Origin of the sequence: Phaeodactylibacter sp., from assembly GCF_022763345.1 — a bacterium.
Lineage (GTDB): Bacteria > Bacteroidota > Bacteroidia > Chitinophagales > Saprospiraceae > Phaeodactylibacter.
Genome location: NZ_JALEGS010000003.1, coordinates 1 through 47,771, shown reverse-complemented (window position 1 = coordinate 47,771; position 47,771 = coordinate 1). Strand labels below are relative to the sequence as shown.

44 protein-coding genes are annotated in these 47,771 nt (G+C 50.2%); 5 read left to right on the top strand and 39 right to left on the bottom strand.

Annotated elements, in window-relative coordinates:
* Window positions 1–10,384, bottom strand: a 10,384-nt coding sequence (locus tag MRY86_RS00305; protein WP_293568418.1) for an SdrD B-like domain-containing protein, incomplete at its 3' end; no start/stop codon positions are given.
* A gap of 701 nt (window positions 10,385–11,085) precedes the next feature.
* Here MRY86_RS00305 and MRY86_RS00300 point away from each other — a divergent pair.
* Complete coding sequence (locus MRY86_RS00300) at window positions 11,086–15,051, top strand: ATP-binding protein (protein WP_293568420.1); 3,966 nt, start codon at window positions 11,086–11,088, stop codon at window positions 15,049–15,051.
* A gap of 127 nt (window positions 15,052–15,178) precedes the next feature.
* Window positions 15,179–16,129, top strand: a complete 951-nt coding sequence (locus tag MRY86_RS00295) for a DUF3078 domain-containing protein (RefSeq protein ID WP_293568422.1) — start codon at window positions 15,179–15,181, stop codon at window positions 16,127–16,129.
* Window positions 16,130–16,313: 184 nt separating this feature from the next.
* Here MRY86_RS00295 and rplQ read toward each other — a convergent pair whose 3' ends face one another.
* The 33 genes from rplQ to rpsL form a co-directional block, all read right to left on the bottom strand.
* Window positions 16,314–16,820: a 50S ribosomal protein L17 gene (rplQ, locus tag MRY86_RS00290; protein ID WP_363325445.1), complete on the bottom strand. Its 507-nt coding sequence runs from the start codon at window positions 16,818–16,820 to the stop codon at window positions 16,314–16,316.
* A gap of 157 nt (window positions 16,821–16,977) precedes the next feature.
* Entirely contained in the window at window positions 16,978–17,976 is a 999-nt protein-coding gene (locus MRY86_RS00285) for a DNA-directed RNA polymerase subunit alpha (RefSeq protein ID WP_044146988.1), read from the bottom strand.
* A gap of 161 nt (window positions 17,977–18,137) precedes the next feature.
* Window positions 18,138–18,749 carry a 30S ribosomal protein S4 gene (gene rpsD, locus MRY86_RS00280; RefSeq protein WP_293568426.1) on the bottom strand — a complete coding sequence of 204 codons (612 nt, stop codon included), beginning with the start codon at window positions 18,747–18,749 and terminating at the stop codon, window positions 18,138–18,140.
* Between the two features lie 23 nt (window positions 18,750–18,772).
* Window positions 18,773–19,177 (bottom strand): 30S ribosomal protein S11, encoded by a 405-nt coding sequence (gene rpsK / locus MRY86_RS00275; protein WP_293568429.1) that lies wholly within the window; start codon window positions 19,175–19,177, stop codon window positions 18,773–18,775.
* Between the two features lie 83 nt (window positions 19,178–19,260).
* A complete protein-coding gene (gene rpsM / locus MRY86_RS00270; RefSeq protein WP_293568431.1) occupies window positions 19,261–19,638 on the bottom strand; it encodes a 30S ribosomal protein S13 in 378 nt (125 codons plus the stop codon).
* Window positions 19,639–19,685: 47 nt separating this feature from the next.
* Window positions 19,686–19,802 carry a type B 50S ribosomal protein L36 gene (gene ykgO / locus MRY86_RS00265; RefSeq protein ID WP_044221860.1) on the bottom strand — a complete coding sequence of 39 codons (117 nt, stop codon included), beginning with the start codon at window positions 19,800–19,802 and terminating at the stop codon, window positions 19,686–19,688.
* A gap of 42 nt (window positions 19,803–19,844) precedes the next feature.
* Window positions 19,845–20,063 carry a translation initiation factor IF-1 gene (gene infA / locus MRY86_RS00260; protein ID WP_044221858.1) on the bottom strand — a complete coding sequence of 73 codons (219 nt, stop codon included), beginning with the start codon at window positions 20,061–20,063 and terminating at the stop codon, window positions 19,845–19,847.
* A gap of 112 nt (window positions 20,064–20,175) precedes the next feature.
* A complete protein-coding gene (gene map, locus MRY86_RS00255; protein ID WP_293568445.1) occupies window positions 20,176–20,997 on the bottom strand; it encodes a type I methionyl aminopeptidase in 822 nt (273 codons plus the stop codon).
* 187 nt (window positions 20,998–21,184) lie between these two features.
* Window positions 21,185–22,558 carry a preprotein translocase subunit SecY gene (gene secY, locus MRY86_RS00250; protein ID WP_293568448.1) on the bottom strand — a complete coding sequence of 458 codons (1,374 nt, stop codon included), beginning with the start codon at window positions 22,556–22,558 and terminating at the stop codon, window positions 21,185–21,187.
* Between the two features lie 115 nt (window positions 22,559–22,673).
* Entirely contained in the window at window positions 22,674–23,123 is a 450-nt protein-coding gene (rplO, locus tag MRY86_RS00245; RefSeq protein ID WP_293568451.1) for a 50S ribosomal protein L15, read from the bottom strand.
* A gap of 91 nt (window positions 23,124–23,214) precedes the next feature.
* Window positions 23,215–23,397 (bottom strand): 50S ribosomal protein L30, encoded by a 183-nt coding sequence (gene rpmD / locus MRY86_RS00240; protein ID WP_293568454.1) that lies wholly within the window; start codon window positions 23,395–23,397, stop codon window positions 23,215–23,217.
* A 70-nt stretch (window positions 23,398–23,467) separates the two neighbouring features.
* On the bottom strand, window positions 23,468–23,986 hold the full coding sequence (gene rpsE / locus MRY86_RS00235; RefSeq protein ID WP_293568457.1) for a 30S ribosomal protein S5: 519 nt from the start codon (window positions 23,984–23,986) through the stop codon (window positions 23,468–23,470).
* Between the two features lie 21 nt (window positions 23,987–24,007).
* Window positions 24,008–24,361: a 50S ribosomal protein L18 gene (rplR, locus tag MRY86_RS00230; protein WP_293568460.1), complete on the bottom strand. Its 354-nt coding sequence runs from the start codon at window positions 24,359–24,361 to the stop codon at window positions 24,008–24,010.
* An 84-nt stretch (window positions 24,362–24,445) separates the two neighbouring features.
* Entirely contained in the window at window positions 24,446–25,000 is a 555-nt protein-coding gene (rplF, locus tag MRY86_RS00225) for a 50S ribosomal protein L6 (protein WP_293568463.1), read from the bottom strand.
* A gap of 42 nt (window positions 25,001–25,042) precedes the next feature.
* Entirely contained in the window at window positions 25,043–25,450 is a 408-nt protein-coding gene (gene rpsH, locus MRY86_RS00220) for a 30S ribosomal protein S8 (RefSeq protein WP_044221839.1), read from the bottom strand.
* Between the two features lie 78 nt (window positions 25,451–25,528).
* The gene (gene rpsN, locus MRY86_RS00215) at window positions 25,529–25,798 is read right to left on the bottom strand and encodes a 30S ribosomal protein S14 (protein WP_282784277.1); all 270 of its coding nucleotides are present in this window, start codon (window positions 25,796–25,798) and stop codon (window positions 25,529–25,531) included.
* A gap of 28 nt (window positions 25,799–25,826) precedes the next feature.
* The gene (rplE, locus tag MRY86_RS00210) at window positions 25,827–26,384 is read right to left on the bottom strand and encodes a 50S ribosomal protein L5 (protein ID WP_293568468.1); all 558 of its coding nucleotides are present in this window, start codon (window positions 26,382–26,384) and stop codon (window positions 25,827–25,829) included.
* The gene (rplX, locus tag MRY86_RS00205) at window positions 26,384–26,737 is read right to left on the bottom strand and encodes a 50S ribosomal protein L24 (RefSeq protein WP_044221830.1); all 354 of its coding nucleotides are present in this window, start codon (window positions 26,735–26,737) and stop codon (window positions 26,384–26,386) included. Before rplX ends, rplE begins: the two co-directional genes overlap by 1 nt.
* Before the next feature lie 35 nt (window positions 26,738–26,772).
* Window positions 26,773–27,141, bottom strand: a complete 369-nt coding sequence (gene rplN, locus MRY86_RS00200; RefSeq protein ID WP_044146974.1) for a 50S ribosomal protein L14 — start codon at window positions 27,139–27,141, stop codon at window positions 26,773–26,775.
* 75 nt (window positions 27,142–27,216) lie between these two features.
* Complete coding sequence (gene rpsQ / locus MRY86_RS00195; RefSeq protein WP_044146973.1) at window positions 27,217–27,474, bottom strand: 30S ribosomal protein S17; 258 nt, start codon at window positions 27,472–27,474, stop codon at window positions 27,217–27,219.
* Window positions 27,475–27,508: 34 nt separating this feature from the next.
* On the bottom strand, window positions 27,509–27,772 hold the full coding sequence (rpmC, locus tag MRY86_RS00190) for a 50S ribosomal protein L29 (protein WP_293568476.1): 264 nt from the start codon (window positions 27,770–27,772) through the stop codon (window positions 27,509–27,511).
* A gap of 35 nt (window positions 27,773–27,807) precedes the next feature.
* The gene (rplP, locus tag MRY86_RS00185) at window positions 27,808–28,227 is read right to left on the bottom strand and encodes a 50S ribosomal protein L16 (protein WP_293568479.1); all 420 of its coding nucleotides are present in this window, start codon (window positions 28,225–28,227) and stop codon (window positions 27,808–27,810) included.
* A gap of 98 nt (window positions 28,228–28,325) precedes the next feature.
* Window positions 28,326–29,066: a 30S ribosomal protein S3 gene (gene rpsC / locus MRY86_RS00180; protein WP_293568482.1), complete on the bottom strand. Its 741-nt coding sequence runs from the start codon at window positions 29,064–29,066 to the stop codon at window positions 28,326–28,328.
* A 28-nt stretch (window positions 29,067–29,094) separates the two neighbouring features.
* Window positions 29,095–29,505, bottom strand: a complete 411-nt coding sequence (rplV, locus tag MRY86_RS00175) for a 50S ribosomal protein L22 (protein ID WP_293568485.1) — start codon at window positions 29,503–29,505, stop codon at window positions 29,095–29,097.
* Window positions 29,506–29,548: 43 nt separating this feature from the next.
* Complete coding sequence (gene rpsS, locus MRY86_RS00170; RefSeq protein WP_044146971.1) at window positions 29,549–29,818, bottom strand: 30S ribosomal protein S19; 270 nt, start codon at window positions 29,816–29,818, stop codon at window positions 29,549–29,551.
* 78 nt (window positions 29,819–29,896) lie between these two features.
* Window positions 29,897–30,733, bottom strand: a complete 837-nt coding sequence (rplB, locus tag MRY86_RS00165) for a 50S ribosomal protein L2 (protein ID WP_044146970.1) — start codon at window positions 30,731–30,733, stop codon at window positions 29,897–29,899.
* 147 nt (window positions 30,734–30,880) lie between these two features.
* The gene (gene rplW / locus MRY86_RS00160; RefSeq protein WP_044146969.1) at window positions 30,881–31,177 is read right to left on the bottom strand and encodes a 50S ribosomal protein L23; all 297 of its coding nucleotides are present in this window, start codon (window positions 31,175–31,177) and stop codon (window positions 30,881–30,883) included.
* A 48-nt stretch (window positions 31,178–31,225) separates the two neighbouring features.
* Window positions 31,226–31,855: a 50S ribosomal protein L4 gene (rplD, locus tag MRY86_RS00155; RefSeq protein ID WP_293568494.1), complete on the bottom strand. Its 630-nt coding sequence runs from the start codon at window positions 31,853–31,855 to the stop codon at window positions 31,226–31,228.
* Between the two features lie 73 nt (window positions 31,856–31,928).
* Window positions 31,929–32,552, bottom strand: coding sequence for a 50S ribosomal protein L3 (gene rplC / locus MRY86_RS00150; protein ID WP_293568496.1), 624 nt, complete (start codon window positions 32,550–32,552; stop codon window positions 31,929–31,931).
* Between the two features lie 188 nt (window positions 32,553–32,740).
* Entirely contained in the window at window positions 32,741–33,049 is a 309-nt protein-coding gene (rpsJ, locus tag MRY86_RS00145) for a 30S ribosomal protein S10 (protein WP_293568498.1), read from the bottom strand.
* Window positions 33,050–33,128: 79 nt separating this feature from the next.
* Complete coding sequence (fusA, locus tag MRY86_RS00140) at window positions 33,129–35,267, bottom strand: elongation factor G (RefSeq protein ID WP_293568500.1); 2,139 nt, start codon at window positions 35,265–35,267, stop codon at window positions 33,129–33,131.
* Between the two features lie 51 nt (window positions 35,268–35,318).
* Window positions 35,319–35,786, bottom strand: a complete 468-nt coding sequence (gene rpsG, locus MRY86_RS00135) for a 30S ribosomal protein S7 (RefSeq protein ID WP_293568502.1) — start codon at window positions 35,784–35,786, stop codon at window positions 35,319–35,321.
* A 40-nt stretch (window positions 35,787–35,826) separates the two neighbouring features.
* Entirely contained in the window at window positions 35,827–36,201 is a 375-nt protein-coding gene (gene rpsL, locus MRY86_RS00130) for a 30S ribosomal protein S12 (protein WP_044146964.1), read from the bottom strand.
* Window positions 36,202–36,595: 394 nt separating this feature from the next.
* Between rpsL and MRY86_RS00125 the strand changes: the two genes are divergently transcribed.
* The gene (locus MRY86_RS00125) at window positions 36,596–37,345 is read left to right on the top strand and encodes an acyl-ACP thioesterase domain-containing protein (RefSeq protein ID WP_293568504.1); all 750 of its coding nucleotides are present in this window, start codon (window positions 36,596–36,598) and stop codon (window positions 37,343–37,345) included.
* 6 nt (window positions 37,346–37,351) lie between these two features.
* Here MRY86_RS00125 and MRY86_RS00120 read toward each other — a convergent pair whose 3' ends face one another.
* The 5 genes from MRY86_RS00120 to treS form a co-directional block, all read right to left on the bottom strand.
* Window positions 37,352–38,245, bottom strand: coding sequence for an energy transducer TonB (locus tag MRY86_RS00120; RefSeq protein ID WP_293568506.1), 894 nt, complete (start codon window positions 38,243–38,245; stop codon window positions 37,352–37,354).
* A gap of 36 nt (window positions 38,246–38,281) precedes the next feature.
* Complete coding sequence (locus tag MRY86_RS00115) at window positions 38,282–38,725, bottom strand: energy transducer TonB (RefSeq protein ID WP_293568509.1); 444 nt, start codon at window positions 38,723–38,725, stop codon at window positions 38,282–38,284.
* Between the two features lie 36 nt (window positions 38,726–38,761).
* Window positions 38,762–39,214: an energy transducer TonB gene (locus MRY86_RS00110; protein WP_293568511.1), complete on the bottom strand. Its 453-nt coding sequence runs from the start codon at window positions 39,212–39,214 to the stop codon at window positions 38,762–38,764.
* Window positions 39,215–39,285: 71 nt separating this feature from the next.
* Window positions 39,286–39,666: a DUF1801 domain-containing protein gene (locus MRY86_RS00105; RefSeq protein ID WP_293568513.1), complete on the bottom strand. Its 381-nt coding sequence runs from the start codon at window positions 39,664–39,666 to the stop codon at window positions 39,286–39,288.
* A 2-nt stretch (window positions 39,667–39,668) separates the two neighbouring features.
* Entirely contained in the window at window positions 39,669–43,025 is a 3,357-nt protein-coding gene (treS, locus tag MRY86_RS00100) for a maltose alpha-D-glucosyltransferase (protein WP_293568516.1), read from the bottom strand.
* A gap of 225 nt (window positions 43,026–43,250) precedes the next feature.
* On the opposite strand from treS, the gene MRY86_RS00095 reads away from it, so the two are divergent.
* Together MRY86_RS00095 and MRY86_RS00090 are read left to right on the top strand one after the other, a co-directional pair.
* The gene (locus tag MRY86_RS00095) at window positions 43,251–43,529 is read left to right on the top strand and encodes a hypothetical protein (protein WP_293568518.1); all 279 of its coding nucleotides are present in this window, start codon (window positions 43,251–43,253) and stop codon (window positions 43,527–43,529) included.
* Window positions 43,530–43,565: 36 nt separating this feature from the next.
* On the top strand, window positions 43,566–47,771 hold a 4,206-nt coding region (locus MRY86_RS00090; protein ID WP_293570933.1), incomplete at its 3' end, for a hypothetical protein.

Genomic DNA, 47,771 nt, shown 5'->3' with positions numbered 1-47,771 from the left:
CCAGCACATCGCCCGGCTGCGGGCCGCTGATCTGCTCCAGCATTGCATCCAGGTCGCAGTCATCTATTGCTGACACTTGCCAGTTCACAGGCATGCCGTCTTCGCAGGCCGGGATCTGCACCTGCATGTCGCCGGGGCCGTAGATTTCAGGGGCACGGTTGTCCATTACCGTGATTTCGTAGGACATCGTATCTCTGTTGCCCGCCTCATCTGAGGTGATCAAGAGCAGGGTATTCGAACCAATGCCTGCATGGACAGCCACTACGTAGAGGGGCTCCTCATCGGATACTGTCACGCTGGCACTTGGGGATACGGAAGGGTTGTCCGTTTGTGTAGTAATCTGCGCTTCCAGGCTCACGCCATCGCTCAGGCAGTCGTCGTCTAGTTCTACAAACCAGTTGAATTGCACCCCACACTCCCCTTCCGGGATGCTTTCGTGAAGAATCGTCATCGGGGGCTCCAGGCCGGTCTGATCCGTAACCGTTTTGGATGGTGGGGTGGAATCTGTAGTTTCTAAAGTAACTTCTTCCTGATACAGCTCAGGCAGGCAGCCTGCGCCATAAGCACAATTGCCCCGGTCCACAAGCTCAAGGCGGACACGGTAAGTACCCTCGCCAAGATTCTCAACAATTATCGGCTGGGCCAGAGCAACTGCTGAGCCAACCAAGGTTTCTCCAACGCCCGCTTCAATCAGGTATACATCGTAAGTGGCATTGCAGCCCTGCTCATCCAAATCTATGGTCAGCGTGCCATCCGTTGCTGTCGGGCAGCTTGGGCCTTCGCCGTTCAGGGTGAGTACCGGCACGGGGTAGCAATTGGCATGCAGCAAGCCGGAGATGGCTTCCACCTCAGCATTGCCCAGATTTTCGGTGATCGCAAAGTTATAGCATTCCCCATTTGTCAGGGTGCCTGGTACAAACGTCACCTGAGTAGAAGACATATTCACAAAGTCGACCACAGGATTGCCGTTCTCATCCTCTACATCTACCGTCCAGTTGTTACCGGTAGAGAAAGGCTCCCAGTCGAGCGTTATGGAGCCGTCGCAGTTGCAGATGACTTCGTAGCCCTCTGTGCGGAAGCCGAAGTCAAAAGACAAATTGTCCTGATCGTCCGGGTAGCCGTTGATATTGCCAGGGGCATCGCCCGTGCCGTCTTCGCCGGTGCGCAGGCTGCCATCATCAAGGATCGTGAAGGTGGTATTCTCCGGGTCGTTGCTGTCCAGGTCTTCATCGCTGCCCGCTCCAATGACCGTTGGGGCATAACCCGTTGGCAGGTCCGGGATGCGAAGCGTGTAGGTGCCAGGGATGAGCCCTTCGAAAACGTACTTCCCATTGACGTTATTAAAGATGCCGGTACCGATAGTGTAAATACGGTTGTCGCCATCCGTAGCAAGGTTATCGTCCGGGCCTGCCCATTCCAGCTCCATAGGCAAGTCATTAAAGCAGGGGTTAGAGAAATCGCCCTGTAGGCCATCGCCGTCCAGGTCTTCCCAGACGTAGCTGCCCACCAGGTAGAGGGTTTCCTCGTAGTCTTCGATCTCGCCGAATGGTATCTCGCCCGTCTGGCTGTCCGGCTCGAGGCCGCCTTCCGGGCTCAGGCGGGCGCGGGAGTAAGCGCTGCCGCCTTCGAAAGTAGCACCTTCAGGCACTTCGAAGCACAGTATTTCATCGGATAGACCGCCGTTTGGTATGGTGTTGCCGGTTGTGAAGGACACCTCTTCTCCTGCACCAAAGGAGCCATCACCGTCCCAGTCTATCCAGAACTGCAGCACGGCAGCTTCGCCAGTATTGTTTACCGCCGTAACGGAAACACAGGCTTCGGTGCCTGGCAACAAGGGTGTGATGAAATCAATGCCGTTCTCGTCGTCATCGGCCTCATTGCAGGTACCGAAAGTAACCAGCCCGGAGCCGTTATCGTCCCCTTCTGCCAGGTTATCCGGCTGGCCGTCCAGCTCTACGTCCACGCACTGCCCAAGGAGCAAGTCTTCACTGACGATGTGCTTTGGCGCATCAGGCTCTTGTGTGCCGTAGGAAACCGGCAGGTCGCCATAGTCAAAGCCAATGATCTGTACCATGTAGTCTTCCACTTCGCCGCTTTGAGCCTGACCAAGGGCGTTAGCCACTTCGCCCGGGTTATTCGCCAAACGAAGGCGAAGGCCTACATCTTGCCCGACTACACTCGTTGCCGGTACCGGTACATCTATGCTCACTGTCGTGGCATTATTTGGGACCAGCACGCTAAAGCGCTCGGTAGACGGGTCAAAAGCACCGTCCTTGTTGAAGTCCAGGAACAGCGCCAATGTCGCCTCCTCTCCCGTCATATTCATCACTGGTATTTCCAGCGTGGTTGTCTGGGTTAAGATGAACAGCGGTAGGTTGTCCAGGTCGAGCCCGTCCTCGTCGTCCGGGTCTGTGTCCGGAGTAGCGGTATTGTCATCGCCCCCCACAGTAGCCCCCGCATCAGCGCTGGGCTGACCGTTGGCTTCGTCGTCTACTGCGGCGCCTATTTTTAGCAGCGTGATATTATTTAAATCAACCAATATACGGTGGCGTGGTCCATTACCTTCCCGCAAAGTTGCATAATTGGCTGGAGTAAGCGGATCGTTAGGGTCGCCACCTGTGCCAAGGGCTATATCATTCAGGTCGCCGAAGTCTAATCCAAGAATAGGGGTTAGGTAATCCTCCACTTCACCATCCGGCGCTATGCCTGTTGGACTCATCACAGCGTCTATATCGGTACTGATCCGGAAGCGTACGCCTACCTGCTGCTCTCCTATGACAGAGGTCAGTGGTGGCGTAACATCTTCAAAAGTAGCCTCCGTAGCGCCATCGGGTACCATGAGATCATACATTTCGTCAGGGTCCCCAAAATCTCCGTCCCCATTCCAGTCGATAAAGAGTACCAGCTTTGCATCCGCCCCTGTCATGTTCATGAGCGTCACCGGCACATCTGTCGGGTTGCCCGTGTTGAATAAAGGTAGGATTACGCCATCTTCGTCCTCACCATCACCAAGAGCGTCGACACTGGGCTGCCCATCCGGCTCCGCATCCAGCATACTACCCAGCTTGAGCACCACGTCTGTAGGCACAGAGTGGGCAGGGCCATCGTTGGCATCAGCGGTCGCATAGCCTGGATCCTCTGGGAGGTCGCCGTAGTCCAGGCGGAAAAGACCGGCATCAAAGTCTTCATATTCTTCACCCTCTGAAAGGGTAATACCAGGGGTACAGCCGTCAGCGGGATTAGCGTCGCTGTCATTGGTATCGTTGCCGCCATTATCCGTCTGGTTCTGATCCGTAAACTGATAGCTTTCCGCGTCAGTATTGGGGGAGTTTTCAAGATCAAACAGCACGCAGTATTCCACACCGGCGGGCAGGCCGGTGAAAATGTAATTGCCATTATTATCTGTCTGGGTGACATCTACCTGATCTCCCTTTACGCCATTGTTGCATTCAAACAGGGCTACCTCGATATCCGGCACACCGGCCTCATCATTATCCTGCACCCCGTCCAGGTTGTCGTCTTCCCATACCAAATCGCCAATGCTCGCGCAGGACAGCGGGATGTTGTTGTTGAAGACAAATACGCCCGGTTCCAGGTCAATGGAATAGTAGAACGGGTTGCTCCCGCAGGCTGCATCTTCCATAAAGCCCGGATTGCCGGCATCTTCGCCGCTGCCCAGCGTGGTTACGCCAACTGGCGCGTCAAATACGCCGCCCTCTTCCATACAGTCCGGAGAAACGGCGTAGCCTGCCGGGGGCGTAAACTGAATGGTGTAAGTACCGCTCACAGACACGGCAAAGAAACCATAGAAACCGCTGGAGCCGTCCTGTACAATATCTACCGGGCCGGGACCGTCTACGCTGATGCTGCCGCCGGGGATAATTTCGCCCGTGGACTCGCAGTAGATGTATCCCGTAGGGTCTGCTTCTTCCGGTGACGGATCAATATCGTCGGGTACAAGATCGCCATCTTCGTCCGGGTAGATACCGGCATCGATCGTTGGGTCATCCTCACCTGAAGCCAGGGTGACACAATTTACGTTCCCGTTTTCGTCAATAACGTCTGAGTCCAGGGCATCAACCGTATTGCCTTCAATATTCGCAAGGGTGTAGATGTAATCCTGTGCGGCAAATATGCCGCTGTAGTCAAAGACAACGGTGTAGCTGCCCGGTACCAGACCGGTAAATTCATAATCGCCATTGGCATCAGTCATCACCTCCGCGCCGGGCACAGGGGCGTCTTGCACCCCATTCACACACGTGAAGAGCGTAACCGTAACGCCCGGTACGCCGCCCTCACCGTTATCTTGCTGCCCATTGCCATTCGAGTCCTCCCAGACTGTGCTACCCAGGCTGGCGGGCTGGTAGATGCCCGCATCAATGGTATAATTGGTTTCTCCGCTGCCCAGGGTAATGACCTCAGTCTGCCCGTCATCGCCAGCATCGCTGTCTACTGTATCGTCCATACCGGCATTATCGGCAGGGGTGATCTCGTAGCCATTGGGCGTGACGAACTCCACGATAAAGCTGGCAGGGCCCAGGCTGTCGAAGAGGTATAAACCATTCTCATCCGTCATAGTGGACTCAATGAAGTCGCCATTTTCCGTCAACAGGTTTACGGTCACATTCTCCACAGGTGGCTCACCGGGATCCTGAACACCATTGGCATTGAGGTCTTCCCAAACGAAGTCGCCCAGCTCACCAAATGTTGGATTGCTGCTACACTGTGGAGTGGCTGGAGGATACAGCACAACCGTAGAGTCCGAGGGGTTTACGTCAAACCGCAGGCGCAGCTCGGGGCGCAGTCCATCCTCTACTCTTTCCCAGACGCCATCGACCAGTACCCAGCCCGGCCAGTCTACGGCTACGCCGTTATCCACTACTGCACCCGGCCATAAGAGAGTCCCGGAAAGTGGCTGATTAGTCAGGACGGTTACCACAGTATCCGCATCTGGATCTACCCAGGTAATGGTTGCACCGTTGGAAGGGGTAAAGCCAATGGGTGTAATGCTGTAATTGACATAAGGCGCGTTATCGACGCAGATTTCTTCTGCCATCACTTCTATAGCTGGCACGAAAAAGCCCGCATCGACATCCGGGTTATTGTCGCCGGCATTAAGGGTGTACATAATCGTTTCGCCAGTGCCCGGGTCCGCATCGCTGTCAATCGTATCATCATTGCCCTCGCCCTGTGGGGAAGGGGCCAGTTCATCGGGTGTGGTGAAGGTCAGCATGTAGTCGCCCGGGAACAGGCCGGAGAACATGTACATGCCCGTACCATCGGTAGTTGTGCTTGCCGTGAACGCACCTCCATTCAAGTCTGTACCTGAAATGCTCACTTCCGCATTAGGGATACCCGGCTCTCCGGCATCCTGAATGCCATCGTAGTCGAGGTCTTCCCAGACGAAGTCGCCGATTTTGGCGAAAGCCAGGTAGTAGTCTTCCACCTCCCCGTCATTGGCGGGCCCGGTAGCATCCAATCCGCCCGCTGAGCTCAGGCGTACGCGGACGAAGGTTTCCAGATTGGGAAAGGTAGCGGAAGCAGGCACCTCAAAGCAGTAGTTTGTGGTATTCGTTCCAGTTCCAACAATTGGCTCGGTAAAGGCTACTTCCTCGCCGCTGCTAAAGCTGCCGTTGCCGTCAAAGTCGACCCACATCTGTAGCGCGGCAAGGCTGCCGGTATTGTTGGTTGCGGTTACTTCCACGCAGGCTTCGTTGCCAGGCACCATTGAAGTAAGGAAACGGATGCCGTCTTCGTCATCGCTGACACACTCACTGAAAGCGGTTTCACCCATTTCGGTTTCCACTCCGCTGCCATCGTCACCTCCTGTTCCGGCACCAGCAGCAGGCGTACCGTCCACACCGGCTTGTGCCTCAGGCGAACCATCCAACTCGGAGTCAACGCAATCGCCCAGGAACAGGTCATCGTGGATGATGTGGAAAGCACCATTTTGGCCGAGTGTAGTACCGTAAGTATCCGGGACATCTCCGAAGTCACGGTCCCTTGGCCCTTCAAAGTTTTCTGTATCCATGCAACTGCCATTGAAGCTAGCGGTTACTTCGTGCAACTGTCCATCACAAGTTTTAGTGAATGATGCTAAGGTCTCTTCAACGCCATCCGCTCGATTGGCCAGGTCAAGGGTCTGAGTAGCCGGGTCAAAGGCAGAATTACCGGCGATACTGATTTCCATATCACCGGTACCGTTGTAGTAGGTACCAATTACGTTGACGGTGTAGGTACCATCCGCCCGGCAGTTATCTTCAATTTGGATGTCTGTAATGGCCAGATAGCAGGGCTCGTGTAAACGGCGTTCGCCGGAACAGGTACCATCAATCCTATTGCCCATGCCATCAATAAAGCGGGCTTCGACATCAAAGGATTCTCCGTCGCAGACCAAGCCGTTAAAAGAGAAGTTATAAGTTCCGTCTTCAGCGATAGGATCAAAAATCTGGCTTTCTGTGTTGCCACTATCTATGAAGAAGACTTCGAGGCGGGCTCCCGGAGCCGGATCGCCGCCAATTTGTACCTGCCCGGTTAAGTCGTAAGTAAGATTGCCCATGCCATCGTCTATACAATCGGTGGCACTCAGGTTAGCAATATTCAGGGTGGCCGGGGCTTCTACGGTTCCAAAAGCTTCACAGCTAAGATCTATATCGTCTTTGACTTCGAACATCAGGTCGCCACCTGAGATCGGAAAGGGCCCAAACTCGTCTCCAATAGGGTGCTCCACTCCGTAAGCCAGATTGGGTACCACGTCAATTTCCAGGCCATCTGCATTCATCACCTGCAGCGTGAAGGTCCCGTTATTGTCTAAAGCACTGTTAATTTCCCGGTTGACCTGCAGCGTCCAGGTGTAGCGGTCGTCGTTCACCTGAGCCGTGCCGCGGTCATCACAAATGACCATTACCGTGGGGAAAAGATCACAATTCGTAGCGATCAGCCCGAGGTCTAAAGTGGTATCTTTTGCCTGCCCGGCTTCTGTCAAAGCTGGTGTCAGGTCAGTCATGAACATGGTGGTCTGATCCGCGTCGCTGTCTACAACGTCGTTTACACCGGCATTGAGCAGGGTGGGCATATCCGCAGGAGGGACCTGGCCGGGCGGGAAGGAGTTTTCATCAAAAACAGCATAGTACTGGCCTTCAGGCAGGTTGGCAAAGAGGTAGTAGCCCGGATTGCCGAAGTGGTTGTCTCCGGTCAGCCTGCTACCTACGAATACGTCATCACCGGCGCCCGGGGTAGCATCTTTAGTGCCGACCAAACGGTACAGATCAACGGATACTCCATTGATACCTAACTCAGCAGGTTCATTTTGAATACCATCATTATTATCGTCCGACCATACATAATTACCAACAGAGACCGTATCCGCTTTGATGGCGATACCGACTTTGTTGGGCTCTGCTACAAGAAAGTAGTCTTCGTCTGGCGTATCGGTGCGCCGCCCCTGATAGGCCAGGGAGTTCCATGCAATGGCATCTTCGGGTGCATCTACCGGTGCCTGTGTGCTAAATACGATCTCCGTTTGCTCACCGGGCCCCAGTGGCGTTGGCAGAAAAAACTTTAAGGCTTGTGTCTCGGTAACATCAACCGGAGGAGTCGTGCTCCAAAACGGGCCTGTACAACCCGCAGGCTCGTAGGCCGGGCTAAAGTCGGCACGGCAGGGATTGGGCTCTATGGAATACTCTACGGTGGCATTAGCTGGCATGGAAACCACTTCTACGAAGTTCGTCCGCCACTCGCTCTCCCGGTCAGCCGGGAAGGAAATCGCTTCATCGCCAATGAATGGCATGATGTCAATAACTGTGATATCCTTGACCTCAACGTTGCCTGTGTTTTCGATGATGAGTTTCCAGTCTGCGGCTCCGCCCTGAAAAGTGCGGCCGATACCGTTGAGGTTATCGAGCGTTGGATTCGGCCCGTTGGGATCAAAAAACACGAAATCAGCATCACAGTCTCCCCGAACCCCCTTCCGTGAACTGGTCTGTACCAGAGCATTCACAGTGAACGTTTCGCAATCCTCGAGGGGCAGGTCCTGACGGATGTAATCACCTGTTCCGGTAACTGTAAAACAGTTTTGCAATGCCCCGGGAGGGAAGCCCCGTGGGATGGCTACATCGTAGGTGATTTCATAGAATTCGGAATAGCGTTCCCCCGGAGCTGATCCGCTCAGGCTGGCCCATTCAAAAGTAAGGGTACGATTGCCGCTGTTGTAGACCATGCCATCGTTATCGGCAGGCGTAAGCCCCCCATTGTACTGAATGGTGCCAGGCACAAAATCCAGCCCCATGGGCAGTTGGTCTACAATGACGACGTTGTTGACATCAAAAGGGCCCTGATTGCGAAAGCGCAACCGGAAGGTAATGGTATCTTCGGGGTTACCGTCTGAGCCGTTCAGGGAGGTCTTCGACAAATTGGTAGGGCCGATGGGCGGAATGGTAATATTGTCCTCATCTCCGGGCAACTCTGCCTCCGGTGCGATATCCACATCATCACCATCAATTGTGAAGGTATTATTCAGGGTAGAACTACCAGGGCCATTGGCCACTTCCGTCACTTCTACAGTGTACTCAATAGTGTAGGTTGCTCCGCAATCTTCTTCTACGTCCGTGGAGCCAGGAAGGTCAATACCGGAAAAGTCCCAAGTCAGAGTGCTCCCTATCTGGTTGAGCGCCGGGGTTCCAATATCCGTGATATTGGAGCTGTAGGCAACCGATCCCGGCACCAGATTAACACCAGCGGGCAATTCATCAGTTACCAGGCCATTTACGAGTGGGTCAGGACCACACACATTGAAAGACAGGGTGTAAGTGACTTCATCCTCAACAAAGAATATATTTCCGGAAGCTGATTTATTAGGAGAACCCGGCCCAACCGGTGGAATACGGGTAACTGCTGCACTTTCATCGCATAGGTCATTCGGCAGCGGTTCTCCTTCGTAGTTAGCGGAAACTTCCACTTCAGGTGAAATACAGGTATAAACAGCATTCGGACAGGAAACGTATAGCGGATCAGTGACTCTGGGGTTGGCACCAATAACCGGGTTGCCCAACTGATCAGTAGCCAGTACTTCATAATCCAGGACGATCCCGTCTACAGGGCCAAACCCGGGAGGCACCGTACCAAACTCGAAAACCAAAGTGGTCAGGAATTCACCTGCCCCTAGTGCCGGGGGCGCGAAATCACCAGCGGAACCATCAAGCGTGGTGTTAAAGCTACCTAGTGGGAATGGGCCTCCGAGGTTGGTCTCGTAAGTAACCGTTACCGGTAAGCCTTCAAACAGGTAAATGGAAGGCTTGATGCCAGTAATCTGGATCTGCTGCGGGATAGTAATGGTTGCGGTAAAGTCATCCACTTCGACGTTACCGGTCACATCGGCATTGGCCACGTAACCACCCTGATCTCCGATTTCAAAAGTCGAGAGGCCCACGCCACACTGAATGAGTGGGTTGGGCGAAGGCAGGGTGCCGTTATAGGTATCTGTATCATCCACATCAACGGGGCAGTCTGAAATGGTGGTGCCGTCGAGCGTTGCTTCAATGGAAAAGTTATCACTGAAGTCATAGGGCGGAGAGGGGAATTCCAAAACCAGGGGAAAGGAGGTTGCTCCGGAGGCGTTGCTGACATCCCAGGTCAATGTTGTGCCGGATTGCATGCAACCTGAGCAATTCACGACGTTGGTGTTGGTGGGGATTTCTGCGGTGAGCGTAGCGTTATCGAGCGCGATAAAGCCCGTAACTGCCGATGGGCTGACGCCTATTTGAAACAATGAAGTAGAGCCAGGGACACCAACTGTCACTGCATTTACGTTTACGTTCCACTCTTCATTAGGTGCGCTTACCGTGATATCCGTTTGATCGCTTACCGGGCTATTGTCAGCGTCATCCGCGGAGAAAGTAACGGCAGCGGGTATTATGGTACCATCGCATACCTGACCGGGAGGAATAACCAGCTCCAGCATGAGGATACCTGCAGCACCTGCTTCAAGTGGGTTTTTCATATTGATGCGAAAGGTCGGCGTGCCCACAACATTGACGATTTCAGTGCTGCCCACTTCAGCATTGCCTACGAAACTGACAACCTGAATCCCATTAGGCAAGGGGACCTCAATGACCGGATTGTCAGCGTCTTCCACGAGGCTCTGCGTCGCGTAACTGATCGTATAGGTAAAGGCGACACCCGTTTCAGGAGTCAAATCGCTGACCATAATACCGATATCCAAAATCAAGGTATTGGGCATACTTAGCTCCTCCATTTTCTGTTTAGCATCGGGTGTGTCCTGATGGCTTTCGCTCCAATAATTCAGGGAAAATAGGCCAGGGTGAAAGGCATAGAGGGTTGTTGTAAGCAGGGCAATAATTGCCAACAGAGTAATTGTGGGTTTCATGTTGCTATTGTTTGTGCATGATTGTACCGTTGACTGTAGCGGGGTTTAGTCGCTAAGCGTTAATTTTTTCCAGACTTGACATAGGTATGCCAGGTCTGCAATGGTGCAGATTAGACTATGATTTATTATTCAAAGGGAATTTCAAAAACTTAAGGTACAGGAGAGTAGTGTTACCTACTCTGTTTCGATCGAGAATCCTCGTAGATATCTCTGTGTTCAAAGAAAATGTCTACTGATCGAATAATTATTCCATGATAGGCTGAGCAAAAGTAATGCCAATTTTAAAAAAACCCTTATCAACGCGAGAAAAATTCACCTCAAAAAGAGCAAATTGTAACATGGATAATTCAACCTTATCATCACAAGCAGATGATGTCCTGTACGACAGGGTCACCTTTTCAATCCTTCTTTCTAAGGGGAAAACCAACAACCATTAAAATATAAGAACGCGATGAGCGCATGAGTGTACCGTCGGTGATTAGGCAGTGACAGGTTAATATTTTTCATGAGTATTGTGATTTGTGCATTTAACTGATGCAAAGGTAAATCAAGCGGCAGATACAAATCGGACAAGCATCTATACTAACCCGACAAAAGGCGTTATACCGTGTCTCTTCTTCCGGAATGGATAAATATTGAAGCGCGATGTTATTACTTTTACATTCATCAATACACCTATTTACTAAACAAGCGTTTTCCTATTGTATAAGCTCCTGAAAATATTCAGCCTAATCCTGTTTGCCTCCATTGGCCTGTTTGCCCAATCGCAGGAGAAGTACAAACTTATATCCCGGCATATCAACCAAGAGAATGGGCTGACCAACCTGCTTGTACACCATACGCTGGAAGATAGCAGAGGGCTTGTTTGGATTTCCACTAACGGAGGATTGTTTATATTCGATGGCAAACGCGCCCAACCTCTCATCACAAATATTGAGGGGAATTCCTTTAAGGCGGGACGGGTTTATGAAGGGCCCGGGCAGCTAATTTGGGTAAACAGTTATGGCTATGCTGTATTTTCCAATCAGGCAGAATTTAAAGGTAAATTTGCGATATGGGACAGCACCGGAGAACAGTTGATCTCTGCCGACAGCCTTCTTGTTTCAACGGGAGCCCCATTTAAAAAAGAGGAGGTTGCAGCAATCTCGGGGACTCCCGAAAACCGTATTGTATTTTTACTACATGATGGCAAGGTTTTTAGCTTTGATGGTAAAGCGTATGATGCTATTTTTCAGACTGCCCCCAACCATCAATTATACACCTTTTACACTGCTGGCAAAGATTTCATTTTTGAATCCATGGACAGCTGCCATGTCATGTCTCCCCCATTCCGGGAGCAAAAGCCCCTCAAAACCTTTCTGAGAAGCAGGTTTAAACCGACCCCTTGCTCTTGTAAATATAAAACAGAAGGCAGCTTTACAGAGATTCAATTTACCAATGCTGCGGAACACCAAAGCATAACCATTCCCAAACCCTCAGGCGCCCTGCTGGGTGCCTCCTACACTCCCGGAGGATATATATGGATCATTACCACTGAGGAAGTCGCTGTTTATACCCCAAGCTCTGATCACTCAAAAAGATACGGTCGAAAAATTGCTTCCGCAACAGTCCAGTTGTCTTCAAGTACCTATTTTGGGGTACGCCTCGACCAGGAAAAGCAGGAAGCCTGGATTGCCTCCGCTAATGGTGTTTATTTATTTAAACTCAAGCCAGTACTATTCGAGCGCATTCACAGCTTTCAGCGTGAAATTGCTAACCTTAGAGGAATAACCTCTAACAAAAAAGGGAAGATTTACTACAACGACTTCTACACTTATCTGTACGAGTCAGATACATCCAAAATCTTATTTGATACCAAAGGAGGGATACATTTGCTGTATGAAGATGGCATCCTATGGTCCGGTACATACCGCCCGGACATTCTCAAGGGCAATACAAGAACCGGAACCACTAAGCTACTGAAAGCAGATGCAGGAGGCAACAGGGTCTCTACGAACTGGATTCACAGGTCCGGGCAAACCGGTATCCTTTATGTTGGTTCTTCGGCGGGCCTTCTGTATAAGCCGCATCAGAAAGATACGCTAATTAAAAAAAACATTAGCCCCCTGATAGACGGTACCGAAATCCGGTCTATTCATGAAAATAGCGAAGGGCTATGGCTTTGTACAAACGAAGGACTGCTGTTATATCAGGAATCAATAGATACTTTTCAGGATTACCGGCACATTACCAACGGGACTACCGTCAATCATCTTTATGAAGCACCTGATGGCACTTTTTGGCTGGGCACATTCGGTAAGGGGCTTTACAGATGGCAACCCGGGACCCCGGATGTCAAAAGGTATAATTATCAGGCTGGCTTTTCTGACGATCGAATCCTTGCCATTTACCCGGATAAACGAGGCTTCTTATGGATGCCTACCTACCATGGTTTAATCCGCTTTCATCCGGAATCAGAACAATTATTCACTTTCACCACAAAGGACGGACTTCCCTATAATGAGTTCAACCTTTCTTCTCATCATCAGCTAGCGAATGGGCACCTGCTTCTTGGCACACTTGGAGGCATTGTGAAATTCGATCCGCTCAAAATACCAGAGTCGATTGACCACGCGTACCCCGTTTGGCCCCTAAAAATTGAGCTATTTGATGCAGATGGAATAAAAAAAACATTGCCTGCCACTCAGTCAGCCATCACACTTAGTTCATCCAAAGATAAGTTAAGCCTTGAATTCGCCATCCTGGACTATGCGGCTGTAGATTTAGAACAATTCGATTACCGGCTTATCGGGCAAAACAACCAATGGACACCTATGCGGGGAAGTGACCTCAATCTTTCCGGCTTTTCAAAAGGGCAGTTCACGCTGGAGGTAAGAGGCAGAAAAGGGAAGGATGCCTACTCTACTGATATCTACCGGCTTGACATAAGAGTCCCTCCGCCCTTTTACCAGAGCACTGCTTTTATTTTCTGGTCGGTACTGTCTTTGACCACCACTTTAGTATTCTTTTTCCGTTGGCGCACCCGGCGTTTACGCAAAGACCGGATGCGGCTTCGGCAGGAAGTCAGAAAACGCACCCATAAAATTCAGCAACAAGCAATGGAGCTGCAAAAGCTCAACCAGGTCAAAACCACTCTGATCACCAACATTGCTCATGAATTTAAAACCCCGCTCACTATGATATCCGGGGCGCTGCAACTATTGCGCCAAAACCGGCATCCCAGCCCTGAGCGTGGGCTTAAAACCATTGAAAGCAATAGTACCAGACTTACTCAGCTCATTGATCAGTTGGTGGAGGTCAATAAACAAGAAGAAGCTCTGCTGCAGATTCAAAGTCAGCCGGTTGATCTGAAAAAACTAGTCCGGGAAATTGGCCAAATTTATGAGGACAATGCAGCTACACTTGACATTGGATTTTCCATGGACTTCGATAAGCGCCTGTCTGCTCGTTATCTGGCAGACCCGCTCAAATTGGAGTATATGCTACACAATCTGTTGTCCAATGCCTTCAAATTCACTCCTAAAGGTGGTCAGGTCTGTCTGGAAGTTGCAACAGGCGAAAACGAACAGGGTATTACGCTCTCAGTGGAAGATACCGGAATAGGTATATCGGAAGCCGATCAGCCCCACATTTTTGAACGTTTCTTTCAGGTGGACTCCACTTCCGGCGGTATGGGTATTGGACTAGCCATCGTGAAAGATTATACAGATGCTATGAATGGGGCTATTCGGTTGAAAAGTACGCGGGAGCAGGGTACGAAAGTCACCATTTTGTTACCGCTGCAATCCTTACCTGACACAGGTTCCTCTCAGATTCAAATGCCCTCTTCTGCAGGAAGCGTGCAAATAGTAGAGACCGGCGTATCCCATACTGAAAATCAACAGCCGCTGATTTTCATAGTCGAAGACAACCCGGAAGTACAGCTCCTGCTAAAGACCATTTTTGAAGCTAATTATGAGCTGCGAACAGCAACTGATGGCGAGGAAGCACTCCGCTTATTGGAAAAGTCCCCACAAACGCCAGACCTAATCATCACTGACCTTATGATGCCGGAGCTGGACGGTGTCTCTCTAATTCAGCGGCTCAAAGCAAACAAGCGTTTTTGGCTTATCCCTATCCTGGTGCTAAGTGCCAAAAGTGACTTTGTTACAAAAATCAAAGTCTTGAATATTGGCGTGGACGATTACATACAGAAGCCCTTCAATATTGATGAGCTCCAGGCTATAGTCCAAACCCTACTCAAAAATGCAACTGCCCGCCTCAATGCACAAATACACGCTACCGCCGAGCCTTCCTCTTTGGCTTCCTACGAGCCCTCCCAACCTGACGAAATGAAACAGCACGAGCAGGAGTGGTTGAATCAGGTGGAAAGTGCACTTTGGAATATGATTGATAAGGGCACCGAGATAAAGGTGAAAGATTTGGCGTTGGAGCTGTACACCAGTGAACGGCAGCTACAACGCCAAATAAAATTACTCACCGGCCTGACTCCATCCGAGTATATCAACGAAGTACGTTTACAAAAAGCCCGGCAGCTTATCATTGATGGCAGCTTCTCCACTGTTTCGGAGGTTGCCTACCACCTGGGCTATGCCTATCCCAATTACTTCTCCAGGGTATTCACCAAGCGCTTTGGACGCCCCCCTTCTTCTTTTTTCACGGATTGACCTGAATATCCAGTATACGAAGCGTGACTATCTCTCTGTTCATCGTCTATTATTGAGCTAGGACTGGTATACCTTCAATCACTTTTATACTTTTACAATTTTCAGTCAACACTTAAACAAACGCTTAATGAAAAGACTGTTCACAATTCTGATTGCCTGCTCCTTCTTCCTGTACAATGGGCTACATGCTCAAACAACGGCAGAACTGGAAGCAGAAAAAGCAGCAAAGAGCGCCACACTTGACTCCCTGAAAAAAGAATTCAAGGCACTGGAGAAGCAAGTCAATAAGCTGCAGTCCGACGTTGCCAGCTTAACGGACCAGCTCACACCTTACCCGCGTTGGAAAAAAGGCTTACTGGGCAACGTTGGCCTAAATATTGCCAACTTCGATAGCTGGCTGCCAAAAGACCAACCCAGTACTTCTGCCATCAATATCGGTGTGACTTCTACCGCCTTCATCAATGGAGACTGGGAAAATGCCTTCTGGCGCAATAGTGCCAACCTTACCCTGGGCTGGCTGAAATTCGACAACAAGGATAATCCTGACGACATCGACGAGTTCCAGGTTTCAGCTGATGCCTTGAACGTGGTATCCCTTTACGGGTATAAATTGTCACCTAAGTTTGCGATTTCCACATTAGGGGAGTACCGGACTTCAGTGCTTGATGGCAAATTTAACAACCCTGGCTACCTCGATCTTGGTGTAGGTGCGACCTGGACGCCGGTTACCGATCTGGTGGTGGTAGTACACCCACTGAACTACAACTTTGTCTTTGCAGATGAAGAATTCAACTTTGAGTCATCGCTTGGTGCAAAGGTTGTGGCAGACTATACCAAAACGATTGTTCAGGGGCTCAACTGGAAATCCAACCTGTCTGCTTTTCTGAGTTATGAGAATCAGGACTTTTCCAACTATACCTGGGTCAATACCTTTAGCACAGCCTACAAAGGTATTGGAATTGGGCTGGACGTAGGCTTGCGCAACAACAAACAGGAAGCCCTTGCTGCCGGACTGGAAGACAATCCACTACAGACCTACTGGGTACTTGGCTTGTCTTATGCCATTAGTTCCAACTAAGCCTTTTTCAAATCTAACCTAAAAGGGAGAGGGCCACTACCCATACGGGGCAGTGGCCCTCTTTCGTTTTAGCCACTCAGGCTTTTGCCTGGAAGATTACGATGCTGCCTAAGTACAACTAGAAAAGGGCAGCTTTTCTGTAAAAGCCACCCTTTTCAAAATTTTTATAGCTGTCGCAGTGCTGCTATTCTTCCTCTTCGGAAGCGGCTGTGGCGGTTGCAGCTGCTGCAGTAGCCGCTGTAGCTGCGGTTTCTGCACCTTTACCTTTGCCAGAGCCACCACGACGACGGCGGCGACGGCCACCACCTTCGCTCTTGCCAGCGGTGTATACGTCGTTGTAGTCTACAAACTCGATCATCGCCATTTCAGCGGCATCGCTGCGACGGAAACCAGTCTTGATAATGCGAAGATAACCACCGGGGCGTTCTCCAATTTTCTCAGCAATTGGACCGAACAGCTCCGTTACCGCCGTTTTGTTTTGCAGGTAGCCGAACACGACGCGACGATCGTGTGTACTTCCATTACGTGCCTTGGTCACCAATGGCTCGAGATATACACGAAGCGCTTTGGCCTTAGCTAGCGTCGTGTTGATACGTTTGTGCTCAATGATGGCAGCAGCGAGGTTGCGCATGAGGGCTTTGCGGTGCCCTTCTTTGCGGCCGAGATGGTTAAATTTCTTACCGTGTCTCATTGTAGAGATTGATTTACATCGTGACACCTACTTTTCGGGAGCCATTTCAGGCATAGACCACAGGTCGGTCCGCTTGGAAAAGCAGTGATCACAGGGTTATAAAAAAAACGAGGAGCAGTACCGGGTAAAAGGCACTACTCCACCTGTTGAATCCTTATTATTCTTCGTCGAGCTTGTATTTGGAAAGATCCATGCCGAAGGTCAACCCTTTGTCCTGTAGCAACTCTTCGATCTCTACCAGTGACTTCTTACCGAAGTTCCGGAACTTAAGCAGCTCGTGCGTATCGTACTTCACCAGCTCTGCCAATGTGTTGATCTTCGCTGCTTTCAGGCAGTTGTACGCCCGTACAGACAGATCCAGGTCTTCAAGTGAAGTCTTCAGCAACTTGCGCATATGCAAGATGTGCTCGTCGACGATGTTCTCTTCCCGGGTGGAAGCATCATCGAAGGTAATATTCTCATCTGTGATCAGCATCAGGTGCTGAATCAGGATACGGGAAGCTTCCTTAATCGCGTCTTCAGGGTGGATGGTACCATCCGTCTTCACATCAATAGAAAGTTTCTCGTAGTCAGTCCGCTGACCTACACGGGTATTCTCCACGCGGTAGGCTACGTTTTTGATAGGTGTGTAGATGGCATCCACCGGAATTACACCGATTGGTGCATCCTTAGGCAGGTTTTCATCTGCAGGCACATAACCACGACCCTTGGTCACGGTCAATTCTACTTCCAGGTTCACGAACGGCTCCATCTGACAAATCAGAAGGTCTGGGTTCATGATTTTGAAGACATTGGTATGCTCTTCTATATCGCCGGCCCGGAACTCTTCCTTACCGCTAATGGTCAGGTATACTTTCTCAGTGGTAATTTCTTCTTCGCTCAGCAACTGCTTGAGACGAACCTGCTTAAGGTTCAGGATGATTTCCACCACATCTTCTACCACACCACGGATCGTAGCAAACTCATGCTCGACGCCCGCGATACGGACAGCAGAAATCGCAAAGCCTTCCAGGGAAGACAACAGCACACGCCGCAGGGAGTTACCTACGGTTTGGCCAAAGCCCGGTTCAAGAGGTTTGAATTCAAAAAGCCCCTCGAAATCGTTGGCTTTCTGCATTACAATCTTGTCCGGCTTCTGGAAATTTAGGATACTCATATATTTGACCTTCGTTCTTTAAATGGAAGAATAAAACGGGTGCAGAAACGGTTGCCTATGTACGCCTAAAAAGCACCCTCCTTGCGGAAGGCACTTTTCAGTATTTTCGTACATGTCGCTGCTTTAAGCCCGCCTGTAGACGGACCGGTCGCAACAGTCTATTACTTAGAGTACAGTTCTACAATCAACTGCTCGTTGATTTTTTCTGGTATCTGCTCACGCTCTGGGTATTCAAGGAATTTGCCCTGCATTGTATCAGGATTGAACTCCAGCCATGCGAATTTACGGATATCAGACTTTGCAGCTACGGCATCTCTAACAATCTCCATACCCTGAGACTTACCACGTACGGCGACAATATCGCCAGGGCGCAGTGAACAGGAAGGGATGTTAGTGATCACACCATTCACGGTAATGTGGCGGTGTGTAACCAGCTGACGGGCAGCGCGGCGGGTTGGAGCAAGGCCTAAACGGAAGACCGTATTGTCCAGGCGAGATTCCAACAGGCGAAGCAATTCTTCACCGGTTACACCTGAACCACTGTTAGCTCTTTCGAAAAGGTTGCGGAACTGACGCTCCAGCACGCCATAAGTGTACTTAGCTTTCTGCTTCTCCATGAGCTGCAGGGCGTAGTCGGACTTTTGCTTGCGCCGACGGCCGTTGCCGTGCTGCCCCGGAGGATATTTCTTGCGTTCGAATGATTTATCGGCACCATAGATCGCTTCACCGAGCGCTCTTGCTTTTTTTGTCTTTGGACCAGTATATCTCGCCATCAGAATAAACTATTTTCGATTGATTAAACCCTTCTGCGCTTGGGAGGACGGCAGCCGTTGTGTGGTACAGGCGTAACGTCTTTGATACGAGTTACTTTGATACCTGCCACGTCAATAGCCCGGATAGCAGCCTCACGGCCAGAACCAGGTCCTTTGACGAATACCTCAACGGAACGGAGTCCTGCATCATAAGCGGTGCGAGACGCATCTGCAGCCGCTACCTGCGCAGCATAAGGCGTATTTTTCTTAGAGCCGCGGAAGCCAGCTTTACCTGCAGAAGCCCAGGAGATCACCTGACCACGCTTATTGGTCAACGAGATGATAATGTTGTTGAAGGAAGCCTGAATGTAAGCCATTCCTTCTGCCTCCACTTTCATGTTCCGCTTCTTAGTCTTCTTTGCGGCTGCTTTTCCTTTTCCCTTTGCCATTGGAAATTAATTTAACAAGGTTTCGTATCTACAGCGGATGCACTACTGCGATGAGCAGCCATCATGTGCCTTGACGAAAATGATTACTTGGTTACCTTCTTCTTGTTCGCAACAGTCTTACGCTTACCCTTACGAGTACGGGCATTGGTCTGTGTACGCTGTCCACGAAGGGGCAAGCCTTTACGGTGGCGCAAACCACGGTAGCAACCAATATCCATCAAACGCTTGATGTTGGATTGTACCTCAGAACGCAGTTCACCTTCGACTGTGTGTTCGTCAGTGATAATGCTTGTGAGTGACCGGACATTCTCATCGGTCCAGTCTTCAACTTTTACACTCTCATCGATACCTGCCTGCTCAAGGATCATCGCTGCTTTGGAGCGACCGATTCCGAAGATGTAAGTCAGGCTAATGACACCGCGCTTGTTACGAGGCAAATCGACACCTACAATACGAGCCATTTTACGCTATTTAATTGATTCAGTTAATGCAGATCAGCGGGCTACGCTTAGCCTTGACGCTGCTTGAACTTAGGATTCTTCTTGTTGATAATGTAGATCTTACCTTTACGGCGAACGATCTTACAATCGGCGGAGCGTTTCTTAACAGATGCTCTAACTTTCATGATGGTCGTTTTTCTGTTTAGACAGTAATATACAACACGGTCTTATTTGTAACGATAAGTGATCCGCCCACGGGACAGATCATAAGGGGACATCTCTACGGCTACCTTATCGCCGGGAAGGATACGGATATAATTCATGCGCATCTTTCCGGAGATTGTCGCAACAATCTCATGATCGTTCTCCAGCCTTACCCGAAACATTGCGTTCGACAAAGCTTCTTCAATAATACCGTCTTGCTTAATTAAGTTCTTCTTAGACATACTCGAAATTTCGGTGTGCAAAGATAATCATTTTTATCTGACTTTCATGGTAATAGGCACAAAAAATCAAAATCCTCCTCTACACCGATTTTAAAAACAGCCCTTTTCAGGCTTATACCGCCTCGGAAATGACCCCTACGAATTGAACATCGGGGTTTTTCTCTACGGCTTCTTCAATAATGCTGTGGTCAGACAGGGGTTGCGGGCCTGTCTTCAGTACTACGATAGAATGTTCATAGTGGGCTGAAGGTTTACGATCTTTGGCGTAAATCGTCCAGCCATCCCGTTCTGTACGGACTTCCTTGCGCCCCAGGTTGACCATTGGCTCAATCGCAATCACCAGCCCATGCTTGAGTACCGGACCACGCCCGCGCTTGCCATAGTTAGGTACCTCTGGAGCTTCGTGCAATTCACGCCCGATACCATGCCCGACCAGTTCGCGTACAATACCATATCCGTGCTCTCTCTCAGCATACTGCTGTACCGCAAAGCCAATATCTCCAATGCGGTTCCCTACTGTTGCCGCATCAATTGCTTTGTAAAGGGAAGTATTGGTTACCCGGCAAAGTTCCATTACGGCTTCCTCCACTTCTCCAACCGGAAACGTATAGGCAGAGTCGCCATGGAAACCATTCAGGTGTACGCCACAGTCCACTGACACGATATCTCCGTCCTGGAATACCTGATCTTTAGTGGGGATACCATGAACGACCTGCTCGTTAACAGAAACACATAAACTTCCAGGAAACCCCTGGTAACCCTTAAATGAGGGGACACCACCGTGATCCCGGATCAACTCCTCTGCAGCTTTATCAATTTCAGCGCCGGTCATACCTGGGCGGAGCATACTGCCGACGTGGGCAAGGGCCATGCATACAACACGGTTACTCTCCTTTAGCAGTTCTATCTCCTCTTCTGTTTTGTAAAAAACCATTCTCGAGATCTTATATTATTAGGAATAATACAGGTTTGCGGTGCACTGTTTTCACTTCACAAAACCCTATTCCTTCTAGCACCATACCGCCACAGAGCACATTAGACTCTGCGGCGGTACGGAACATATAAACTTCTTCAATCCTTTCCTTACTCCAGAAAGACCAGCTTTTCTTCGCAGGCAGTGCTTACATATTAGCACCTATACCCTGCATACGGCTGCGGCCCTGAATCTTGCCTGACTTCACCAAGCCATCATAACGGCGCATGAGCAAGTGGCTTTCAATCTGCTGAAGGGTATCCAGCACTACTGCTACAAGAATCAGCAGTGAAGTACCACCGAAGAACATGGCGAAAGCAATGTTGACACCGAATCCAGCTGCAAAAGCAGGCAGGATAGATATCAGCCCCAGGAAAATGGAACCTGGCAGGGTAATACGAGTCGTCACTGCATCAATAAAGTCTGCCGTAGGCTTACCTGGCTTAATACCAGGTATAAAGGCGTTTTGACGCTTCAGGTATTCTGCATATTGCTGCGGATTTACCAACAGCGCCGTATATACGTAGGTGAACAGCACCACCAAAATAAAGTAGATGATATTGTAAGGTGCTGAAGTAAAGTCATTCAATGCCCGTAAGATAGGGCTGGTTGCCAAATCACTCCCCTCTCCTGCGAAGAACTGAGCCACGGTGGCAGGCAAAAACATCAATGCCTGTGCGAAAATGATTGGCATTACACCCGATGCATTCACCTTGAGTGGGATGTAGTCCCGTGCTCCCTGTGCAGGCATTTGGTTAGAACCACGTCCAACCATACGCTTCGCAAACTGAATTGGAATACGGCGGACCCCCTGTACGATCAGAACAGTAGCCATAACGATTCCGAATAGAGCCGCCATCTCCAATACGAAGATGATCAGACCATTATTTTCCAACTGAGACTGGAATTCAAATACCAGTGCCTGTGGTAAGCTCGCGATAATACCGATGGTGATCAAAAGCGAGATACCATTTCCAATACCGCGGTCTGTGATTCGTTCACCCAACCACATGGAAAATACTGTACCTGTGGAGAGGATGATAATGTTGGAAATCCAGAATACGCCGAGAGGTATAGTCGGATCGACAGCGCCAAGGCTGTTGATATAAGTCAGATAACCACCACCCTGAACCAAAGTAATTGCTACAGTCAGCAGGCGGGTGATCTGGTTGAGTTTCTTACGGCCAGACTCTCCCTCTTTTTGCTGAAGGCGCTGGAAGTAAGGTACCGCAAAGCCCAGCAGCTGAATGATAATCGATGCCGTAATATAAGGCATGATACCGAGTGCGAAAATAGCGGCATTATTAAAGGCGCCACCAGTAAATACGTTGATCAGCCCAAGCAGGTCGTTTGGCGAGTTGTTATTCTGAGTGGCATTGTCCAGCACCTCAGGGATAACACCTGGAAGCACGATATAAGAGCCAAAGCGGAAAACAAAGAGCATACCTAAGGTAAAGAGGATGCGGTTACGCAACTCTTTGATTTTCCAGATATTCTGTAAAGTAGTGATTAGCTTTTTCATCTGCGTAATTTTATAGCCTGTCTACCACATTGAAGAGCGGCTATCAGCTCTTCTCAAAACCTCGTGGGACCGTAGCCCCAAAAAATAAAGCGCCGCTCAGCGCGGCACAATATAATTACTCAGCTACAGTAGCAGAGCCACCAGCTGCTTCGATAGCGGCTTTGGCCGACTTGGAGAAACCATGAGCCACGACTTCGAACTTGCCTTTCAGCTCGCCGTTACCCAGGATTTTGACCAGGTCATTTTTGCCAACAGCACCCAGCTTGATTAAGGTTTCCAAGTCGAACTTCTCAACCCCGTACTTTTCTGACATTGCCTGAAGGTTTTCCAGGTTGATTGCAGTGTAAGATTTACGGTTGTGATTGTTGAAGCCGATCTTTGGCAGACGCATTTGAATAGGCATCTGACCGCCTTCAAAGTTGCGCTTATTCTTGAAGCCGGAACGAGACTTAGCACCTTTGTGACCGCGGGTAGCGGTACGGCCATGCCCAGAACCAATGCCTCTGGCAATTCTTTTGCGCTTTTTGACTGCACCCTCGGCAGGCTTTAAGCTATGTAGTTCCATTGCGATTACGTTTATTCCTTTTAAAGAATGGTCTGCAAAGATATCCGCTATTAACGGCTTTACAAACTTTTTCCTTAAGCTTAAAAAAAGTTTAGCCTGCAGGCTCGACTGTAACTAAGTGACTAACTTTGCTCACCATGCCCTTGATCTGGGCTGTTTCTTCAACAACGACACTTTGACGGATTTTTCTTAACCCCAGCGCCTGCATCGTTGCTTTTTGCTTCTTGGAGCGGTCAATAACACTTTTTACCTGAGTGACCTTGATCTTACTCATTGCTTCAGCTTTTTATTCTGCATCAAACAGTATCTGACTTTTTCAGTGCTGTCGGCAGATGCGGATGATTTTATCCGTTGAAAAGTTTTTCCATTGAAATATTACGCTGCTTGGCAATTGTCAGTGGGCTGCGTAGCTTTTGCAGTGCGTCAATTGTCGCCTTAACCACGTTGTGCGGGTTAGGAGAGCCCATAGACTTCGCCAGTACGTTATGTACGCCTGCGATTTCCAATACAGCACGCATTGCGCCACCGGCAATTACACCGGTACCATCAGCAGCAGGCTTGATCAGGACACGGCCAGCACCGTACTTACCTTTCTGCTCATGAGGAATCGTGCCATTGTGCAGTGGTACCTGCACGAGGTTTTTCTTCGCGTCATCGACTGCTTTGGAAATTGCCTCAGAAACATCACGGGCCTTTCCCAAACCATGACCAACTGTGCCGTTACCATCGCCTACGACAACGATAGCGGCAAAACTGAAGGTACGACCACCTTTGGTTACTTTTGCAACGCGGTTGAGGTTGACCAGCTTTTCTTTCAGTTCGGTTTCAGCGGGCTTAACCCTGTTGGAACTTCTCTTTGCCATTACTTATGTTGTTGTAGATGATTATAATTGCAGACCACCTTCGCGTGCACCCTCTGCGAGAGACTTTACACGACCATGGTACAGGTAACCGCCGCGGTCAAAAACAGCTCTGTCAATATTAGCAGCTTTGGCACGCTCTGCCAAAAGCTTACCGACCTCTTTAGACTGCTCAGACTTGTTAGCGTCTTTTGCTACGCTTTCCTCACGTGAGCTTGCGGAAGCCAGGGTATGTCCCTGAATATCATCAATGAGCTGTGCGTAGATGTATTTATTACTACGGTAAATGTTGAGACGTGGACGCTCAGGCGTGCCGGTAATTTTGTTCCGGATGCGCCAGTGAATGCGCTTGCGTCGATTACGCTTTGAAAATTGCATGATTCACTTGATTTTTGACCTTAGTGTAAGGAACGAACTCCAAACCCAAGATCCGTATATGATAAACAGTGAACGAATGTTCGATTACTTACTAGCAGACTTACCAGCTTTGCGGCGGACTTCTTCACCAGCGAAGCGGATACCCTTACCTTTATATGGCTCAGGCTTACGGTAAGACCGGATTTTGTTGGCGACTTCCCCAAGCAGCTGCTTGTCATGGGACTCCAGGCGTACAACAGGTGCCTTACCTTTTTCCATCGCTGTAGTCACTTTCACTTCATCAGGAAGTGCAAACATGATGGGGTGAGAGTAACCAATAGTAAGCTCCAGCAGTTGTCCTGTGTTAGTAGCACGATAACCCACACCGACCAATTCCAGCTCCTTAACGAAGCCATCGGTAACGCCGGTTATCATATTAGCTACCAGGGAGCGGCTCAGCCCATGCATTGCACGGTGGCGCTTTTGCTCCGTTGGGCGCTTTACACTGATTTCGCCATCCTCAACAGCGATCTCCATTTCCGGATCGATTTGCTGAGTCAGCTCACCTTTAGGTCCTTTTACCGTTACCAGGTTACCTTTGCTCACGTTAATCTCAACGCCACTTGGCAAACTGATCGGTGCTTTTCCTATCCTTGACATTTTTACTGTATTTTGGAACTTTCAAACAACGATGAAAGTGGCTTAGTAAACGTAGCAGAGCACCTCTCCACCTACATTCTCGGCACGGGCCTGCTTGTCGGTCATTACTCCCTTGGAAGTAGACACGATTGCAACGCCTAATCCGTTAATGATCCTTGGAAGATCAGCGGCTTTAGAATACTTACGGAGACCGCAGGTACTGATTCGCCCCAGCTTACGGATAACCGGCTGCTTGGTACGAGGATCGTACTTCAGTGCAATCCGGATAGAGCCTTGTCCGTTGAAGCCTTCTTCCTGGAACTTATACTTGTGGATGAATCCTTGATTATAAAGGATCTCCGTCATGCTCTTTTTTAGCTTGGACGCAGGGATATCAACGATACGGTGACCCGCCTGCTGAGCATTGCGGATACGCGTAAGATAATCTGCTATTGGATCTGATACTGCCATTTTATCCTGATTATAGAAGCCGTCAAAACCTCAAATGCTTTCCAGGCTTGCAGACGACTATGATTGACTTCGATAAAGTTACCAGCTCGCTTTTGTTACGCCAGGGATTTTGCCCTCCAGCGCCATCTCACGGAATTTCACACGGCACAGCCCGAACTGACGCATGTAGCCCTTTGGACGGCCGGTCAGTTTACAGCGGTTGTGCAGGCGGATCGGGTTGGAGTTGCGGGGGAGCTTATCGAGCTCTTCCCAGCGGCCTTCCTCCTTGAGCTGCTTACGCAAGGCAGCATACTTTGCCACCATTTTTTCTCTTTTCCGTTCGCGAGCGATGATTGATTTCTTAGCCATTATGAATAAATTGCTATGATTGAATTACTTAGTTGCGTTGGTTCTTGAATGGCATGCCCATCAATTTCAGCAGTGCCAGCGCTTCAGCGTCTGTTTTGGCTGTGGTAACGATGGTGATGTCCATACCTGTGATCTTGTTCACCTTGTCCATCAAAATTTCAGGAAAGATGATTTGCTCTGTAATACCCATGGAATAGTTCCCACGTCCGTCAAAGCTCTTGTCATTAACACCACGGAAGTCACGTACACGAGGCAATGCGACAGTGATGAGGCGGTCCATGAATTCGTACATCTTGATGTTACGAAGGGTAACACGGGCACCAATTGGCATTCCGTCCCGCAGCTTAAAGTTAGAAACGGACTTACGGGCTTTGGTTGGTACAGCGCGCTGACCAGCGATGATGGTCATCTCTTCCACCGCGTTGTCCACCAGCTTTTTATCCTGAGTAGCATCCCCAACACCTTGGTTCAAGCTAACTTTGACGATGCGAGGCACCTCCATAATAGAGCTGTACTGAAATTGCTCCATGAGTGCAGGTACTACTTCTTCCCGATACTTTTTCTTCAGTCTTGGAGTGTAGCTCATTACTTAATAATTTCTCCGGATTTTTTAGAATAACGTACCAACTTGCCGTTTTCTTCCTTTCGGCCCACACGGGTAGGCTCACCTGATTTAGGGTCAACCAGCATCAGGTTGGAAATATGGATAGGCGCAGGTACCTCGTTGATCCCACCAGGGTTGTCCTGAGTTGGGCGAGTGTGCTTCTTGACCATATTCGTATCTTCTACGATAGCACGGTTCTCTTTAGGGAGTACTTCAAGTACTTCCCGAACCGTATCGCGGTCCTTATGAGCACCAGCAATCACTACGACGCGGTCGCCTTTCTTGATCTTCAGCTTAGGTGCGAACCTTTTGCCTTGATGTGATTTTTTCTGCATGGTATATCGACTTATGATCGCTTTCAATAATTGGATTAAAGTACCTCAGGTGCCAGTGATACGATACGCATGTAATCGCGCTCGCGCAGCTCACGGGCAACAGGGCCAAAGATACGAGTGCCCCGGGGCTCATCTGCTGCGTTGAGAAGCACAACAGCATTATCATCAAAACGGATATAGGAGCCGTCACGGCGGCGGATTTCTTTTTTGGTGCGTACAACAACCGCCTTAGAAACCGTACCTTTTTTGATATTGCCACTTGGTGTTGCTTCCTTCACGGAAACTACGATTTGGTCACCAATTGAGGCGTAACGACGCTTAGAACCGCCTAGTACACGGATACAGAGCACCTCTTTGGCACCGCTGTTGTCCGCAACTCTCATCCTGGACTCTTGCTGGATCATCGTTGTATAATTTAAAGAATTTCAACTGGCAGGCATAATCTATATGACTAGCGGCCTGTCCAGGGCAATTAAAATTTACTTCGCACGCTCGATAATCTCTACGAGCCGCCAACGCTTGCGCTTGCTGAGTGGACGAGTCTCCATGATACGGACCTTATCCCCAATATTGCAATCGTTGTTTTCGTCGTGGGCCACAAATTTGCGGCTCTTCTTCACGAACTTACCGTAGATAGGGTGCTGCAGCCGGCGCTGAACAGAAACACTGATGGTTTTGTCCATCTTATTGCTGGCTACCACGCCAATACGGGTTTTTCTCAGATTTCTTTCTTCCATTTTATGCGGTACTTTGAAACCTTTGCTAAATCAGTTATTTCTTGCGCCGTCTTCTGGCACGAATTTTTGAACGCTCGGCAATCGCTTCAGGAGTTGCTGAAGCCAGCTCGCGGCGACGAACCTCCGTCTTGAGCCGAGAGATGTCCCGGCGCACCTCACGCAGTACGAGCGGATTGTCCAGACCGCGGATAGCGTGGTCAAACTTTAGCTTCTGGTACTGAGCAACAGTAGTGTCCAGTTCGCTCTGCAGGTCTGCGTCCGAATAATCCTGGAGCTCCAGGAATTTCTTTGTTGCCATGATATAATCGAATTAAATAGTCCTTTTAAAATGGATTATCCCGCGAAGTCGTGGCGAACCACAAACTTGGTCCGAACAGGCAGCTTCTGTGCTGCCAGGCGAAGTGCTTCCTGAGCAACGTCCATAGGGACGCCATCCAGTTCAAACAGCACACGGCCAGGCTTTACCTCTGCTACCCAATGGTCAAGGGCACCTTTACCCTTACCCATACGTACTTCCTGCGGCTTTGCAGTGATTGGCTTATCCGGGAAAATACGGATCCAGACTTTACCTTCACGCTTCATGTAACGAGTCATCGCGATACGTGCAGCCTCAATCTGACGGTTGGTAATGCGCGAGGCATCCATTGTCTTCAGACCGAAGGAGCCAAAATCGATGCGGCTACCTTTGTAAGAAAGCCCGTTATTGCGGCCTTTCTGCTGCTTGCGATATTTCGTTCTTTTTGGCTGTAACATCTTACACTAAATTTAAGCGTCTAAACCTCTTAAAAATGGTCATACCTGACCGCGCTCCCGAAAAGCTCGGCAAAGGTACAGCGTTTTTCTGAATTATTCTAACGGCGGCGCTGATTTCTTCCACCACCACGGCGACCTCCGCCACCACGACGGTCATTGCCACCGGTCTTACCACCACGCTCCTGAACGCCAGCGTGTGGGGAAAGGTCAGGTTTGCCAAGGATTTCACCCTTGCAAATCCACACTTTAACACCGATTTTACCATAGACAGTCAGTGCCTCCTTCAAAGCGTAGTCGATGTTGGCACGGTAAGTGTGCAACGGAGTACGACCTTCTTTGAATTCCTCACGGCGAGCCATATCAGAACCGTTCAAACGGCCAGCAATACGGACCTTGATGCCCTCTGCACCGGCACGCATGCTCGACTGAATTGCCATTTTGGTGGCACGGCGGTAGTTGATACGCGCTTCGAGCTGCTTAGCGATTGATTCTGCAACGATGGCAGCGTCCAGCTCAGGCTTACGTATCTCAATGATGTTGATCTGAACGTCCTTACCGGTCAGCTTCTTGAGCTCTTCGCGGATACGGTCCACCTCAGAACCACCTTTACCAATAATGATACCCGGGCGAGAGGTATGAATGGTAACCGTGATACGCTTCAGCGTACGTTCGATAATGATTCGGGCAATTCCGCCTTTGGCAACACGAGCTTGGAGGTACGTACGGATTTTTTCGTCCTCTACAACTTTATCAGCGTAGTCACGACCGCCAAACCAGTTGGATTCCCAACCGCGAATGATGCCCAGGCGATTACCAATTGGATTTGTCTTCTGACCCATATCTATGGTATTACAATTTTATTAAAGCTTATTCTTCTACTGCTGCGTCTTCCACTTCCTCGACCTCAACGGCATCGGCACCATTATTCAGTGCAGTGGCGTTCTCTACCACCAAAGTAACGTGGCAGGTACGCTTGCGGATACGGTGTGCACGGCCATGAGGTGCTGGCTGGAATCGCTTCAGCATCGTGCCATCGTCGGCATAAATGGTTTTAATATAAAGATCGTAGTCGTCCGCATTTTCCATGCCGCCCTGTTTGTCCTCCCAGTTGGCAATCGCGGAAAGTACGAGCTTATCAAGCCATACAGCGGCCTCCTTCTTGGTAAAGCGAAGGATATCCAGTGCATCCTCCACGTTTTTACCGCGAATCAGGTCCACGACCAGCCGCATCTTGCGGGCTGACATCGGAACACTTTTGAGTTTAGCTACTGCTTCCATTATTCTTAATTTTGCGCTGCCTGTAAACGGGCAACTTTAAAGTTTACTTCTTACGGTTTCCTGTGTGGCCTTTGAAAGTCCGGGTAGGTGAAAACTCACCCAGCTTGTGACCTACCATGTTCTCAGTAACAAACACGGGCACGAAGGTCTTACCGTTATGTACTGCGATCGTCTCCCCTACCATTTCAGGGTAGATCATAGAAGAGCGGGACCAAGTTTTGATGACCTTTTTCTTCTTTGATTCTTTGGACTTCTCTACCTTATCCATCAGCTTATGGAAAATGTAAGGCCCTTTTTTGATCGATCTTGCCATTGTCTGATTTATTTATGAGCAGACGCTTCAGGCGAAGATCAGGCGGCGCAATCACTGCACCGCCTGATCCATGCCCGTTTAGCGGCGCTTGCCAGATTTACGTTTAGTAATAATGAGCTTGTTGGAGTGCTTCTTAGGCTTCCGCGTCTTCTTGCCTTTTGCAGGCTGACCGTTGCGGGAGCGTGGGTGACCACCTGAAGCACGGCCTTCACCACCACCCATTGGGTGATCGACAGGGTTCATCGCTACACCACGGGTACGTGGGCGGCGGCCTTTCCAGCGGCTCCGACCTGCCTTACCATCAATCGTGAGGTTGTGGTCAGGGTTGGAAGTCGTGCCGATTGTTGCCTTACAGGAAGACAATACACGGCGAACTTCTCCGGAAGGAAGCTTAACAACAGCGTACTTACCCTCGCGGCCCATCAGTGTACAATAAGTACCTGCTGAGCGTGCCATAGCGGCACCATGGCTGGGGCGGAGTTCGATCGCGTGAATGGTGGAACCCAGAGGAATGTCCTTGAGGTAAAGCGTATTGCCCGTTACTGGCGCAGCAGATTCGCCGGAAACAACTTCGGAACCGACCTGTAGCCCGTTAGGCGCGATAATGTAACGCTTCTCACCATCGGTGTACTCCAGCAATGCGATGTAGGCACTCCGGTTTGGATCGTACTCAATCGTCTTTACTGTAGCCTTCATACCGTCCTTGTCGCGCTTAAAGTCGATGATACGGTAACGGCGCTTGTGCCCACCACCACGGTAGCGGGAGGTCATGCGGCCCTGATTGTTACGACCGCCCTTGCTCTTCATCGGAGCAAGCAAGCTTTTTTCTGGCTTATCCGTCGTCACTTCCGCAAACGTGTTCGTCATCAGGAAGCGGGTACCAGGACTTGCCGGCTTGTGTTTTTTAATACCCATTATTTCTGTTTTTCAGCTCCAGAGATACATGCCTGACGGTAAATTAGCCTGCCAGCGCGGTTCCACGGATGAACAGATGAACCGTCCTACCGCACCTTGAGTAGCAGCTGATACCGCCCGAGGCTTTGCCCCTGGACTATGATAAAATTAGATGTCGCCGAAGAAATCAATCTCTTCGCCCTCAGAGAGGGTAACGACCGCCTTTTTGTATGCAGGCTTATGGCCTGAAAGAATGCCGGAACGCGTAGAGCGGCTCTTCGCTTTCGCTGGCATAATCATTGTATTGACACTTTCCACTGTTACCTGGTACATGTCTTCAACCGCCTTCTTGATTTCAATCTTGTTGCAATCCTTATTGACGACGAAGGTGTACTTGCCGCGATCCTCAGAGAGCATCTCCGACTTTTCTGTAATCAGTGGCTTTACCAAAATAGTCTTTGCCATGGTTACTTATAGTTATGGAAAGGGTATCCTTTCGGACAGCGCTTTCTCTTAGTTAGCAAATGCTTCTGTGATCTTCTCCACTGCACCTTCAGACAGGATCAGGGCACCGGCGTTCATCACTTCGTAAGTGTTGAGGTCGCTGGCACGCACCACCTTAGTCTTAGGCAGGTTGCGGCTGGAGAGGTAAACTTCCTTCTCGTAGTCAGAAGTTACGACAACCGGCTTTTGATCTGCTACCTTCAGCGCTGCGAGGATATCCGCGAATGCTTTGGTCTTTGGTGCCTCAAAAGAGAAGTCTTCAATAACGAAAATCTTACCAGCACTAGCCTTGGAAGAAAGGGCTGACTTACGGGCCAGCTGCTTCACCTTCTTGTTCAGGGTAATGTTGTACTTACGGGGACGTGGGCCAAAAATACGGCCACCACCTCGGAAGATCGGGTTCTTGATATCACCAAAACGTGCGGTACCTGTACCCTTCTGACGCTTCAGCTTCTTCGTAGAACCAGCGATTTCATTACGCTCTTTTGCTTTGTGCGTACCCTGGCGTTGAGCAGCCAGGTATTGCTTTACGGCCAGATAAACGACATGCTCGTTCGGTTCTACACCGAAAACGTCTTCCGGAAGCTCAATCTCGCGACCGGTCTGCTGACCTTGGATATTTAAAACTTCGAGTTTCATTGCTTTGTGTGTTTAAGCACGCTCTGGCGCTGTTGCCTTTGGCTACAGGCTGGCGTTACGACGCACGAATGAATTACTTTTCAATGATTACCGTTGATCCCTTGTGACCAGGCACAGCGCCTTTCACGAGGATAAGGTTCTGCTCAGGGAACAGCTTCACTACCCGCAGGTTTTTCACCTTAATGCGGTCACCGCCAGTACGGCCGGCCATACGCATTCCTTTGAAAACCTTAGCAGGATAAGAAGCAGCGCCGATAGAACCCGGTGCCCGCTGACGGTTGTGCTGACCGTGGGTCGCATCATTTACACCAGCGAATCCGTGGCGCTTAACGACACCCTGGAATCCTTTGCCTTTGGATGTTCCAACTGCGCTGACCAGATCGCCTTCCTTGAAGACTTCGTCAACTTTCAGCAGGTCACCAATGGCTTTCTCAACGACATCAAAATCGCGAAATTCTACGAGGTCCCGTTTAGGACCAGTCTTGGCTTTTTCGTAGTGCCCTTGAAGTGCTTGAGATGTGTTTTTGACCTTTGCCTCGCCAAAACCGAGCTGCACAGCGTTGTAACCGTCAGTCTCAGGGGTCTTCACCTGCGTGATTACACAGGGTCCCGCTTCAATGACGGTGCAAGCAATATTGCGGCCCAGCTCGTCGAAGATGCTGGTCATTCCTATTTTTTTACCGATAATACCGTTCATCAGTACATGGTTTTTAAAACTCGTCAATAACAGGCTAATACAGACAGAAGGGTAAACAGCCTAAGCTATTTAACCGATCTGCTAACCTCAAACCAAGGCAGAGAAGCCCATAAACGGACATTATTCTGCCAGCAGTCTTTCCAGTAAGTATCAATAATCGCCTGTTCAGACGGGTCGATGATACTTTCTTACGTTAGTTTAACCTGAATGTCAACCCCACTCGGCAGCTCCAGCTTGGACAGGGCATCTACTGTCTTCTGGGTGGGCGTGTAAATTTCGATGAGGCGTTTGTGGGTACGCAATTGGAACTGCTCACGAGCTTTCTTGTTGACGTGCGGCGAACGGAGCACGGTAAAGATTTTTCTCTTCGTGGGCAGCGGAATCGGTCCAGTAACTACGGCGCCACTGTTCCTCACCGTCTTTACGATCTTTTCTGTAGACTTATCTACCAGGTTGTGATCGTAGGAGCGGAGTTTGATTCTGATCTTCTGATTCATGCCTTCAATTCAGCTAAATAAGTGATGATATTAGTGCAGCCCCTTTGGGCTGCACTTTGTTTTAACTCTGCTTACAAGTTTATGCGTTAACTTCTCCTTTCGCGCCGGCGATAATTTCCTTCGCGATTCCTGATGGTGCTTCTGCGTAGTGCGAGAACTCCATCGTAGAGTTGGCACGACCGGAAGTGATCGTACGCAGAGAAGTTACATATCCAAACATTTCAGACAGCGGGGCATCAGCCTTGATGCTTACTGCTCCACCTGCGCGTGGCTCTTGTCCCTTTGGCAGGCCGCGACGGCGGTTGAGGTCACCGATTACGGAACCTACAAACTCTTCCGGCGTTACGATCTCGAGCTTCATGATTGGCTCAAGGATAACCGGATTGGTCTTAGGCGCTGCTTCGCGGAAGCCTTCCTTCGCACAAAGTTCGAAGGCAATTGGCTTAGAGTCCACTGCGTGCATAGAACCGTCATAAACACGGACCTTCATGCTGTCGATGTTGTAGCCGGCCAGAATGCCGTTGTCCATCATTTGCAGGAAACCGTCCTTAATAGGCTTCTGATAGTTCTTATCGATTGAGCCACCGACGATGTCCCAAACAAACTGCAGCTTTTCTTTGCCGTCCTTGAACGCCTCGCTGTCCAGGAATTCCTGGTCGGCTGGTCCAATTTCGAACTGCATGTCTGCGAAGAGACCAGAACCACCGGACTGCTTCTTGAGGCGCTCGCGGTGATCTACTGTATTGGTCAATGCCTCTTTGTAGTTTACCTGTGGTGCACCCTGGCTTACTTCTACCTTGAATTCACGGCGCAGGCGGTCCACGATAATTTCCAGGTGAAGCTCACCCATACCGCTGATGACCGTTTGGTTCGTTTCTTCATTGTAGTTAACGCGGAAGGTTGGGTCCTCTTCTGACAGTTTTGCCAGTGCCATACCCAGCTTGTCCAGATCTTTCTGAGACTTAGGCTCGATCGCCAGACCGATCACAGGCTCAGGGAAAGTCATACTTTCCAGAACGATTGGTGCGTTTTCGTCACAGATAGTGTCGCCGGTGCGCAAGTCTTTGAAACCTACCGCAGCAGCGATGTCTCCTGCTTCAACGAAGTCAATCGGGTTCTGCTTATTAGAGTGCATCTGGTAAAGACGGGAGATCCGTTCTTTCTTTCCAGAGCGGGTATTCAGTACATATGAGCCTGCATCGAGGCGGCCGGAGTAAGCACGGAAGAATGCCAGGCGACCTACGAATGGGTCGGTTGCAATCTTGAATGCCAGAGCAGAAAATGGCTCGTTAACGTCCGGCTTACGGGACTCTTCTGCTTCTGTGTCCGGGTTAGTACCTGTGATGGCTTCCACATCAACCGGAGATGGCATGAATGCACAAACGGCATCCAATACGGCCTGTACACCTTTGTTCTTAAAGGCAGAACCGCACATCATAGGGATGATGCTCATATCGATCACCGCTGCACGGATAGCCGCGCGAATTTCCTCAGCAGAAATGCTGCTTTCATCCTCGAAGAATTTCTCCAAGAGCTCCTCGTCATATTCCGCTACGGCTTCGAGCAGATTACCACGATATTCACTCACGGTATCCTTCAATTCTTCAGGAATTGGAACTACTTCATAGGTCATCCCCATGTCGTCGTCATTCCAGATACGTGCTTCGTTGGTGATCAGGTCAACAACCCCTTTGAAGGTTTCTTCAGCACCGATTGGCACCTGCAGCGGCACTGCGTTGGCACCCAGTTTCTCCTTCACGTCATTAACTACGTTGAAGAAGTCTGCACCAGAACGGTCCATTTTGTTGACGAAACCAATGCGTGGTACTTTGTAGCGGTTAGCCTGACGCCAAACGGTTTCAGACTGAGGCTCCACACCAGATACCGCGCAGAACAGAGCGACCACACCATCCAGTACACGCAGGGAACGCTCTACCTCAACGGTAAAGTCAACGTGGCCCGGTGTATCAATGATGTTGACGACATAATCCTGCTCTTTCCACTTCCAGGATGTTTTCGTTGCAGCGGAAGTAATGGTGATACCACGCTCCTGCTCCTGCTCCATCCAGTCCATGGTAGCTGCACCATCGTGCACCTCGCCAATTTTGTGGCTAAGGCCGGTGTAGAAAAGGACACGCTCGGTAGTAGTCGTCTTACCGGCATCGATATGCGCGGCAATACCAATATTTCTAGTGTACTTAAGATCTTTTTGTGCCATGACTACTCCTCGAAAGGGATTTTTGAATTATTGAAAAAGGATTAAGAAGGATTATACGCGGAAGTGGGCGAACGCACGGTTAGACTCTGCCATCCGGTGCGTATCTTCTTTACGCTTAACAGCAGCTCCTTCTCCTTTGCTTGCTGCGAGCAACTCAGCAGCCAGCTTTTCTGCCATTCCCTTACCGCTCCGCTGACGGGCGAACTTAATCAACCACTTCATACCGATCGCAATCTTACGCTTGGCAGGGATTTCAGTAGGGATTTGGAAGGTTGCACCACCGATACGGCGGCTGCGTACCTCCACCTGAGGCATTGCGTTATTCAGCGCCTTCTTCCAAAGAGCGTGCTCATCTTGATCCGTACGCTCTTTCATCAGGTCCATTGCGTCATAGAAAATCTGGAAGGCAGTTCCTTTTTTGCCTTGCAGCATCATATTGTTGACGAACTGGGTCACCATCGGATCCTTGTAACGCGGGTCCGGCTGGATGATTCTTAACTTTGGCTTTCTTTTTCTCATTACTCTGAATTAGAGGTTTCGCAAATATGTTGAAACATAATTACTTCTTTGGACGCTTGGCACCGTAGCGCGAGCGTGCCTGAAGACGGCCTTCAACACCCGCTGTATCGAGTGCGCCGCGTACGATAGTATAACGTACACCGGGAAGGTCTTTAACACGACCGCCGCGCACCAGTACAATGGAGTGCTCCTGCAGGTTGTGCCCTTCACCAGGGATATAGCAGATCACTTCAATGCCGTTCGTCAGGCGGACCTTAGCAACCTTACGCAAGGCCGAGTTCGGCTTCTTAGGCGTTGTTGTATAAACACGCGTACATACCCCACGCTTTTGTGGACATCCGTCCAAAGCGCGAGACTTGCTCTTGGCCACAATTTTCTTTCTGCCCTTGCGTACAAGTTGATTGATTGTAGGCATAATCCTAATTAAGTTTGAGTTGTATTTAACAATACCTAATCGGCAGAGGTTAACATACCTTGCTCGAAAAGCGATTGCAAAGGTATATCTTTTTCAGGGAAATCCAAAAGGGGGTTTTAAAATAATTGCCTGATAATAGTTCTTTTAGCTCCGTTTCATTCCATAAGGTGGGGGACGGTCCTGCGTCATCCTATTTTTATTGCCTCTCTTGCCACTTTTTCCGAATTTTTGGCCGTCCGGCCCAACAGTGGCCGAAAGGAAGCACGCCCCTGCCTTTTTCCTGAAATTTTCGAAAAAAATGCTAACCCCCTACCGGCTTGCTGCTGAAAGCGAAGTAGTTAGGCACGCGTCTCATTGACTTCAACCGATGCTTCCTATATTAGCGCAAAAAAACATGGTGGATACCGACTTGCTTTACACGCAAAACTATCTGGTTCGGGCTTACGAGATTGATGCGCAGCAACGCATGACGGTTCCTGCGCTTTCCCGCCTCATGCAGGAGGCGGCCTTGCAGAATGTGATTCAGATCGGTATGTCCTACTGGGACCTGGAGCCCCATCATATTTCCTGGGTGCTTACCCGGCAGCAAATGGAGGTAAAGCGCCTGCCGGACCTGAATGAGCCCATCCGTATCCACACCTACCCGGCAGGGTTTCTCCGGGCTTTCGCGCTTCGTGACTTTTGGGTGGAAACACAGGAAGGCGAGCCTATCGCCCAATCTGCCTCGACCTGGCTGCTCATGGATACCCGAACCCGGCGTATGGCCAATCCCCCTGACTTTGTACTGGCATTTAACGAGCGGATGCCGCCCCGGGAGCAGTGCCTGCCCCGCATTTCCGGACAACTGAAAAAACTAGAGGCTCCAGACTTTCAGGAAGACTACACAGTGCACTGGCATGATCTCGACTTCAATCAACACCTTAATAATACCTTATACATACAGTGGATGCTGGACCCTGTGCCCGCTGCTGTACTTGCAGAGCGCCAATTGACTTTCCTGGATATCGAATACCGGGCTGAAGGGCAACTGGCGGATGCGCTCCAATCAGAGGTTCAGGAAATTGAAGCGGGCGTCTACTGCCACCGCATCTTTCGCCCGGCGGATGGGAAGGTGCTGGCGAATGCTTATACGCGGTGGCAATAGTTGGCCTTATTTATTTAGCTCAAATTTGATCGGTAAGTTAAATTGAACGGGCACTGGACGCCCTCGTTGTTTTCCTGGTACCCATGGAGCAGTGAAGTGCTCCTCAACCAATCGCAGAGCTTCTTCGCTTAAATCCTCTCTTGGCGCCCGGACGACCTTGGCGTGGGTTAATTCCCCTGTTTTCTGAATCCGGAACTGAACTACTACCGTTTCTTCAATTCCTAACTTTCTGGCTTCCTCAGGATACCTCAAATTTGAGTAAATCACCTCCCGCATGGCTTTTGCTGCACATGCCTTTCGTTCCGCTTTTGTAGGCAATTCCTCACAATCAGCTGAATAAAACCGAGGCATGTCTTCTACTACCTTGAATATAGCTTCGTACTCCTCTTTTTTCGGAAAAGAAAAAATAGAATTACCTAGCTCGTCAGTAAAAGAAGCCAGCACCAGATCGCTAAAGACCGTTTCTCGGAAACTGATGCCAATATCGAGTGCTACACATTGCTTTTCACCGTTGTATCCTCCAGGTGTAAGTACTGGAAATCCATCAGAAGCTTGCTTTACCGCATGCAACCAAAAGTTATCACAATCCTTCTGCCTAACAGAGGCGACTTTGCCTTCCTTATCAATTACAAAACTGAAGTTACAGGATTTACTGATTATTTCTCCACGCCTATTCTTCAACGCAAGTGGCATGACCAGGCGGTTCTCAATATGATCCTTAATAGCAGATTTTGTACACTCTATCTGAAGAGTACGAGGCACCTTGTTCTCACAGCCTTGGGCAACGGGCGTAGGGGCACCCACTTGAAAGACTAGGTCACAACCGGATTCCAGCTGGGCAGATAAAGAAACAGCGCATAGGATAAAGCATAGGAGCGCGAATAAAAACGGGGTTTTCATATTATAATTTTACGATGAAGAGGATTTAGAATTTCTTTATTTCAGCCGGAAACGCACCGGCATGTGAAAAGGAGAAAAGATTGGAATCCCTTCCTCCTTAGCGGGCACCCATTTCGTCAGGTGCTCCTTTACCACATTCAGGGCGACCTCGTCAACATCTGCCCGGACGCTTCGGCTCACCTTATAATCAGAGGGCGTGCCCTCGGCGTCAATCATAAAACTAATTACAACCGTCCCTTCTATTTCATCATTCTTTGCTCCGGCAGGATAGTAAATGTTTTTATATACCAATTCCAGCATCGCCTTATCGGCACATTTCTGCCGCTCTTCCTCATCCTCCATGGCTTCGCATGGTGAATGGTAGAAACGGGGCATTTCTTTACCCTCATAGGCATCTTCTAAGGGAGATTCTGATTGCGCATTTAAAGAAAAAGAGTACAGCGTAAAGCACAGGAGCGCGAATAAAAACGGGGTTTTCATAGTATAATTTTATGATGATGAGAATTCAGAATTTCTTTATTTCAGCCGGAAGCGCACCGGCATGTTAAACTGAGTATTTACGGGCATCCCTTTTTGTTTTCCAGGCTCCCATTCCACTAATTTATCTCTAACCACCCTAAGTGCTTCCTGATCCAGGTCTTCTCGTATACTCCTGGTAACCTTGAAATCAGAGGTCATACCATCCATATCAATCGTAAAGCTGATGACTACAGTCCCTTCTATACCATCCTTTTTTGCATTGGGCGGGTAAGTGATGTTTTTATAGACGACTTCCAGCATCGCCTTATCGGCGCATTGTTTACGCTTACCCTCATTCATTATACTTTCACACTCGTAGCTGTAAAAGCGGGGCATTTCATCTACGATCTTCGTTGCTGACTCAGCAGTGCGCTCCGTTTCCAGAGCCTGTGCGGATAGGGCATTGCATGTAAATATGAGGGCTAATACAGAAAGGGCTTTGATGAACATGGCTACAGAGGTTTGGTGAATGGCATTATTAGAATGCGTCTACAATGTACAACTTTCTCGATAACTTTACCTCACCTTTTGCGTTTTTTCCGCTTCGGCCCGTTGTAGGGTGCCACCTCATCCAGCAGCAAGGCTTCCTGAATGACCTCCAGCAGGGCAGCCTCGGGAATCTCGCCCACCGATTGGAACACGACGCCGGTTACCATCTTCCGCCCGCGGGCCTGCAGCAGCCCTTGCTCATTGGACAACTCAGCGCCCTGAATGAAAGCCAGCTCGATACCCCCGTCCCGGGGATTGGTATAGCACACCCACTTTTTCCGACTGTAGAATGGGATCTTATACCGGATCTGGCAGGTTACTTCCGGATGCGATATGAGCAGTTGGTGCAGGTACTCCAGAATGCTGCGCTGCGGCTGCTCCAGGTCCAGAATGTAGGCTTCAACCGCATCCATGCTTAAGCAGGTTTCTCCTCCACGGCCGGCGTATTGGGCCCGGTGTAACCTTCCATTGCATAAAGCACCCCACGGATAGGTATCCGCAGCCATTCCGGCCGGGCATTCATTTCGTAACCGACTTCATAAATGGCTTTTTCCAGAATGTACGTCCGCAGCAGCAGCTCCATTGCTTCCTTGTCTTCCGGCACAAAACTATGCCCCTGCGCCGTATCCAGATACGCCGTCAGGAAGTACTGGCTGACATAATGGAACCACTGATTGGCCCACTCTTCCAGCTGAGGCATATCGGCTTTGCGGTAGTTTTGGTTGAGCACCAACTGCCCGTAAGCAGCGTAGTGGAGCGAACGGATCATGCCTGCCACATCCTTAAAAGGCGTGCGCTTGAGGCGGCGCTCGCTAATAGAGTACATGGGCTCCCCTTCAAAGTCGATGATGAAGAAATCGCGCCCGTTAAAAAGCACCTGCCCCAGGTGGTAATCACCGTGCACGCGGGTCTTGGTGGCCTCAATCTTCCGGGCGTATATCTGGCTGAAGCAGTCCATGATTTCGTCCTTGATCTCCAGTATGCGGTGTGCCTCTGTGGCAATATGCTCCGGCAGGGAAGGGAGGCGGCGCTCCAGGGCAGTCAGTTTTTCATTGACCAATTTGCGGTGCTGAGAATAGATGGACCGCTGATAGTGCTGGGAAAAACGCTCGGGCTCAAAATCAGCCTCGGTGGTTTCAGAGGCCAGGGCAATGTGCATCTCAGCGGTACGCTTACCCAGCAGGGCTGCCCGCTCGTAAATCACACTGCCGATGAGGCGTTGCAGGCGCTCGGGCGTGTCTTCAAAGTAGAACCGGTCGGCTTTTACCAGTGGAGGAGCCGGATTGTCCCTTTCCACCTTAGCCAGTACCTTTTCGTAGTAGCGGTTGAGCGCTTCCAGCATCATGGTCCAGGCCTCGCCCTGATTGGGGATCTTATTTTGCAGCAAACCGAGAATAGTGAAGGTCTGCTCCACTGTATCCTGAAACTGCACGCCCCCACCATAGCGTGGCGAATTTTCAAAAGCAGTCTGTTCTGAGAGGTAGCGCACCACCTCGAGGTCCGGGTTAATATCCGTATCGAGCTTCCGGTAGATTTTGAAGAAAAACTGGCTGTTGTAGATGACGGAAGTATTGGATTGTTCTGCCCGGAGCACCTCTGAGCTGACATCTTCCCGCTCCACATGCAGTTCGTCCAGGATTTTTCCGGACTCGAAAGACAACTGCCCGCCTTTTACGTTGATACTCGAGTTGGTCTTGATGCGCCAGAAGATCTCATTCCGAAAAGCTTCGTGGTAAATGGCATCGATCAGGATCCCTTCCCGCTGCGGGGTTTTACAGTAGGAGACCACGCTTTGGGGTTCATTCTTCAAAAAATGCACCATTTCCTCCGCACTGCACAGGAAGGTCAGGGGCAGGAAGTACGTTTCCGGAAGCCCATCGGTATAGCGCACGCGAATACTCAGAAAATAAGCCGCCGTCTCTTCCACTTCTATTTTTGGGAAATGGCTGACTTCCAGGGAAACGATTTTCTTGGACTTTCCGCCAAACCAGCGGCAGGACTGCAGATACCCCGGCAGCACTTTCTTCTCAAAACGGCGCTTGGTCGTATAATTTTCAAAAAAATCGCTCCATGCCACTTCGGAGACGACCTCAGGGACAGCACGCTCTTTCGGCAATTCATCCGCCTCCTCCGACTGCTCCATCAGAAACCAGAAATAGCCGTAGGGGCCTATGGTGAATTTGTAGGGCTCCTCCCCTATTTCGAAGAACTTATTCTGACTGAAAATTTCCACCGGCCGGACCCCTTCAAACCGCTCCAGGTCCAATTCAACAGATTGGCTAAACTTAGACAGGTTGGCCACGACCAGAATGCTTTCGCCTTCGTGAGACCGGACAAAGGACAAGACTTTGCCATTCATAGAGTCCAGGAATTCAATGGAACCATGGCTAAACGCTTTCAGGCGCTTCCGCATACTGATGATGTTCTTCATCCACCACAGCAGTGAGGAAGAATTGCGATTCTGAATCTCCACATTGATGGCCTCGTAGCGGTACAACGGGTCGCGGATGACGGGCAGGAAAAGCTTTTGCGGGTTGGCGGCGGAAAAGCCGGCATTGCGGTCCGAATTCCACTGCATAGGAGTGCGTACGCCGTTGCGGTCGCCCAGGTAAATATTGTCGCCCATGCCAATTTCATCCCCGTAGTAGATGACGGGCGTGCCGGGCAGGCTGAACAAGAGGCTGTTGAGCAGTTCTATTTTGCGGCGGTCGTTGAGCAAAAGTGGTGCAAGGCGGCGGCGGATCCCCTGATTGATCTTTGCGCCGTGATCTTGCGCGAACACCTTATATAAATAATCGCGCTCCTCCTCCGTCACCATAGAAAGCATGAGGTCGTCGTGGTTGCGCAGGAAAAGCGCCCATTGGCTGTTTTCCGGTATGGAGGGCGTCTGCTCCAGAATGTCAATGATGGGATAACGGTCTTCCGTTTGCAGGGCCATGTACAGGCGCGGCATCAGCGGAAAGTGATAGTTCATGTGGCACTCGTCGCCCTCTCCGTAGTATTCAGCAGCCTCCTCCGGCCAAAGGTTGGTTTCTGCGATTAGGATTTTGCCCGGATGCTTGCGTTCCACATAGCTGCGCAGCTCCCGGAGGTATTCGTGGACCTGAGGCAGGTTTTCGCAGTTGGTCCCCTCTTCCCTAAACAGGAACATAATCGAGGTCAGCCGAACGCCATTCACACCCAGGTTGTACCAGAAGTCAATGACGCTGCGCATCTCTTCCCTTACCTGCTCATTCTCGTAGTTGAGATCAGCCTGATGGCTGTAAAAACGGTGCCAGTAATAGGCTTTAGCGACGTTATCCCATTCCCAGTTAGAGGTTTCATAATCGCTGAAAATGATACCAGCTTCTGGGTAAGGCTCCGGCGTATCGCTCCAGATGTAGAAGTCGCGCTCCGGCGAGCCTTTAGGTGCCTGACGGGCCCGCTGAAACCACTCGTGTTCGGTAGACGTGTGGTTCATGATCAGATCGATAATGACTTCCAGCCCACGTTTGTGCGCTTCTTCGAGGAAGCGTTCGAAGTCATCAAGGTTACCGTAATTGGGGTGTACGCTTTTGAAGTCGGAGACATCGTAGCCATCGTCCTTCAAAGGGGACTCATAGAATGGCAGCAGAGAGATACAATTGACCCCCAGATCTTCGAGGTAATCCAGTTTTTCGATCAGACCATTAATATCGCCAATGCCGCTGCCGCTGCTGTCATAGAAGGCATGCAGGGGCAGGGCGTAGATAATACTGTCTTTGTACCAGAAGCGGTTGCTGTTTTGGGTCATACCGGTGGTTGGTTCAGGCTCGTTTTGAAAGTTGCGGTTACGCTTACTAAAGAAAGGAAAAAAAATGAGTACTGCCAACGGTGCCTTGAAAATTCCTCCGCCAGAGGCACTAAAGTCGTCAGAAAAAGATTTGCAGGGTTTTCTAAAGTTCATGTCCAAATAGCGACAAACTTAATTGGGATTGTCTTGTCTCAATTTTGGAGAAACCAATAAACCCACAGTCCAATGCGTCCCAATCACCTATTACTGCTGTATTCACTTTTTTTGATCAACTTATTTCCTCCGGCAAGGCTTATCGGAAAAGGTAATATTTCAGATGTTGTACTTTCCAATGTTCAATGTTTCCCATTTGGGTTTGGGCAGGTAGTGTTTCACCTTAATGTGCAGGGATCAGGGCCGGGCAACTGTTTAAATGCCTCGTCACCAGATGGCATTATTGTTGCCCAGGGCCCTGTGAAGCAGGGTATTAATAAACCTTTGTATTCATTGATTGTCCTGTTGTAGGTTGATCCCACTATACCTGAACTCCATTGATGAAATATGAAAAAGATCCTTCCCCTACTGTTTTGTTTCTCGGCCTCTACATTCTTTGTGGCAGCTCAGACCCCTTGCAGCATCACCTTCTTTTTCAACGGGGTGATTGTCTGCGACGACAACGGCACCCCTAACGACCCCAGTGATGATACTTTTACGACCCAGGTACGGGTTATTGGTTCGGGCTTTGGAAGCAATGGGTGGGTCGGGTCCGATCCGCTCTCGAGTACAGGGCCTTACGACCAGTTTGTCACCATTGGGCCCTACCTCATTGCCGATGGCCCGTTCAATTTTAGTGTTCAGGACGTAGATGACCCCAGTTGTGAAACCGTCCAGGTACAAATATCCCCTCCTGCGCCCTGCTCGACTCCAGTTTGTGATTTGGATGTCATTGGTGGCGCTGTAATTTGCAACGATGGCGGCACACCCGGCGACCTCAGCGACGATACTTTCTTCCAGAATATTGTAGTCAGCAACGGTGGGAATTCCGGCAACTGGGTATCTACCAGCCCGGATAACGACAGCGGTATTTTTGGCATCAGTCAAACCGTGGGCCCCTTTCCAAGCAATAGCGGGCAGGACCTTACCTTTACGATTACCGACGCAAACAACCCTAATTGCAGCACCACTTATACCATTGAAAACCCCTGTGCATCACAAGCCAGTTGCAACATTACAGATCCTGGTATTGGTTCTATAACCTGTAATGATTTCAACTCTCCTACTTCTCCCGGCGATGACTACGCCGTAGTAGAACTCAATCCAACTGGTACAGGCCTGAATGGAACCTACATTGTAACCTCTCCTTTTGTTTCTGCATCGCCAGGCTTTGGAACCTACGGCACCCCTTCTGTCCAAAATCTCTTTGGTGCTGCTCAGGCAGGGGCTGATATCACCCTAACCCTAACTGACAGCAATGATCCCAATTGTAGCATCACATTTACTATTCCGAATCCTGCGCCCTGCCCGACGGTACCGGACTGCGATTTAACCAATCCGGGCCTGGGTTTTACCACTTGCAACGACAACGGCACGCCCACTGACCCCAGTGATGACTTTTACACTTTCCCTTTGAACCCAGTGGGTTCGGGCCTGGGCAGCGGGTATACCGTTTCTGTCAGCGGCGGCACGGTAAGCCCTCCGGGAGGCAATTATGGGAGCGAAACTATTTTTACGCTCACTGGTATTGGCCCACCCGCTGGTATTAGCGTTATCGTTACGGACAATGACGACCCCAATTGCTTCACGAACACGATTATCAATTTGCCCCCGCCCTGCTCGACAGCGCCCCCATGTGACATCAACTACGCCCAAATTGGCAACGTCACTTGTAGTGATAATGGCACCCCCAACGATCCGAATGATGACACCTTTACCTTCATTTTGCAAGTCGTCGGAGACGGGACCAGCCCTAATGGCTGGACCGCCAATGATCCTTTGGGGACCACCGGTGACTATAACGTGGTGACCACTATGGGGCCCTACCCTATTTCCGGAGGTGGCTTCCCGGTAGTCGTTACGGATAATGATGACCCCAGTTGTACGACTATATCCGTGACCATTGTCCCACCGGCCCCCTGTTCTACTCCTCCGCCCTGCAACCTAACCGGCGCCCTGATAAACACCTTAATCAATTGCGACGACCAGGGCACTTCTAATCCTGACGACGATGTTTTTATAATAGAATTGCAGCCTGAAGGCACAAATTTATCCGGAACCTATAACCTGGTATCATCTGTGGGTAGTATTACACCTGCTGGTCCGCAACCCTATGGCATCTTTACCACCTTTGAGCTGTCTATCAGCAGCACCAACGGGCAGCTAACCACTTTAACGATCGTTGACACCAATGATCCGAGCTGCACGGCCGAAGTTATCAGTATTTTCCCGTCTTCCTGCTCCACCCTTCCGTGCAACATTGAGGCGACCTTAATCTCGACCTCCTGCTTTGACAATAATACACCCAGCGATCCTTCTGATGACTTATTCCAGGGTACCATCTTAATCGAAAACCCCGGAAATAATGGTGGCTGGCTGGCGACCTATCCGAATGGCGGACAGCCGGTTGGCAATTATGGAGACGCCCCAGGCTTCGGCTTTGCTTTTATTAACAATGGCCCCTTTACGGTGACCTTTACCGACCAACTAGACCCTAATTGTACAGTGAGCGTTGTCGTTGACCCGCCACCTACCTGTTCAAGTCAACCACCGTGTGATATAGAGGTTACTCTGACTTCTGCCCCTACATGCAGCGACAACGGAACGCCCAATGACCCCAGCGACGACACCTTCTCCTTCAATGGGACCATTTCGGGCACGGGCATCGGAAGCAGCTGGACCGCCAACGACATTAACAACACTTCCGGCAATTATAATATCTCGACCCTCTTTGGCCCTTATCCCATTAGCGGAGGTCCAATAGACATTACCATTACGGATGGAGATGATCCCGCCTGCACAAACACCTTTTCTGTAGATGCTCCACCGACTTGCTCTGACCCTTGCAATCTGAACTCAGCTAATCTTTCTAATACAACCTGCAATGACAGCGGTACGCCCAGTGACCCGTCCGATGATATCATACAGTTCACCCTTAACCCCTCCGGACAAAACACCGGGGGCAGCTACTCCGTGACGGCGTCAAGCGGCACGGTCACGCCCAACACGGCCGCCTACGGAAGTGCAGCTACGTTTCTGACCAGCCCTGGTACTGCCGGCAGCGGCCCTATCACCCTGACAATTACGGATAGCGATGATCCAAGTTGCTCTATCGTAGTTACGCTGCCCGACCCAGGCACTTGTTCCAATACAACCTGCGCCTTCACCGACCCCGGTGTGATAAGTGTAACCTGCGATGACGCCGGTACCCCCGGTAATCCTGGCGACGATTTCGTGCTGCTGGAGCTCTTCCCTATTGGGGTCGCACTCAGCCCCATTGGGTACAATCTTTCTTCGCCTGATGTCACTGTGACGCCTGGGTTCGGCAACCTAGGAGTGATAACGGCCTTCCAGCTGCTGGGTGCGGCGAATGCAGGGCCTACCATTACCCTGATCCTGAGCGATATAGATCATCCTGACTGCTTTTTAGAGTTTACCATAGACAACCCAGCCCCCTGCTCGGTGGAACCCTGCAACCTAAACACACCAACCGTCATCACTCCAATTTGCGATAATGGCGTTATTGACTTTGAACTGCTGGTGAATGGCACAGGGACTGGGACCAACTACCAAGTCAACGCCCCCGGAGGAGTACTCACCGCAGGCACAAACGGTAATTACGGGCAGGTTAGCCCCTTTTCCTTTTTGCCGAACAACCTCTCCCAGAACAACTTCACCCTGACCATTACCGACAGCAATGACCCCACCTGTTCTCAAACGGTGAGCCTCGACAACCCCTGCGATGCCTGCCTGATCACTTCCGCGGCTGTTTCCAATGTGCAGTGTGCGGACAACGGCACGCCGGGGGACCCCACGGATGACCTGATTACCTTTTCCATTCTGGCAGATGGCGTTAGCACCGCTGGCAGTTATACCATTTCAGCGCCCGGGCAGGCCGTACAGCCCTCTACCGGCACGTTTGGCAGCCTTGCCAGCTTTTCCCTTTTGCCGGGCAGTGCGGGCAGCGGTCCTGTCACCCTCACCCTGACTGATGCCTCCGACAGCAACTGTACTACCACCGTACAGCTGAGCGACCCCGGCACCTGCTCGGATGCCTGTGCCATCAACGCCTTCGTGACGCAAACAACCTGCATACCTACAGGCGTGCCGGAAGATGACTTCTTTCAGGCCACCATACAGGTGATCAACCCCGTTGGGGCTGCAGGATGGACCGCCCAAACGCCTCTGGGGCCGGTAACCGGCAGTTTCAATCAGGATGTCGACCTGGGCCCCTTTCTTATCAGCCAGGGCAGCTTCAGCCTTACCATCACGGACCAGCTTAATCCAGGTTGTAGTACCACACTCTTAGTTGTACCTCCTGGCCCGTGCAGCGTGGTTTGCGAAGCCGACACCACGATTTTCGATTTACAGTCCTGCAGCCCTTTGGACACCGGCACTGTGATACAAAACCTCACCGGGCAGGAAGGCTGCGACTCTATTGTGATAACGGCAACTAGCTTGCTGCCTTCCGATTCCCTTTTCCTGGTGGAAAGCAGCTGCAACCCGGCGGATACCGGATCTGCCACACAGGTCCTGGTCAATCAGTTTGGCTGT

Excerpts from the sequence above, each read along its gene's own strand:
- rpsE (WP_293568457.1), bottom strand. The coding sequence starts at position 23,986 with ATGGCAAAGAGAAGTTCCAACAGGGTTAAGCCCGCTGAAACCGAACTG.
- treS (WP_293568516.1), bottom strand. The coding sequence starts at position 43,025 with ATGACCCAAAACAGCAACCGCTTCTGGTACAAAGACAGTATTATCTAC.
- rplV (WP_293568485.1), bottom strand. The coding sequence starts at position 29,505 with ATGGAAGCAGTAGCTAAACTCAAAAGTGTTCCGATGTCAGCCCGCAAG.
- map (WP_293568445.1), bottom strand. The coding sequence starts at position 20,997 with ATGGTTTTTTACAAAACAGAAGAGGAGATAGAACTGCTAAAGGAGAGT.
- rplO (WP_293568451.1), bottom strand. The coding sequence starts at position 23,123 with ATGGAACTACATAGCTTAAAGCCTGCCGAGGGTGCAGTCAAAAAGCGC.
- infA (WP_044221858.1), bottom strand. The coding sequence starts at position 20,063 with ATGTCTAAGAAGAACTTAATTAAGCAAGACGGTATTATTGAAGAAGCT.
- MRY86_RS00110 (WP_293568511.1), bottom strand. The coding sequence starts at position 39,214 with ATGTTCATCAAAGCCCTTTCTGTATTAGCCCTCATATTTACATGCAAT.
- MRY86_RS00125 (WP_293568504.1), top strand. The coding sequence starts at position 36,596 with ATGGTGGATACCGACTTGCTTTACACGCAAAACTATCTGGTTCGGGCT.
- rplE (WP_293568468.1), bottom strand. The coding sequence starts at position 26,384 with ATGAGCTACACTCCAAGACTGAAGAAAAAGTATCGGGAAGAAGTAGTA.
- rplX (WP_044221830.1), bottom strand. The coding sequence starts at position 26,737 with ATGCAGAAAAAATCACATCAAGGCAAAAGGTTCGCACCTAAGCTGAAG.
- rpsG (WP_293568502.1), bottom strand. The coding sequence starts at position 35,786 with ATGAGAAAAAGAAAGCCAAAGTTAAGAATCATCCAGCCGGACCCGCGT.
- rpsN (WP_282784277.1), bottom strand. The coding sequence starts at position 25,798 with ATGGCTAAGAAATCAATCATCGCTCGCGAACGGAAAAGAGAAAAAATG.
- rplP (WP_293568479.1), bottom strand. The coding sequence starts at position 28,227 with ATGTTACAGCCAAAAAGAACGAAATATCGCAAGCAGCAGAAAGGCCGC.
- rplF (WP_293568463.1), bottom strand. The coding sequence starts at position 25,000 with ATGTCAAGGATAGGAAAAGCACCGATCAGTTTGCCAAGTGGCGTTGAG.
- rpsS (WP_044146971.1), bottom strand. The coding sequence starts at position 29,818 with ATGGCAAGATCGATCAAAAAAGGGCCTTACATTTTCCATAAGCTGATG.
- rplW (WP_044146969.1), bottom strand. The coding sequence starts at position 31,177 with ATGGCAAAGACTATTTTGGTAAAGCCACTGATTACAGAAAAGTCGGAG.
- fusA (WP_293568500.1), bottom strand. The coding sequence starts at position 35,267 with ATGGCACAAAAAGATCTTAAGTACACTAGAAATATTGGTATTGCCGCG.
- MRY86_RS00095 (WP_293568518.1), top strand. The coding sequence starts at position 43,251 with ATGCGTCCCAATCACCTATTACTGCTGTATTCACTTTTTTTGATCAAC.
- MRY86_RS00105 (WP_293568513.1), bottom strand. The coding sequence starts at position 39,666 with ATGGATGCGGTTGAAGCCTACATTCTGGACCTGGAGCAGCCGCAGCGC.
- rpmC (WP_293568476.1), bottom strand. The coding sequence starts at position 27,772 with ATGGCAACAAAGAAATTCCTGGAGCTCCAGGATTATTCGGACGCAGAC.
- secY (WP_293568448.1), bottom strand. The coding sequence starts at position 22,558 with ATGAAAAAGCTAATCACTACTTTACAGAATATCTGGAAAATCAAAGAG.
- MRY86_RS00295 (WP_293568422.1), top strand. The coding sequence starts at position 15,179 with ATGAAAAGACTGTTCACAATTCTGATTGCCTGCTCCTTCTTCCTGTAC.
- rpsM (WP_293568431.1), bottom strand. The coding sequence starts at position 19,638 with ATGGCTCGTATTGTAGGTGTCGATTTGCCTCGTAACAAGCGCGGTGTC.
- rpsQ (WP_044146973.1), bottom strand. The coding sequence starts at position 27,474 with ATGGAAGAAAGAAATCTGAGAAAAACCCGTATTGGCGTGGTAGCCAGC.
- rpsL (WP_044146964.1), bottom strand. The coding sequence starts at position 36,201 with ATGCCTACAATCAATCAACTTGTACGCAAGGGCAGAAAGAAAATTGTG.
- ykgO (WP_044221860.1), bottom strand. The coding sequence starts at position 19,802 with ATGAAAGTTAGAGCATCTGTTAAGAAACGCTCCGCCGATTGTAAGATC.
- rplN (WP_044146974.1), bottom strand. The coding sequence starts at position 27,141 with ATGATCCAGCAAGAGTCCAGGATGAGAGTTGCGGACAACAGCGGTGCC.
- rplD (WP_293568494.1), bottom strand. The coding sequence starts at position 31,855 with ATGAAACTCGAAGTTTTAAATATCCAAGGTCAGCAGACCGGTCGCGAG.
- MRY86_RS00120 (WP_293568506.1), bottom strand. The coding sequence starts at position 38,245 with ATGAAAACCCCGTTTTTATTCGCGCTCCTATGCTTTATCCTATGCGCT.
- MRY86_RS00285 (WP_044146988.1), bottom strand. The coding sequence starts at position 17,976 with ATGAGTATCCTAAATTTCCAGAAGCCGGACAAGATTGTAATGCAGAAA.
- rpsJ (WP_293568498.1), bottom strand. The coding sequence starts at position 33,049 with ATGAATCAGAAGATCAGAATCAAACTCCGCTCCTACGATCACAACCTG.
- rplR (WP_293568460.1), bottom strand. The coding sequence starts at position 24,361 with ATGCAATTTTCAAAGCGTAATCGACGCAAGCGCATTCACTGGCGCATC.
- MRY86_RS00115 (WP_293568509.1), bottom strand. The coding sequence starts at position 38,725 with ATGAAAACCCCGTTTTTATTCGCGCTCCTGTGCTTTACGCTGTACTCT.
- rpsC (WP_293568482.1), bottom strand. The coding sequence starts at position 29,066 with ATGGGTCAGAAGACAAATCCAATTGGTAATCGCCTGGGCATCATTCGC.
- rplB (WP_044146970.1), bottom strand. The coding sequence starts at position 30,733 with ATGGGTATTAAAAAACACAAGCCGGCAAGTCCTGGTACCCGCTTCCTG.
- rpmD (WP_293568454.1), bottom strand. The coding sequence starts at position 23,397 with ATGAGTAAGATCAAGGTCACTCAGGTAAAAAGTGTTATTGACCGCTCC.
- rplQ (WP_363325445.1), bottom strand. The coding sequence starts at position 16,820 with ATGAGACACGGTAAGAAATTTAACCATCTCGGCCGCAAAGAAGGGCAC.
- rpsD (WP_293568426.1), bottom strand. The coding sequence starts at position 18,749 with ATGGCGAGATATACTGGTCCAAAGACAAAAAAAGCAAGAGCGCTCGGT.
- rplC (WP_293568496.1), bottom strand. The coding sequence starts at position 32,552 with ATGAACGGTATTATCGGTAAAAAAATAGGAATGACCAGCATCTTCGAC.
- rpsK (WP_293568429.1), bottom strand. The coding sequence starts at position 19,177 with ATGGCAAAGGGAAAAGGAAAAGCAGCCGCAAAGAAGACTAAGAAGCGG.
- rpsH (WP_044221839.1), bottom strand. The coding sequence starts at position 25,450 with ATGGCAGTATCAGATCCAATAGCAGATTATCTTACGCGTATCCGCAAT.